The sequence below is a fragment of the Prosthecobacter sp. genome (genome assembly GCF_029946185.1).
In the GTDB taxonomy this organism is placed as follows: Bacteria; Verrucomicrobiota; Verrucomicrobiia; order Verrucomicrobiales; family Verrucomicrobiaceae; genus Prosthecobacter.
Map to the genome: position 1 here is coordinate 1 of NZ_JAQSEA010000080.1, position 56,898 is coordinate 56,898.

A 56,898-nucleotide genomic window follows, 5' to 3' on the forward strand; every position below is an offset into this window, starting at 1 on the left:
CCACGATTCAAACAAGGATCACATGCCATCCCGCACACCGGTCAATAGCCCCGCATTTTCCAACCGCTTATGATAGGGTGTCTCCAACTTTGTGGGTAAAGATCCGGGCTCCGCGCGTGCTTTCTCAGTTCCGTCTTAATTTCCACCTCAACTCCAAGGTCATGGCAGGAGCGTCCATCTCCTTCACAGGAAAGTGATCCTTTTCCCAAGTCCAAATGCGGCTGCCAAAGAGCATGAAGTGCAGATAAGAAGCCATGTCACGGATATAAAAACCCCTCGGGCAGACCACAGCCGACCGCCCACCTTCATGCTGCCTCGCCTCCGCTACAGAAGTCAATCACCCCTCTGCGGCGTTCCCATCTGCCGAATAACGGCGGTGCAAATCTCTGGCCATTCCCCTGGAAAGAACCAACGTTCCCACTTCGCCCCGCCCTCAGATCTGATCCCCTTCCGTGTATTCCGAGTATTCCGTGGTTCAAGTTTCAGACCCTCTCTGCGGCGTTCCAGCTTCTGCAGTGCAAATCTCCGGCCATTCCTTTGCCAAAAACCAGCGCCCCCATTCCCGGTGGATGGGGTCAGGCTGCAAATTCTTGACAAAAGTGCCGCATTTCCGAGGCCTGAACTCAGTCATTCCCTCAGCCCTCCTCAGATCCATCCTCTGTGCCTCAACGTGTCCTCCGTGGCACGTGTCCTCCGTAGCTTTAGCGAAGGAGGATGCGCGAAGCGGGCGGTGCAAAATCCGCCTCTGAATCCGTGCAATTCCGTGCCATCCGTGGTTCAACTCCGGTCCCCTCTGCCACCCACCGATTGCTGCAAAGTCCTCCCACCGCACCGTAGAAAGACGCCCGGCATAAAGTCTGGCTGAAAAGAAGCGTGTGGTAAAACCAGCGCCCCCAGTCAGCCGCGATTGAGATCACAAGCCGCAACGGGCTTCAACCATCAGTAGCCCCGATAGTACCCGCTCGGATAGTATCCCGGACGTTAGTAAGGCCGGCCGTAATACGGCCTGTTGTTATATCCGTAGCCATAGCCGTTGTTATACCGCCGCTGGTCCCGCGAGTTGCCAATCGCATTGCCTGCGAGTGCTCCCAAGCCAGCGCCAATCGCCGCGCCTTCCAAGCCGCGTCCGCTTTGATTGCCAATAATGCCGCCAACAGCCGCGCCGCCCAAGCCACCGATCACAGAACCAGTTTGAGCGCTTGGTCCAGTGGCGCAAGAGGCCAGAGAAACCACCGCCATCGCACTAAGAATGAATGCTTTCATAAGGGTGTAGGTTTTAGAGTTTGAACAACGCCAGGGCGCTGCCCTCCTAAAAATCGCCGCTCCCTCGTACAGCGGTCGTATTTCGGCCAAGGATGATATCCCAGAAAGGCCTGCCCCTGATACCCCCACATGAGTTCAAACAGGGCAGCGTGCACCCAACGGACAACCTAACCGCACCTCAGCCACCCCTCCCTTTTTCCAACTCTTTCCCCTCTTTCGGCGAATCCTTCAGCCCTCCTCAGATCCATCCTCTGTGCCCTCCGTGGTCGATAAAAAAGCCCCCATTTCAACCACAGAGCCCAAACCGAGGCACACAGACACCAGCCTCATCTTCCGTGCCTTCCGTGGTTTAAAAAATTCCGATCCCCTCTGCGCTCTTCGAATCTTTCGCGGTGCAAAATCCAACCCTCACCGTCTGCCCTCAGTCATTCCCCTGCCAATCCATTCCTTTGTCAAAACAATCACTCCGTCACCTCACAAACCCTCCCTCCTTTTCCTCCTCTTTCCCCTTTTTCGGCCAAGCCCTCTGCCTCAAGAATCCGGAACTCCGGCCAAACCAGGCCTTCTCCGTAGCTCGCAGAGCGAAAGAGGAAGAGCGAAGAACGGGTCACCGCGCCGCCGCCACAATCGCCCTCGGCTGATGCTCCGTCAGAATCTTCGACAACGGCACCTCCACCGCATTCTCCCGACCCAAAAACTCCAGCAGAATCCGCACCCGCTCCACGCCCGTCAGCATCGCATTCACGATCCCCTTCATCCCGCGCATCGGCCCCTCCGTCAGTTCCACCATATCCCCCACCTTCACGCCCACCTCCACCTCGCAAATCTCGATGTCCTTCATCTCCGTCTTCAGCGCCGCGATGGCCGAGTCCGGCACCGACGTCAGATTGCCCCCGAAATCCACCACCTTGATCACACTCTGCGAGTAGTTCACCGCCCGCATCGATTCGATAGGAATGAACCGCGCAAAAAAGTAGCTCGGAAACAGAGCCTCAATGAACCACACCTTGCCCCGCCGCGTGCTTTTCTGAAAGCGAATCCGCGGGCAATACGTCTCCACCCCAGGCAGCCCAGCCATCAGCGCCGCCGCGATATGCTCGCACTTCGGGCGAGTATGCACCACGTACCAAGCCGGGATGTTTTCTTTCTTTTCTTTCATGGGTGAGTGATCACTCAAACTGTCGCTACCCACCACCGAGGCAACCACAATCCAGAGTTTGCCCAAGAACAAAGCAAACACATCGGCTCCACATAAATCGGCGTCCCCTCTGTCCTTGATGTCCTTCTCGAGCCCCTCCTTTCTGGCTCATCTTCCGTAGGCACTCAAATCTGGAATCCCTGCGGTGCAAAAAATCAGTCTCTCCCCTCCGGCCATTCCCTTGCTCACCATTCCTTTGCCAAAAAAAGACGCCCCCTTTCGCCCAGCGTCCTCTCAGAGCCCACGCCACCGCCCCTTCAGGACCCCCTTTTTCCCTCATTTTTTGCGCCTCTTTGCGGCCACCCAATTCCAGAAGACAATCCCTCAGACTAGAAGGACTTCAGAAACTCATCTCAGCGTGTTCCAAATCACTTCCGTGTATTCCGAGTATTCCGTGGTTTAAAAACTCCCATCCTCCGCATCCCCTTTTTTCCCCTCATTTTTTGTGCCCTTTTGTGGCCCCCAATCCGGAGTCCCTCGCGCCCCGCATCGAACAACGCGTTTGCGCACAAGTCCCCTCTGCGCCACCTATGCCACCCGTTTTCCCGCCCTCCACGCGCATGTTTCCAGACCTCTACGACTACCTCTACCACCTGGCCCCCACCGGCGGGATCCCGCTCAAAGGCACCGGCATCGTCGTCGCCCTCGCGCTCATCCTCACCCACGGCTGGGCCCTCAAAAACACCGCCAAAACCCAGGCCTTCCTCAAAGCCTTCCCCCGCACCTACGCCTGGGGCGTCATCCTCCTCACCATCTGCTTCCTCTGGAGCGAATTTGCCCTCGCCAATATGGACATGGGCGAGTTCCACAACATGCGCGACAAGTTCATGATGATCGTCGCCGCCGGATACATCGGCGTCCTCATCTACGTGAAGGAATTCCTCGCCGTCCGTGCCCTCGGCTCCCTCATGCTCCTCCTCGCCGGCCCCGTCCTCACCGCCGCCTTCCTTCAGCCCCAGACCAGCCGCCTCCTCCTCCCCATCCTCGCCTACGCCTGGATCATCATCGGCATGTTCTTCATCGGCATGCCCTTCCTCATGCGCGACTGGGTCAACGCCATCATCGCCAAACCCCAGCGCTGGAACCTCGCCGTCTACGGCGGCATCGCCTACGGCATCGTCCTCCTCGCCGCAGCGATCCTCTTTTACTGAAGATGAAGCCCCAGCCCCGTGTCCTCGTCATCCGTGGCGGCGCGATAGGCGACTTCATCCTCACCCTGCCCGCGATCCGGCTCCTGCGCGAAACCATCGCCGGCTGCCACCTCGAAGTCATCGGCTACCCCGCCATCGCCGAACTCGCCCGCACCGCAGGCCTCGCCGACACCATCCGCAGTCTCGAACACCGCACCATGGCCCCGCTGTTCGCCAAAACAGCCCCCATCGACGAAGCACTCGCCGAACACCTCCGCAGCTTCAACCTCGTCGTCTCCTTCCTCTACGACCCCGACGGCCACTTCCGCGCCAGCCTCGAACGCATCGGCGTCAAGACCCTCATCGAGTGCTCCCCCCTCGTAAAGCCCGCAGGCCCCCACGCCTCCAAGCAGCTCGCCCAAGGCCTGGAAAAGCTCGCCATGTTCCTCGAAGCCGAACATCTCCACCGCACCCACTTCCAGCGCCAGCCCACCAACCAGCCCCGCATCGCCATCCACGTCGGCTCCGGCTCCGAAAAGAAAAACTGGCCCCTCGAAAACTGGCAGCAAGTAGCCGACAGCTTCCCCGACACCGAAGTCATCTTCATCACCGGCGAAGCCGAAGCCGAACGCCACATCCAACCCACCGGCCACACCACCTGGCACTCCCTCCCCCTCCACGAGCTCGCCACCCGCCTCAGCACCTGCACCACCTTCCTCGGCCATGACAGCGGCATCTCCCACCTCGCCGCCGCATGCGGCGTCCCCTCCCTCCTCCTTTTCGGACCCACCGATCCCGCCATTTGGTCACCACCCCAGCCTTGGGTGCAATTTTTGCGAAATCCGACACACGAGTTGTCCGACTTGTCCGTCGAAGAAGTGAAATCGGCAGCCGCGCAAGTTGTTGCAAAAACGTAACGTGTTAGTCTCGCGCCACTCAAATCATGTCCGACCCACTTCACTCCCGAATCAGAGCCTTCCTCATCCTCGGTGCCCCCGGCAGTGGCAAGGGAACGCAAGGCAAGGTATTGGGCAGCATCCCCCGCTTCCATCACCTCGCCTGCGGCGATGTCTTCCGCTCCCTCGACACCCGCACCACCATCGGCCAGAAATTCGTCGAATACTCCAGCCGCGGCGAGCTGGTCCCGGACGACGTGACCGTAGAACTCTGGCATGAAAATCTAAAGCAACGCATTGATTCTCATCAGTTTAAACCAGAAATCGATTTCCTCGTCCTCGACGGCATCCCGCGCAATGTGGAGCAGGCCAAGTTCATGGAACCCCACATCGAAGTGCTGAAAGTCTTCCATCTCTCCTGCCCCGACCGCACCGAACTGGCGCGCCGCCTGCGCAAACGCGCCCTCAAAGACAACCGCTTTGACGACGCCAACGAAACCGTCATCCAAAACCGCTTCGCCACCTACGAAGCCGAAACCAAACCCATCCTCGACTACTACGCCGGCGACCGCATCCTAGACATCGACGCCAGCCAAGCCCCAGCCAAGGTCCTCTATGACATCATAGGCGGTGTCATGCAGTTGCCAGAGTGGAAAGAACTGGAAAAAATGAAGGTTTAGTCGCAAACCGATGCGAGTTCTTTTCATCGGCACCGGCGACATCGGCCTTCCATCACTGGAATGGCTGCTCAACACCACGAAGCACCAAGTCGTCGGCGTCGTCACCCAGCCCGACAAACCCGTCGGCCGCAAGCAGGTGCTCACTCCGCCGCAGATCAAGGTGCGCGCTCTTGCCGCAGGGCTCACCGTCATGCAGCCCCTGAAGATCCGCCATGGCGTGGACGAACTGAAAGCCTTCAACGCCGACGTCGCCATCGTCATCGCCTACGGCCAGATTTTGTCCCGTGCCGTCCTCGATGTCCCACCCCTCGGCTGCCTGAACGTCCACACCTCACTGCTCCCCCGCCATCGTGGCGCCGCCCCCATCCAGGCCGCCATTCGTGATGGCGACACCGAAACCGGCGTCACCATCATGTTCATGGATGAAGGCCTCGATACCGGCGACATCCTCCTGATGCATCGTCTTCCCATTGCTAGCGATGAAACGGGCGGCAGCCTGCATGACAAACTTGCCCAACAGGCCCCCGCCGCCCTCGAAGCCGCGCTAGACCTCCTCGCCACCGGCAATCCGCCGCGAGAAAAGCAGGACGAATCCAAGGTCACCCACGTCCGCAAGCTCACCCGCCAAGACGGCCGCCTCGACTGGACCCGTCCGGCGATCGAACTCGACCGCCTCGTCCGCGCCTTCACGCCTTGGCCGGGAACTTCCTGCCTGCTCAAGGAAGCGCAGATGAAGATCCATCGCGCCCAAGTCATCAACAATGCGGAGGCCTGCCCTGAGCCTGGCACCATTGTCAGCGCAAATGCCGACGGTATTTTAGTCAGTTGTGGCAAGGGCCTGCTCAATCTGCTCGAAGTCCAAATAGAAGGCGGCAAGCGCTTGCCTGCCGCCGACTTCCTGCGCGGGCACCCGCTGCATGCGGGTGATGTGCTGCACTGAATTGCTTACTCCTGCAAGAAGACGAAGACGCCCTTCTTGTTGCCGATAACGACGTCCATTTTGCCGTCTTTGTTCACGTCGCCGGGTGTCACCTGAGTGCCGACGCCGCTGTTGTCGTCGATTTGATGGGGGATGAACTGGGCTTCCTTGCCGCCGCGCTTGATTTCGAACCAGTAGAGCACTGGAGCCGCATTCGGCTCGTCGTCCTTCATGGGTCCATGCGCCCAGCGGCGTTTGCCGGTGACGACGTCCATGACGCCGTCGCCGTTCATGTCGGCGAGCTGCATGGCGTGAAGCTGGCTGAATTTCACGCCCACTGGGCTGTTTTCGACCGTGGCACCCATGAGCTTGTGCTCGGCGAAGGTGCCGTCGGCTTTTTGTTCAAACCAGCCGAAGCCGTAGCCGTGTGCGTCGTAGCTGCTGATCACGTCGTTGCGTCCGTCGCCGTTCACGTCATAGACGAGGATGAACGAGCCGCCGCGGCCGCCTTCCACGGTGAACGATTGCGGATGAAACACCCAGTCGCTGTCGGCTTTGGTGTCTGCGGGCTGTTCGCGCCAGCCTTCTTTGTCGAGGATGTCGGCACGACCGTCGCCATTCACATCGCCCACGCCGTAGCCATGGGTGTAGCGGAAGTATTTCTTGTCATTCTCCGGTGATTTCGGTGAGATGGGGCGGAAGCGGGCTTTGCCAAAGGGATTCGTCCAGTCGATCTCGGCATAGCCAAGCTGACCGCCGGTGTGGCAGACGAGCTCGGGTTTGCCGTCGCCGTTCACATCCTTGAAATCGGGGGATTCATTGTCGGTGACGTCGAAGATGGTGTGGCGCTTCCATTCACCGCCTTTGCCTTGCGGATTTTCAAAGACCCAGGTCTCTTTGCCCGGCCAGGAGTAGGCCATGATGTCGCTCCAGCCGTCGCCGTTGAAATCGTAGCTGTAGGTTAGAAAGAAATCGCTGTAGCCCTTGGCCGGATCATAGGGCTCTTTTTCGAACTTGGGGGCGAACTCAATGCGCTCCTTGAATTCTGGTCCCTTCCAGATGAAGCGGCCGGCGCAGATGTCGTTCTGGCCGTCGTGATCGAAATCCGCAAAGTGCGCTCCTTCAGCCACGAACTCCTCTGTGAGGGTGAACTTTTTGAACTTCAAATCAGCGGCGCACAGGGGCAGTGCGAGCAGCAGGGCAGGGATGAGCAGTTTGGTCATGGTGGTTGGAGGGAACAGAGTTGGAAAGAGTGATCTTGCAGGCTTGCGGCATCAGCCGAGAAACTTCCCGGGATTCAAGATGCCGTTTGGATCGAGGGCTGCTTTCAAACGCAGGTGCATTTCATTCGCGGCGGGGGGGACTGCATCACGCCACCAGCGCTTTTTGGCGATGCCGATGCCGTGCTCGCCGGTGATCGCACCGTTCCAGGCGATGACTTGATGGAAGAGCTGGTCGAGGGCGACTTCGGCGCGTTCACGGATCGCGGGGTCTTCCATGGTGGGCACCATGATGTTGACGTGGATGTTGCCATCGCCCGCATGGCCGAAGCAGGCGACGGGGAAGCCGTGTTCGGCCTGCAGCTTTTCGGCGAAATCAACGAGATCGACGAGACGACCGCGTGGGACGACGATGTCTTCGTTCAACTTGATCAGGCCGGTATTGCGCAGGCTGTAGCTGAATTCACGGCGCAGTTTCCAGAAGGCTTCGCAGGCTTCGTCGCCCATGGCTGTATTTAAACAGATGCTGCCGAGGCTGGTGACGAGCTTTGCGAGTTGAGCGATCTCGCCTTTGACGGACTCTGTCTGGCCGTCGATCTCGACGAGCAGATGGGCATCACCTTCTGGCGTGACTGAGGCACCGAGATACTCGCGTGCGGCGCGCAGGGTGAACTTGTCGGCGATTTCGAGCGCGCTGGGCAGGAAGCCGCTGCCGAGGATGCGTTGGACGGCATTGGCGGCTTCGGCGAATGAATTGAAGCCAGCAGAGAGCATCGCGCGCATGGGTGGATGGGGAATCAGGCGCAGGGTGGCTTCGGTGACGACACCGAGCATGCCCTCGCTGCCGACCATGAGGCCGACGAGGTCGAAGCCGGTTTTGTTTTTGTGGCAGCGTCCGCCTGCCTTCACGATGGAGCCGTCTGCCAGCACTGCTTCCAAACCGAGCACGTAATGGCGGGTGACGCCATATTTGAGGCAGCGTGGTCCACCTGCGTTGGTGGCGATGTTGCCGCCAAGGCTGCATTCTTTGAGCGAGGCCGGGTCGGGTGGATAAAACCAGCCGAGTTTGCGCACTTCATTTTGCAGATGCCCAGTGATGACACCGGGCTCGATCACGGCCACGCCGTCTGCGAGGGTGATCTCCTTGATCTTGTTCATGCGCGCGACTGAAAGCGCGATGCCGCCCTTGAGCGGCACACAGCCACCGACATAGCCGACGCGGGAGCCCTGTGGTGTGACGGGAATGCGGTTCGCATTGGCAAAGCGCAGCACTTCAGAAACTTCGGTGGTGGATTCTGCATGCACCACGACATCGGGCGGATTCGACGCGAACCATTTATCTGTGCTGTGGGTGGCGATTTCGTCTTGCGCGACGGACACGCGGTCAGGACCTAGAAGGGAGATGAGTTGATCGGCGAGGGAGGCCATGCGTATTCTTGGGGCCGGATGCCGGGCCTTGCAACTTCAGGCCCTGCGTCTAATTTGGCCTCCATGCAGCCCAGACCTGTCGTCAACGTCGAAGAATTCATCGGCAAGACCGTGGGAAAGCGCGTGCCTCCATCCGGCGCGGGGTTGCAAGTTACCTTGAACCAGGTGCTAAAGACGCAGAAGCGCGGCCTGTGTCCGAAAGGTGTGTATCGTTTCAAATCTCATGAAGAGGCTGACGCATGGACCTTGAAAATGATGAGCCGCAAGCAGGGGATCTAGTCTCACGCGCTCCCACGGAAGATGATTTGGTGGCCCTGTGCCGCCTGCTTAATTCCGTCGGCGCTCGTTACATGATCATTGGTGGCTTCGCGATCATGTATTCCGGCTATGGCCGCACCACGGTTGATGTGGATCTGTTGTTTGACACGGCCCTTGAGAATGAGGCCAAGGTGTATCGCTGCCTAGAGTCCCTGCCAGACAAGGCCGTCCTTCAACTCCAACCGGGAGATGTAGGGCAATACACCGTCGTCCGCGTGGCCGATGAAATCACCATAGACCTCATGCACTCCGCCTCAGGCATTGACTATGCCGAAGCATCCAAAGAGGTTGTGATTCGGGAGGTACAAGGCGTGCCGATTCCGTTTGCCTCGCCGAGGCTCTTGTGGCGCATGAAGAAAAATACTCATCGCGAGAAGGATGTGGCCGATTTGATCTTCTTGCGGCAGCAGTATCCTGAGGTGACGGAGTGATGCTCACTCCTCTCCGCCGAGGAGGAATCGAAAGTCGTTGAGGGTCAGCGCCTGGGCGAAGTTTTCTTCGCCTAGGATGTCGTTGGCGAGAGCACCTTTTTGCTTTTGCAAATGGCGGATTTTTTCTTCGATGCTGTTTTTGACGATGAGGCGGTAGGCGAAGACGGTCTGTTTCTGGCCGATGCGGTGGGTGCGGTCGATGGCCTGGGCTTCGACGGCGGGATTCCACCAGGGGTCAAAGAGGACGACGTAGCTGGCAGCGGTGAGGTTGAGGCCGAAACCGCCGGCCTTGAGGCTGATGAGGAAGGTGGCGGCGCCGGTGTGGGTCTGGAACTCGTTGACGAGCGCGCCGCGTTCTTCGGTCTGGCCGGTGAGCTTGAAGGAGCGCCAGCCGCGTTCCTGAATTTCGGCTTCGATGATGTCGAGCATCTCGACGAACTGAGAGAAGACGAGCACCTTCTGGCCTTCTTCCATGAGCGGTTCGAGCAGTTCCATCAGCGCGGTGACTTTGGCGCTTTCGCTGGCGGGTTCGGCGGCTTTCTTGCGGCCTTTTTTGGCAGCGGTGGTGGTGGTGTCGGAGGCATCCAGACCGAGGAGGCGGGGGTGGCAGCAAATCTGGCGCAGGCGCAGGAGACTGGTGAGGATGTTGAAGCGCAGTTTGTCGAGCTGCTGGCTGGTTTCGGCCTTCAGGAGCTGGGCGCGGGCGCGTTTGACCTCGGCTTGATACAGGGCGGCCTGGGTGCCTTCGAGTTCGATGCTGAGATCCTCCTCCACGCGGTCGGGGAGATCACGGGCGACTTCGTTTTTGGTGCGGCGGAGCAGGAAGGGGCGGGTGCGGGCAGCGAGGCGGCGGCGGGCGAGTGGGTCGTCCCTGCCGTCGAAGTTTTTGGTAAAGGCTGCACGGGTGCCGAGGACGCCGGGCATGGCGAAGGCGAAGATGGACCAGAGATCGAGCAGGCGGTTTTCAATGGGCGTGCCAGTGAGGGCGAGGCGGTGCCGTGCGTTTAAGCCGCAGGCGGCCTGGGAATTTTGCGAGGTGGGATTTTTGATGGCCTGGGCTTCATCCAGAATGACGGCGCCCCAGTCGATGCCCTTGAGCAAATCCTCATGGATGCGGAGCTGGGCGTAGTGGATGATGAGCAGGTCCGCCGTGCCGCCGAGGCCGGTTTTTCCGGCGCTGGCACGGTTCCAAACTTCCACGGTGAGCTGGGGGAAGAAGCGGGCGACTTCACCACGCCAGTTGTCCTGTACTGACTTGGGACAGATGACGAGCATGGGCTCCTGCACCTGCTGAGCGCCACGCAGCCAGGCGATCCAGGCGAGGGTCTGCAAGGTTTTGCCCAGGCCCATGTCATCGGCCAGGACGCCGCCGAAGCGGTTGGCGGTGAGGTAGGCGAGGAAGTGGAAGCCTTCGGTTTGATAGGGGCGCAGGGTGGCGGTGATGCCTTCTGGCAACGGCGGGGTGACGCGGGTCTGGATTTCCTCCACCCTGCGGCGCACCTGCGCGACGCGTTCTGCGCTGAGCAGCGTGTTGTTTTTTTCGGCCAAGCCGCCGAGCTGAAGGGCATGCAGGCGCTGCTTTTCCGCGCTGAAATCATGCGCGGCGAGGCCGAGTTCGGCGAGTTCCTGCAACTGCGCTTCGGTGAGCTGGTATTCGAGTTTGCGCCAGCCTTTGCCGGGCAGGCGCACCCATTTGCCCTTGGCTTTGAGCAGCAGATCGATCTCTTCCTGGGTCAAGGTGCTGTCGCTGACGTCCAGAGCAATACTGAGGTCAAACCAGTCGATGCCGGTTTTGGATTCCTCGATGTCGAGGCGCACATGACCGGCGACTTTGCCGTCGCGCAGACTGGCGAGTTCTGCGTCCAGCTCGACGGTGAGGCCTTTGGGGCGGCGGTCGAGCCAGGCGAGGAACTGTTCTGGCCAGTCTTTGCCTTGGATGCGCTGTTCGAGCCACTGATCATTGATGCCAATGTAAGCGAGTTTGAACGGCCATTGTGCCAGCCATGAACCGGCGGCGGGCAGGAGAGAGCTGTCGATCTGCACTATCTCATTTCGCGGCAGCTTTGTTGCGGGAGAGGAATGGTGGGATGCGGTCCAGTTCATGCCGGTCCAGAGGCGCGGGTCCTGAACTCCGCCGAATGTGGCCTGCGCACGTGCATGCAGGTATTCGCTGCTGTTGGTGTGAGGATAGCGATAGAGCTTGCAGCGCACCTCGATTTCAGCGCGGATGATTTTCACGCGGCCTTCGAGGCGCTGGGGCACTGGCACGCCGAGCTTGGAGAGGGCGCTGACGCCCTCCTTGGTTTCCAGCGCTGCGGCGGGAATGCGGACAGGCCAGGACAGGGGTTCATGGCCAAAGGGCCAGTAATTCACGGCGAACACGGACTCGTGGGTGACATAGCGCAGTGGAAAACCTGGCACGATGGCGAGCGGTGGCGGCGGGGTGTGGCCTTCTTCATCGAACATGCGCAACTCGTAGTCGCCGCCGGGGGCAGCGGGTGGCTGCAGATCCCAGCGCAGGGGTTCGTCGATGACAGGCAGGGGATCGCCAGTGAGCGTGACGACGTGAGATTGAAACAACTGAGTCGTGGAGATGAGCTGGCCGAGGCTTTTGGCAAGCGAGTCTGAGAACGGCAGAATGTCGCTGGAGCGGAGATCTCCGTATTGCTGGACCGCAGCTTTCAGCACGAGGTTTGAGCCTGCGCTTAGGAGGTTGTTGGGGCCACTGCCGTAGTGAATGGAGCCGCCCCAAAACTGCTTGAGCAGTTTCTGCGAAGCTTTGCCAAAGTCGGCCTCTCCAGGATGGCGCACCTGGATGAGGGCACCTTTGGCATGCAGCATGAGGCGCAGTTCCGGAGCCTCGGTGGCCAGATGCAGCTGCGGCTCCTGCCATGACCCAAGCCGCTTCCGCCAGTCGTCGATTTGTTGGAGGCGCTGCCATTTTTTGATCAGTCGTTCCTGAACCGCAGGAGCCACCAGCCCTGAGAGACCCGAGGGCAGGGCGAGATCGCAGGAATGCAGCGCCGCAGACAGACAGGCGAAGAATTCGGTTTCATCGGCAGGAGGATGTCCGGTGGGCCAGAGCTGCACCTGGCCATAGCCCCAGTAGCTTTGCCTGCCGCAGAGTTTGAACAGGTCCTGCTGCGCCACGACATTTTGTTTTCCCACCCACCAGATGGCTGCCTGCTGGAGAAATTTCACCTGGGCGGCAGTCAAGGTGCTGCCCAGGAGGGCGGCGGCACGGCCTGGGAAGGAATCTTCTGCGGGCTGGGCGATGGGGGGAGGGGCGGGCTTCGGTGCTTTTTTCGCCTTGGTTTGGGGAACGTTGATTGTCACTGACTTCACCTGCAGATGAAAGATCAAGGCGACCGCATGCTTGCAGTCGATCTCATACGGGCAGGTACAGGAGGTTTCGATGCCATCCTGTCCAAATTCGAGTGTGACTGAGTAGAGTTTACTCCCCTGCACCTCTCCCAGCAGGACGACGTCTGGCTCCGCCCAGGACACCTCTCGAACGGCCTGGCGGGCAAACAGCTGGCTGCCGCGCTGTTTGACCTGTTTTTCGAAAAAAACCAGGCTCTCAGCGAGGAGTTTTCGTTGGTGGGCGGTGAGGCTGATGCGGGTTTGGGCAGACACGTGAAGGGGTGATGCAGAATGCGGCGACAGCGGGAGTGCTCAAGCGTAAACATTACACTGTCTCATGCCCCCGCTCATCGAAGTGACCCATCCACGCGGCATTTATCTGCCGGAGGCGGATTTGTGGCTGGACCCGCATTTTGGGAGGGAGCGGGCGTTTGTGTCGCATGCGCACAGTGATCATGTGGCGCGGCATGGGCTGACGATTTGCACGGAGATCACGCATCAGCTCATGGTGGTGCGCAAAGCGGCGAAAAAAGCGGGCATCGTGGTTTCGCCGCAGATGCGGGAGGTGTTTGAGTGGGAAGGCTGGAAGATACGGCTGCTGCCTGCCGGACACATCACGGGTTCGGCGATGCTGCACCTGACTCGCAAGATTGATGGCGCGACGCTGCTCTATACGGGGGACTACAAGCTGCGGCAGGGGCTGAGCGCGGAGCGGTGTGAACTGATGCAGGCGGACACGCTGATCATGGAGACGACGTTTGGGCTGCCGAAGTATCATTTTCCCCCGGCGGAGGATGTGATCGCGCAAATGCTGGCGTTTGTGCGCGATACGCTGCGTGATGGCGGCATTCCGGTGCTGCTGGGGTATTCGCTGGGCAAGGCGCAGGAAATTCTGTGTGCGCTGGGAGATGAGGGGCTGCCGGTGATGGTGCACCCGAGTGTGGCGCAGATCACCGAGGTGCTGGCACCGCATCTGGGGAAGCTCCCGCAGTGGCGGCTGTTTAAGGCAGACGAAGTCACAGGGCATGTGCTGGTGTTTCCACCGGGGTCGAAGCTGGAACTGCCCAAAATGCGGACGGCGATGCTTTCAGGCTGGGCCATTCAAGCCAGCGCCAAGTATCGGTATGGCGTCGATCTGGCGCTGCCGCTGAGTGATCACGCGGACTACCCGGAACTGCATGAAACGGTGGAGATGGTGAAGCCGCGGCGGATTTACCTGGTGCATGGTTCTACGCGTGAGTTTGCAGCGGAACTGCGTTTGCGTGGGTATGATGCACGTGCGCTGGGCAAGGAGGATCAGTTGGAGCTGAGTTTGTCAGCTCACTGATTCGACTTTCTGCCTGCGGGCAAAGAAGACGCGCGCGCTTTCCATGACGCCGTACGCGGTTTCTTGGGGCGTGAGTTCGGCGGTCTTGATGCGTAGATCGGCGAGGCTTTTGTAGAGCGGTTTGCGCTCGGTCAGCAGACGTTCGAGCTTGGCCTTGGGATTTTCTTCGCCGTTGAGAAGCGGGCGATTGGTATTGAGCGCCGTGCGGCGTGCGAGGCGTTCAGGGTCGGCGTCCAGCCAGACGGTGTAGCCGAGATGGCGCAGGATGGCCATGTTGCGCGGCTGGGTGACGATGCCGCCGCCGGTCGCAATGACGCAGCCACGTTTGCCCAGCAGTGAACGCAAGGCGGCGGATTCATGCTGACGGAATGCGGCCTCGCCTTCCGTGGCAAAAATCTCGGGGATGCTCTTCCCGGCGGTATCGACGATGAGATGATCGGTATCGATCATTTTAAAGCCGATCATGTGCGCGACGATGCGACCGACGGTGGTTTTGCCGGAACCCATGAGGCCGATGAGCAGAATGTTGGGCTGGCGGGGCGGGGAAGTCTCGCCGCCGGTTTGAACGAGATCGAGAATGGAGGAGGCGAGGTCGGGGTCGTCACACAGGGCGTCGAAATAGCTGGCGTAACGTGGCGTCCAGCCGGTGGCGTGAAGCTTGGTATTGGAGACTTTTTTGTGGCTCCAGCCGCGTTTGCGATTGGGGGCGGGTTCGCGGGTTCCGGGCATCTTGACGCCAAAGGTGGAGCTCAAACGTTCGAGGCACTCCCGCTGCGTCATCTGCGCGTCATCGACGACGTTGAAGATGCCGCTCAGGCGCTGCGTGACGAGGTGCACGAGGGCGCTGGCGGCGTCATCGGCATGGATTTGATTGAGGATGCGACCTTGGCCGTGATTGCCTTCGATGGCGGCCTTGCCTTCGAGCAGGTTCTTCAACACAAAGGAACGACCGGGGCCGTAGATGCCGGCGAGTCGTGCGGCTGCGCCTCTGGCGTTGAGGGCGATGTTTTCAGCTTCGCGGAGCAGGCGACCGGTGTCGCGTGCAGGGTCGGCGAAGCTGGTTTCATCAATGGTTTCGCCATCCACCTGGGGGTAAACGCTGGTGCTGCTGGTGTAGAGGAGGAAGGCGGTGGGAAATGCAGCGGCGAGATGGTGCATGCCATCGACATAGACCGCCTGGTACATCTCGGCTCCGCCGCGGCCGGAACTGGCGCAATGGATCACGGCGTCGATGCTGCTGGCGTCGAGTTTGGCGGCGAGAGCGGTGACAGTGGCGCGATTTGAGATGTCGCAGGACTCCGTGCGCCAGGGTTTGACCGTGGCGAGACGTGTGGCGGTTTCTGGAGAGTGAGTCAGACCGATGACCTCATGCCCGGAGGCATGCAGGAGATCGGCGGCGCGTTCGCCGACGAATCCACATCCTGCGACGAGCACTTTCATGGCTGGCGGTGTTTCTGGTAGTAGGCGACGATGCCTTTGACGACTCCCTGCACGTAGTCCTCGATGGCGCTGGCTTGCAGGCGACCTGCGATGAGCGTGCGGCCGTGGAAATGACCGCGCAGCAGGCGGTGGTAGGTTTCCTCATTGTTCATGACGTAGGGTTCGAGGTAAACGACGGGGCAGTCATAGATGCGGTTGGCCAGCAGATTCCGTGCGTAAACATAAGAGTTCGTGCCGAGGCGGCGGGCATTGGAAGTGGTGTAAACGTAAGCTGGCAGGCCAGTGGTCAGACGCATGCCATTGGCGACGGCTTCGGCAAGCGGCAGCTCTTCCTGGTGGATGCGTGAGAAGAGACGGTGGAACATTTCGAAGCGCAGGTCCTGCTGTTCGAGTTCGAGAGGTGAGTAGCAGCCGTTCACGAGCACATGCATGTGATTCATGGGCGAGAACTGCGGCGCGGCGGCGTTGCCCCAGGCTTCGGCATTGAAGTGCAGGCAGAGCACCACGTCGGGCTTGATGGTGTTGTTCACTTTCTGACCGCGCGCGTGGATTTCGCTCACGCGGTAAAACAGCTTTTCACTCTGCCACTGAACGGTGAGGATTTTCGCATCGCCGGTGACGCCGCTGTAATTTTCCTGGGGGAGTGGAAAGCCGGCATCGACGAGGATCTGACGCGCCTGTACGACTAAATCGGCGGGGCGCTGCGGCGTTACAGGTTCGGCACTGTCGCGCACGAGAGAAACGTAGGCACCGAGGGCCTTGAGCCGTTCGGCGAGGACTTGTGCGGTGGTGAGGGTGAGATCGCCCTCCTGAATGGATTCGCCGGGGGCAAAGCTGAGCATGCGCTCCTCCATCTGGGCGAAAGCGCCGCCGATGTGACCGGGGTCGATGGCGATGTGAATGTCGCTGAGCAGGGGGCGGCCTTTGAGAGGAGGCATTTCGGCGGCAGGCCTCCAGGTACGGGTGCCGGGCAGCGGCGCTTCGGGGTGGGTGGCGAAGGCAATGCGGGCTTCTGGGTTGACGGGATCACCGGTCTTGATGACCACGCCATCGGATTCCAGTTTCCAAGGCGGCGGGAAGGGTGAGCCGTCGGAATACACATCCCGGATGGCGGCTTCGAATTCGCTGCGGGTGAGTGTTTGATGAAACGACTGCAGCCTGAGCCAGTTGGGTGGGGTGCCGAGTGCGCTGAGGCGGTCCAGACGTGCAGGAGGGGGGGGAGGCGGGGCGGGTGGTGCTGGTTCGAGCGCTGGGGAAGAGGGCGGCGCGGCTGGTGGGACCGCGGGGGCGGCTGCAGGTGTAGCCGGCATGGTGCCCGGGGCTACTGGCGTGGGGAGTAAAGGTGCCTCTGGGGTGGGTACGGGGAGAGAGGGCGGTGCAGCCGGCCCGGGGGCGGGTGTCACCTGGGCGGGGGGCAAAGGGGCCGCCGGGGAGGGTGCGGGCACAATCGTCTGCGCCATGCCCGGCGTCACCATCATGGACGCGAGCGTGACCGGCAGCAGGGAGCCGCGCAGCATTCGTTTCATCATCATAAAGTACATCCTAGACTTGATCCCCGCCTTCATCATCTACTAAGTAGCACCACGATGAATGACAACACGGCTGACAGCGGGGACGGACTCTTTCGCCTTCTTTTTTTGGGTGATGTGGTGGGGGAGCCGGGGCGCAAGGCGGTTGGCCTGCTGCTGCCCGTGCTCAAGGAGGAACTGAAGCTCGACTTCATCGTGGTGAATGGAGAAAATTCCGCCGGAGGGCGCGGCATCACGCCGAAGATCGCCATCAGCCTCATGCGTGCCGGTGCGGCGGTGGTCACGAGCGGGGATCATATTTGGGATCAGCGGGAGATTGTGCCGTATCTGGCCGATGAGCCGCGCATGCTGCGGCCGATGAACTACCCCGAGGGCACCCCTGGGAATGGCTTTGTGGTGCTGGAATCAAAGAAGTGCAAAGTGGCGGTGGTGAACCTGCAGGGGCGCACGTTCATGAATCAGCAGCTTGAAAATCCTTTTCCGGCGATCACGGCATGTGTGGAGAAGCTGCGCGAGGAAACGCCTGTCATTTTCGTGGATTTTCACGCCGAGGCCACCAGCGAGAAAGTCGCGATGGGGTGGCATTTGGACGGCAAAGTATCTGCCGTAGTCGGGACGCACACTCATGTGCCCACGGCTGATGAGCGCGTGCTGCCGAAGGGGACGGCGTTTCAAAGCGATGCCGGCATGTGCGGCCCGATGGACAGCGTCATTGGCAGCCAGATTGAGCCGGTGCTGGAGCGATTTCACACGATGATGCCGACAAGGTTTGGCGTGGGGAGTGGTGCGGTGCGGGTGAACGGGGCGCTGATCACGATTGATCCGGCCACGGGCAAGGCGTTGAGCATTGAGCGGATTGCACGGACGTGGCATGAGTGATCCGCTGTGGCGGATTTAGCGACAAGAGGGCCTAAAAGGTAAAGGTCTCGTGGTTTGACAGTTCGGGTGTGGGCAGCACTTTTTGTAAACCCTGTAGTTAGCGCAAAAAATGTCGGCATCCTGATGGCAACCGCCAGGATGCTTTTGTTGTCCTCATGCTTTACCCACGCTTCAATGTTACTCTGACCGTCAGCATCGCCTTGTCGGCATGGCTCGCCTTACCTCTTGCACCAGCTGCGGACATCGGCGGCACGACGATCACGAGCGACACCACGCTCGCGGACGGTGACACTTGGGACGCGGGCAATCTGGGCATCAACAATGGTGCGGTGGTCAACGTCCCGAACGGAGCCACGCTGCACTTCGTGCCGACGAACAATCGCAATCTGACGAGCAACACGACCGGGACGTTGCAGATCGATGCCGGTGGCATTTTTTCCCACGCCACCGCCACGGGCGGCGACAATCTGGTCGTCAGTAGTGCCGTGGCGATCCTGAACAACGGGACCTATGACTTCGCCAGCGGCGGCGACCTACAGTTGCAGAACAACGGTTCCTCTTTCACCAACGCGGGGCTGATCCTCAAATCGTCCGGTTCGTTGAGCGGCTCGAACGATCCTTCCTACCTCTTCCCAGCCAGTACCACAAGCGGCGGCACTTTTTCAAACTCTGGAAATATCACCGTGAATGCCGGCCATCTGAATATCGCGGGCGGGAGTTCCACCGCAGGCACCTTCACCACGGCAACGGGTGGGACGCTGTCATTTTCGGGACGTTGGACGGAACTGACGGCGGTGACTGACACCAGTGGCGGCGGGTCGATCATCATCAGCAACGAGAGTCCTGCGGGCACCACGGGGGGCGTTTTCACCGCCGCCGCAGCGACCACGATCCTCAAGGTAAGCGGCAACGGGCTGCAACTCGGTTCATCCGGCTACACGGCGGTCACGCTCGACCTGAACGGCAACACCCTGCGCAATGACGGGCGGCTGCTGCTTGCCACCAGTACGAGCACCACCACCGTGCAGGGGACGGGCAGTTTTGAAAACGGCAGCGCGGGCACCTTTGAACTGACCGCCGGAACGCTGGCGCTGACGGGTGGCGATCTGACGAACAACGGTCTGATGGCATTTACCACCGGTACCACAACGATCAATGGCGCGGCGTCAGTCATCAACAGCGCAACGGGAACTGTCACGCTGAATTCTTCTGGAACGCTGAAAGCGGACACTGCCGTCATCAACAACGGCCAGATGACGATCTCCGGCACAGCAGCGATCAGCGGCAGCGTGGCGGTCACCAACAGCTCCACGGGCATGCTTTCGCTGACCGGTGGCACCCTGACTCTCAGCGGCAACAACATTGTCAACAACGGCGTGGCCGAGTTCAGTCCGGTGGACGGCAATGTGACGCTCACCGGGAGCGGTCGTTTCATTAACAACAGCACCTTCAACCACACCTACGGCGGTGCGAATGACAACTTCGTCATCACGAGCAGCGCGACGTTTGAGAACAACGGCACCTTCGACTTCCAGAACCGTGGCGACATCCAGATCACCTCAAATGGCGCGTTTGAGAACCACGGCCTCGTGGTCAAATCCGTCGCCGGAGCTGATGCCAGCTTCATTTACCGCGATGCCACGGGTGCTAGCAGTGCATTCGTGGCGGCCGCAGGCAGCGAACTGCGCTCGAACGCTGGCGTCCTGCACGTGGCGGTCGGCGGGACCAGTGATACTGCGGCGATCTGGACGGCAGATGGCGGTCAGTTGGGCATTGCCGGCCAGTGGACCGGAACGATCGCGGGCTCGTCGGCCAACGGTGGGCAGGTGCGCGTGAGCACCAGCAGCAATGGCGGAGTGGCCAGCGATCTGCTGGTGGGTGCCGGAGGACTTGTCTTTAACATCAGCGGCGACGGCATGTTCTGGGACCAGTCGGCGATCAACACCCAGGCCCATACGCTGACCAATGAGGGGACGTTCACGGTGAAAGGCACCGGGACCAAGACCCTGAGCGGCGGTGGTGAATTCGTGAATGCTGCGGGTGCCACATTCACCCATCTCGAAGGAACGATCACCTTTGCCGACGGCACCATGCTGCGCAATCAGGGCAGTTTTCTCATCCCCTCAGGTGCTTCGTCATCGGGCTACGCAGGCACCGGCTCGTTCATCAATGATGCGAGCGGCACCGTGTCATGGACGGGAGGCGCGATTGCCGTGGCCGCAACGGCGGAGTTTCACAACCAAGGCACGCTGGACATCTCAGGGCCGGCCACCCACACCCTCAGCGGCGATGGTGTCTTCGCCAACGATACCGGCGGCACGACGAACTGGAACGACAACTCCACCATCAGCATCGCCACGGGAGCCACCTACACCAACAACGGCATCTTCAACGTTGAGAACGCATTCAACCGCCTGTTCACCGGCAATGGTACCTTTGTCAACAACGGCACCCTCAACCACAACGTTACCGATGACTCAGCGGACAACGTCGGATGGAGCGGTGCCGGTCAGTTCATCAACACCGGACTCTTCGCGTTGAACGACAACAGCGACTATCAGATGGAAAACGGCACGACGTTCACGAACGCCAGCACCGGCACGGTGCGTGTGAACACGACGTCGTCAGATCAGGCGCAGTTCTTCAGTTTTTCGACGGTTACCGGAGTGGGTACCTTTGACAATCAGGGCACCGTCGAAGTGCTGGGTGGAAACTTCCGTCTGACCACCTCGCTGGCCGGCACCTTTGACGACAACGTGCTGGTGCAAAACGATAGCGCTGGCACCCTCACCGGCGGCACCTGGAAGGCGGACTCCACCACCACCGGCACCGCCTCCATCGACCTGCAGCCGTTTGGTGCCAGCTCAGGCATCTTCACCATCGGCCAGGATGCCATCGTCGAACTCACCGGCACCAACGCCAGGCTGGTGCAGCTCTCCTCGCTCAATCAGATCGACGGCGGCTTGTATGTGAATCAAAAGACGCTCACGCCGGCTGGCTTGCTCACTGTGGGAAGCACGGGCACCCTCGGCGGCAACGGCACTGTTTCGGGCGACATTCTGGTGGACGGTGCGATCCAGCCCGGAGCCGCGCTTGGCAATGCCGTGGGAACCCTCAACATCAACGGCAACATCAGCTTCAACAGCAACTCGCAGATCACCCTCCAGCTCAGTGCCGCGCTGGGCGTGGAAAATTCGGTATTCGTACCCGCTCAAACGAGTGCGCTGATCGATGCACTCCCCGACCAGGATCCCACCACGCAGCATGATGCTCTTGACGTTTCAGGCGCTCTCGAGCTGACGACTTCGATGACCATTCATGTCACGGATCTCGGCGTCACCTATGTCTACGGCCAGTATTTCGATCTGATCGATTTCGAGACGCTCGGCGGCATCACCTCCCAGATCGAGGCGGATGCGATCCTCGATCTGCCGGACATCGGCAGCCTCAGCTGGGACACCTCATTGTTTGTCAGCAAAGGCATCATCTTTGTCGTTCCAGAGCCGTCCCGCGGACTGCTGCTGCTGCTCGGTGGTGCGGTGATGATTCTGCGCCGCCGCAAGCCACGAGTGTGACTCCGGGTAGGCGGCTATTTCAGCTTTGCCAGTGCCGCCGTGGCGAGTTTTTTCGCGCCGGGGTGCTTGAACTTGTCGCTCGCAGCGCTGGTGAAATCTGCGGTGGCCTCGGCCGTGCTGCCGAGGGCGAGGTGCGCGCGGCCACGGTTGTAGAGGATGTAGGAATCGTCCGGCGTGAGCGGCAACGCGGTGTTGTAGGCGTCGAGGGCTTCATCGGCGCGACCGAGCAGCAGCAAGGCATCGCCGCGACGATTCAGCGCCTTGGCGGTGAAGGTGATTTTCTGTGCATGATCGGGTGGCAGGCAGTCGCGCAGGGCGTTGAGCACGAGTTTGCAGGTGGTGGCACAAGATTCGACTATGGGCGAAGCCATGGTGGCCTCCCGAAGGTCTTCCTTCACCTGCTCCAGCAGCATTTCAATGGGTTGCGCCGCAAAATCGCCGGGGCCGTTGGCTTGCGCGACCTGTTGCAAAGCTTCGACACATTCGCTGGCCTTGCCGGCGGCGGCCAGCTTCGAGATCTCTTTTATGGTCGGCAGCGGCGGAGCCGGGGTCGTTTCGGGAACAAGTGGCGTTGCCATGGGCGGCGCTTTGGGGGCCTCACCGGCAAGGAAGATGTCGTCGCCCACGAGGCGTGAGTATTCGGCGGGAATCTGTCCGCCATTGGAGCGTTCGAGGACACCGGCGCGGGTGCGTTTGAAGACCTGCTCGACGGTCAAACCGGGGGTGCGCAGATTTTTGAGGAGTTCTTCGGTGTAGAGGCCGTTCGTGCCATCGCCATCGAGGGCGGTTTGTCCGGCATCGGTGGCAAAGGCGATGAGTGATCCGGCGGGCGGTTTCATCTCGCTCAGGCCGCCGGGGTTGGTGGCATCCCGGGTGCGGCCGGTGCGTGCGACGGCGGTGGTGCGGCAGGCATCGAGGATGAGGAGATTGCAGAGCGCGCCGGAGGATTTCATGTCTGCCACGGCCTGCTCGACATTGAAGAGCTTGGTTTCTGCCAGCAGGCGCAGGGTGACGTCATCGGCTCCCTCGGCGGTGTAGCCGGATTTGACCGGCAGCAGGTAGTTTGAGCCTGCGATGGAGATGCCGTGGCCGGCGTAGTAAAAGAGGCCGACTTCGGCATTGGTCAAGGTGGCGCGGAATTCCACCACGGCGCGCAGCAGTTGATCGCGTGTGACATCGTGTTTTTCGATCACCGCGAAGCCGAGATCGCGCAGAGTTTTGGCCACGGCTTTGGCATCATTGCCGGTGTTGCGCAGCGGGCCGACGGCGGCTTCGTACTTCGCATTGCCAATGACGAGGGCGGTGCGTGTGGTGGGTGCGGCATCCGTTCGCAAGGCGAACGCGGTCAGCAGCAGGCAGCCTGCGAGGCGGAGGCGGGAGGGCATGACGTGCAGTGTGCAAACGAGAGCCGAGCGGTCAACCCCATGAACAGGCGCAATTGGTTGACCCGGCACTCAGACCCCGCATCATCCGCCGATGAAGTGCGCCCTCTCTGCAATCCTGCTGCTCCTGACGAGCTGTCATTCGACTTTGGAACATGCCGCAGAAGCCGTGCACCTGATTCCGGGCGATCCCTCCGCGCCTTCGCAGGTCACGCCCGACGAGTCGATGGCGATTGCCCAACGATTCGCGAATCACACCTGGCGGCCGTTTGCGCGTAATATTCTGCATGGGAAGGACAAGGCGGGCGTGCTTGTGAATACGCCGGATGTGACGCATGAACCGCAGCAGGACCGCAAGGGCTGGTGGGTGCCGGGAGAGGTGAACAGCGGCGTGCCGTACAAGTGGGGTGGTTTTGATGATGCGGCCTCGTTTGATCTCGCCATCGCGAATGGCAGCGCCGGTGGGGATGTGTCATCGCCGGAGAAACGCCGTGCCGACAACGCTGCCGTGAGCGCCGAGGCCGCAGGGGTGGATTGTTCGGGTTTTGTGTCACGCTGCTTGAAACTGCCAAGCGTGCATGACACCACGCAGCTGCCCGCCGTGTGTACCGAACTGGCCAGCGCGCAGGAACTGCAGCCTGGAGATGTGATGAACATTCCGCATCGTCACGTCATCCTCTGCGCCGGATGGTATGACCCGCAGCACACTTGGATCTACTACTATGAAACGGGCGGTGGGCCGGACTACTGGAAGCCCGGGCTCAAGCAGGCGCCGCTGGCTGCACTGCTGGCGCTCGGCTACAAACCGCTGCGCTACAAAGGCATGGCGCGTGAGCTGGTGCCCAGCGGCAAGCAGCCCAAGGAAGTGCTGACGCGGGCGATCAAGGCGAGCGCGATTGTCGTGGCAAATCCCACCGTTGGTGAGCCGTGATGGAATGTTAGAGGAGTTGACGTTGAGTCAGGTCGCGTGACAGCATGCGCGTTTACCCGACCGCACATGGAATCCACCCTCCAACCCTCTCGCGCCCGTCAGGTGGTGCTGTTGTTTGCCGTTTCGCTGGCGGTGATCACCTACATCGACCGCGTGTGCATCTCGCAGGCTGCGCCGATGATGCAGGAGGAAATGGGGCTGACGAAGACGGAGATGGGGTATGCTTTTGCTGCGTTTGGCTGGGCTTATGCGTTGTTTGAAATTCCTGGTGGCTGGCTGGGGGACCGCATCGGGCCGAGGCGGGTGCTGATGCGGGTGGTTTCGATGTGGTCGATTTTTACCGTCGCCACGGGCTGGGCTTGGAATCTTGGTTCGCTGGTGGTGTCACGGTTTCTGTTTGGTGTGGGTGAGGCGGGGTGTTTTCCGAATCTGACCAAGGCGTTTACGCTGTGGTTTCCGATGTCCGAGCGGGTCAAAGCGCAGGGAATTCTGTGGCTCAGCGCGCGCTGGGGCGGGGCGTTCACGCCCTTGCTGGTCGGGTGGATGCTCGCGAGCGGCGGCGGTGGCAAGGCGGGCCTCGGGCTGCACTACAAGTGGGTGTTTCTGATTTTCGGGTTGCTCGGGGTGGTGTGGGCGCTGTCATTCTTCCGCTGGTTCCGAGATCATCCCAAAGATCACCCTGCGGTGAATGCTGCGGAGCTGGCGCACATCGGTGAAACCGAACCGCCGGGCGACCATGCCATGCCGTGGGGGAAACTCATTGCCTCGCGCACGGTCTGGATGCTTTGGGCGCAGTACTTCTGCATGTCCTATGCGTGGTACTTTTACATCACGTGGTTTCCGACCTATCTGAAGGAGCAGTTCACTACGCTCACGGAAATGGAGCGTGCGCTGCTGGCCTGCGTGCCGTTGTTTTTCGGCGGCATTGGCTGCATCGTCGCCGGGATGTTTTCGGCACGGCTGGACCGAATGTTTGGCAGCATCGCCCGGACGCGGCGCTGGCTGGGTGTGATCGGCCTGACGCTCGCGGGGTTGATGTTGCTTATCTCGATGCTGACGAAAGCGCCGCTGGCCTCGGTGCTGGCCATCGGCCTTGCGGCCTTGTGCAACGATCTGGCCATGCCGGGGGCCTGGGGGGCATGCATGGACGTGGGAGGGCGCCATGCCGGGGCGCTGGCGGGCAGCATGAACATGATGGGGAACGCCGGGGGTGCGATCGCGCCGATGGTCGTACCGATGGTGCTTGCCGCGACGAACAACAACTGGAGCGTGAACATCGCGCTGTTTGCCGTGGCCTATCTGGTGGGCGGGGTGTGCTGGTTCTTCATCGACTCCGAAGAACGGCTGCATGATTGAGGTACTGCGGGCGAATGGCACGTGTAGGACAAAACGTCCTACACCCTACGAAAGCGGTATAGGCGATGCAGGCTTGAACCGTGCATTTTTGCCACCGCAGTCCAAGACTGCCATCGCGTTGCTTGAGTGACCTCAAGCTCCAAAGCCCATGAGGCTCCGCCTAAACCGAGTGCCATTCATGCCCTGCGCACCTTCCAGAACGAGCTAAAGCTCGGGACTACTTTTTCTCGGTGTCGGGCTTGCCGCCTTTGATTTTTTTCAGCTCATCTTCGATGCGCTTGCGGGCTTTCAAGTCGGGGGTCTTGAGGGCTTCGGCGCGTTCGAGGTAGTTGAGGGCCTGGGCTGTGTCACCGAGGGACTGGTGGGTGAGGCCGATGTGTTCGAGGATTTCGGCATCCTCGGGGGACAGGGGCTGCAGGAGGGCTTCGGCGCGCTGCAATTCCTTGAGTGCTCCGGGATAGTTGCCCTTCTTGTAATGGAACCAGCCCAAGCTGTCGATGTAGGCGGGCTGATTGGGGACGAGTTCGTTGGCTTTGGTGATGAGTTCGCCCGCTTTGTCCAAGTGCGTGCCGACATCAAGCCACATGTAGCCGAGGAAGTTCATGGTGTTGGCTGCGGACTTGGATTCTTCGCGCGGGGTCAGCGTGATGGATTTTTCCAGCATGAGTGAGGCGTCTTCGAAACGTGCCAGGCGTTCGAGCGTGATGCCGTACTGGTAGTAGAACAGGTGGTCCAGGAGCTCGCTCTGGGTGGAACTGGCGAACTGCTCGGCTTCGGCGAAGTACTGCACGGACGGTCCCCATTCTTCACGGGCACGATGGGCGATGGCAAGCTGGTAGTGGACGAGCGGATGATCGGGGAAGAGGCGCACGCTGCGCTGGCCCACGCGGACCATGTCATCGAATTTTTGGGTCTGATAGAGCTCCCAACCGAGTTTGACGTAGTCGCCGATCTCGCCGCCGCCGTTTTGAATGGCTGCTTCGAGGTGGGTAATGGCCTTTTCGGGCTGCTTGAGCCTGTCGTACTCACTGGCCAGCAGGCGCTGCATCTCGGCGTCAGCAGGTGCTTGTTTGACGATTTGCTCCAAGGCGGCGAGCGCCTTGTCCTTCTGTTCAGAGGCGACGTAGAGACGGTAAAGCAGTTTGCGGGCGTCGAGGTTGTTGTATTCGGCTGCCAGTTTTTCACAGAGCTGCCGGGCGCGCTCAGGATCGTTGGTCAGGAGGTACTGCCGGGCGACTTCGAGGGTGATCCGCTCGGCATTGGCTTTGGTGGCGGTTTTGAGGGCATTCTCAAAAAACGGGGTCACCCGCTGGCGATACTCCGTGGTGAACTCGGCCTGACCGAGCGGCCAGACGCGTTCGGCGGTGTGTCCTGTGGACAGCCAGTACTGCGGATCGCGGCTGTTCTGATTGGCGGCCTGAGTCATGACCTGAATGGCCTTGTCACGCTCGTTGTGGGTGAGGTGCAGCATGACCGCGGTCTCATAGACCTCGGCATGGGTGGGAAACTTTGCCAGAGCCTCGGCCACGGCCTTGGAAGGCACTTCGTCCTTCACGAAGAGGTCCTCAGGCGGGTAGGTGCTGGCGAAGCGGGCCAGATTGAGCAGTGGCGCGGGGGAGCGCGGGCTTGCGCTCACGGCTTCGTCGAGGATTTTTATCGCAGTTTCACGCCCTTGGAATTGCATGGCAAGCCCGGCGGTATGCGCAGCCAGATCCGAATTGCTCGGATCAGCTTTGAAAACGGCCAGATAATGATCCAGCGCCTGCCGCAGTTTCCCGGAGGATTCAAACTGGAGAGCGGCACTGAAATGTGCCAGAGCATCCGCCGTGGAGGCAGATCCTGGAGATAGTTGCAAGTCTGAGGTGTCTGCCGCTCTGGCTCCCAATGACAGGTCCGCTGTTGTTACAGCGTGACTTGAAAGGAGGGAGCCAAAGAAGGCGGCAAGACCCAGCGTCAGACAGGGCCGCAGGGCCCTGCAAACCGAGCCGTACCCGGGCATGACACGACTTCCTGCGTCTCGATAAGATCGAATCGCACTGCGGAGAGGAGCCATGCCGGGAAGGCTAGCGGTTACGACTTGTAGCGCAAACGCTTCTTGTGACGGTTCGCGCGCATGCGCTTCTTGCGCTTGTGCTTGTTGATCTTCGTTTTTCTCCGCTTTTTGAGCGATCCCATGTTCGTGTTCTCCTGTGTGTTGGCGTTGATCTAGTGGACGACTTTATTGAGCGGGTATTCCACAATACCCTCGGCCCCCAGCGACTTCAGTCGTGGGATGATGACCCGCACGGTGGCTTCGTCGATGACCGTTTCTACTGCCACCCAATCCTGGCTGGCAAGTGTTGAAACGGTAGGCGAGCGCTGAGACGGCAGGCATGCGACCACTTCCTGCAGCTGTTTCGCGGGTACGTTCATTTTGAGACCCACCTTGTGGCGGGCCTCGAGCGCACCTTTGAGCAGCAGCACGAGTGTCTCCATCTTCTGCCGCTTCCATTCATCACGGGCGGCGGGTCGGCTGGAGACAAATTGGGGGTAGCTTTCCATCAGCGTGTCCACGATGCGCAGCTTGTTCGCGCGCAGGGATGAGCCGGTTTCGGTGATGTCCACAATGGCATCGACCATTTCGGGCACCTTCACTTCGGTGGCGCCCCAGCTAAATTCGACTTCGGCCTCGACGCCGTTGGCGGCGAGGTATTTCTTCGTCATCTCGACCGCTTCGGTGGAGATGCGCTTGCCCTGCAAGTCCTTGACGGACTTTACGGGGGAGTCGTCCGGCACCACCAGCACCCAGCGGGTGGGCCAGGAGGTGGCTTTGCTGTAGCGCAAGTCGGTAAGGACTTCGACATCCGCGCCGTTTTCCACGATCCAGTCGCGACCGGTGATGCCGCAGTCCAGGAAGCCATGATCGACATAACGACCGATTTCCTGGGCGCGCAGCAGGCGGAGCTCCAACTCCGAGTCATCCACCGAAGGGCGGTAAGAGCGGGAGGAAATGACAATGTTGAACCCCGCACGCTTGAATAATTCAAGCGTTGGCTCCTGAAGGCTGCCTTTGGGCAGACCCAGGCGGAGGATGTTCTTCGGTTCGGACATGGGTTGGGGGGAAAGGGGCGCGCATCCTAGTGGCATTTTTTCGGCTGGCGAGGGGAAATTTCACGGCAGCGCCTTCCGCCAGTGTAAAGCGGCCGTTTTTAGGCGGTGGGCCGTCTCTTTTTCGGTCTCGGCGAGATTGGTGGTTTCGTGGGGATCTTGGCCGAGGTGGTAGAGCTCGGTTTGGGTGCCGTCGGCATTCACGAGGAGCTTCCAGTCGCCGTCGCGGATGGCGACGTTGGGAGATTTGGAGTCGGGTTCTTTGGGATAGGGGAAGCCGTTTTTCACTTTGCCTGCCACACCCGGTTTGCGGCCGTATTCCCAGAGGAGAGGTTTGGAGCGCACTGCTTTTTCGCCACGCAGGGCGGCGCTCATGTCTTCGCCATCCTGATCGGCTGCGGGAGCTTTGATCTGTGCCAGGGCGCAGAGGGTGGGCATGAAATCGACGCTGCTGATAACGGTGGTGTCATTCACCGCACCTGCGGGCACTGTGCCGGGCAAGTGTACGATGAGCGGTGTGCGGATGCCGCCTTCGTAGAGGCTCCATTTCATGCCGCGCAGGCCCTTGGTGCGGGTGTGCTCCAGGGTTGGCTCGGGGCCGTTGTCGCCGCAGAGGACGATGAGGGTGTTGGGAGGCAGTGAGTCGATGAGACGGCCGATCTGACGATCTGTTTCGACGAGGACGTCGCGGTATTTTGCCGGGAGGCCGCGCTCATCCTTGGCATCGACGGGACGGTAGGGGGTGTGAACGTCGTCGAACCACAGATTCACGAAGCGTGGCTGGGCTGAGTGCTGCTGCATGAATTTGAGTGTTTCATCCACCATCCAGCGCGTGCGTTCGTGGCGTGGCACCTGCTGGGGCTCGCGTTTGATTTCCCAGGGGGTGGTCTTCAAGCCGAGTGCTGCGGCTGGCTCTGGGCTTTCGTAGGTGCCGAGGCCGAGATCGTAGCCATAGGCGGCGAATTTGGGTGCGTCTGTCACGTCGCGGCCACCGCCGAGGTGCCATTTGCCGATGTGTGCGGTGGCGTAGCCTGCAGCTTTGAAAGCGCGTGGGAGAGAGGGGGCCTTGGGATCAAGATAATCTGCCTGCTCACATTCGCGATTGCCCGCTTTCGTTTGCAGATAGCTCGTGATGTGCCAGCGCGCCGGGAACTGACCCGTGAGGGCGCCGCAGCGTGATGCGGAGCAGATGGGGGAGGCCACGTAGAACTGCCGGAACTGCATGCCTTCTTTGGCCAGTCGGTCCATGTGAGGGGTTGGCACCAGGCCGCCGAAGCAGGAGACATCGCCCCAGCCCATGTCATCGACGAAGATGAAGACGACGTTGGGCTTTTCGGCGGCCCAGGCGCTGAGGGTGCCGAAAAACAGAGAGAGAAAGAGGAGACGCATTGGGTCAAAAACGTGGGTGCATGCCCTGCTTATCGCTTCATTTTGACTCACCCAGCTTCGTTAATTGCCGGTCCGTGAGCAGCAGGGTGAAGCCTTGTTGGGCCGCAGCTTCGAATGCGGCGGCGTGAATGGCGGCGGACTTTGGATAATCGATGACCAGCACGGGTTTGCTGCCCGGCTTGAGCTGTGCGAGGAAGTTCAGCACGTAGCGCGACTGCTTTTCGGTGCGCAATTTTTTGTCTGCGACGAACAAATCCTCCACACCGATGGCGCTGATGAGTTCACGGTAATCTGCGTGGGCGAGGAGCTGGGTGGCGTTTTGGGGGATGACAAGGAATCCGGGACGACTGGCCCGCGCGCGCTGGGCGATGGTGGTGACCCAGTTGATCATGTCCTGCCGATAGGTTTTGCCGGTCTCAGGATTGGGCCGGTCGTCGAGCCAGCCTTGGGTGGCTGCGTCGTATTCGTAGAATTCAAAGGCATCGACGATGTCGAGATAGATGCCGTCAAAAGCTTGGGCGACGACCTTGTCCACGGCGGGGAGCATGATCTGCTGCCATTCAGGCTGCCAGTAGCGTACGCGGTAGTTCCCCTTCCAGTCGGGGTTCTCCGCGTTGAGGAACTTCGGCGCAGCGGCATCTGGTTTGCCATTCTGGTCGGCATCCCAGCTTTTTTTCCAGTAGGGGCGGTAGTCCTCGGCCTCGCCAATGGAGACGTAGGCGACCACGCGGCGGCCTTTTTTTCCGGCGCGGATGGTTTCTATCTCTGCAGGGGTCCAATCGCCATCGCTGCTGAAGGCGGCATCGACGACGATGAGATCGCGGTCGCAGGACGCGAGTTTTTGCACTGCATCTGCGCGGCTGCTGGCGAGTTTGTCTGCCTGCAGGACGTAGGCCATCGACTTGGGCGCAAAAGCTGGCTCGGCCGCTGCGTGAGTGAGAGAAACGGAAAGCAGGAGGAGGCAGGTGGCGAGGTGTTTCATCTCAGGGAGGGCATGGTGCGGGCAGGTGAGCGCTGGTGCCACCCCGAATTCCACATTGACGCCCCCGGTTTGGGGAATACTCTCCCGTTCTCAACAGACGCATCATCAAATCATGATTCGTCCATATAACCCAAAAGACCACTATCATGTCCCGTAGCTACATTTTCTCGTCCGAGTCCGTCGGCGAAGGCCATCCTGACAAAGTTTGCGACACCATTTCCGACGCCATCCTCGACGCCTGCCTTGCGATCGATCCGAAGAGCCGCGTCGCCTGCGAGACCTTTGCAAAGAGCAATGTCGTCGTCGTCGGTGGTGAGATCACCATCCCAAAGCTGCAGAACAAGAAAAACGGCACCACGAAGCCGATCGATGAAGTCATCAACGTCGGCAAGGTCATCCGTGACGCTGTGCGCGGCATTGGCTACACCAATGACGACGACGTGTTCCACGCCGACAAGCTTTTCATCAACAACTACCTCACCATCCAGAGCCCCGACATCGCCCAGGGCGTGGACGCTGCAGGAGCTGAAGGCAAGAAGCATCAGGAACAGGGCGCTGGTGACCAGGGCATCATGTTTGGTTTCGCCTGTGACGACACGCCGGAACTCATGCCTGCGCCGATCATGTACGCCCACCGCCTTGGCCGTGAGCTGACCCGCATCCGCAAGGCTGGCAAGCTGGCCAAGTGGCTGCGCCCAGACGCGAAGAGCCAGGTCTCCGTGGAATACGTGGACGGCAAGCCGACACGCATTGTGAACGTCGTCATCTCCACGCAGCACGCTGCGGATGTGAGCCACGCCGAGATCGAGAAGTTTTGCATCGAGCAGGTCATCAAGAAGGTGCTGCCGAAGAACATGCTCACCAAGGATACTGAGTATCTCATCAATCCGACTGGCAAGTTCGTCGTCGGTGGCCCTCAGGGCGACAGCGGCCTGACCGGACGCAAGATCATCGTGGACAGCTACGGCGGCATGGGCCGTCACGGTGGCGGTGCCTTCTCCGGCAAAGACCCGTCCAAAGTGGACCGCAGCGCCGCCTACATGGGCCGCTGGGTTGCCAAGAACGTGGTGGCCTCCGGCCTCGCCTCCAAGTGCGAAGTGCAGTTCGCTTACGCCATCGGCCATCCAGAGCCTGTGAGCGTACACATCGACACCTTCGGTACCGGAACGATCGATGACGACAAGATCCTGGACGCCGTCTTGAAGGTGTTCTCCTTCAAGCCTGCTGACATCGTCAAGCAGCTCAACCTGCTGCGCCCGATCTACTCGAAGACCACCAATTACGGTCACTTCGGCAAGAGCGACGATACAGACCTTACCTGGGAAATCACCAACAAGGCTGAGGCGCTCAAGAAGGCTGCGAAGTAATTCGAGGCAAGAGCTTAATCTATCACGAAGCCGTGCGGGGAAACCTGCGCGGCTTTTTTCTGCCAGCTTACAGTAATCCGTGCGTTAGCTGAGATCCAATCCATCTGTACCACATGTCCGAAATGCGTTTCAATCCCATCACACTTGATTGGGTTGTCATGGCTCCGGAGCGGGCGCTGAGGCCGGATGATTTTCATCCGCAGGTGGCGTCGCATCTAACGCGGCCTCCGCATCGTGACGGCTGCCCTTTCTGCACAGGGAACGAAGCGCAGACTCCAGGTGAGATCGCCCGCATGAGCGCCCAGGATGGCTCCTGGCTGGTGCGTGTGGTGCCCAATAAATATTCCGTCTTTGACGCCACGCTGAATGTGCAGCGGAAAAAGAACGGCACGTTTCGATCCATGTCCGCTTCGGGTGTGCATGAGGTGGTGGTGGAGCATCCACGGCATGATCTTGACCTCGGAGAGATGGATCCGGCGCATTTGGAGCTGGTGCTGCGAATCTACCGGGAACGCTACCAAGTGCTGCGTGGCCACCCGATGGTGGAGAGCATTGTTATTTTCAAAAACCAGGGGCAGCGCGCGGGCAGCTCCCTGGAGCATTCGCATTCGCAGATTACAGCGGCGCCGGTGCTGTCCTCGCAGGTGTGCATGCGTTTGCAGGAGGCGCGGCGTTTTCACGAACTGGAGGGCGGGTGTTTGTATTGTACGGTGCTGCACGAGGAGCTGCTGGCCGAAGAGCGAATTCTCGAAACTGGAGAGGCGTTTGTCGCCTTCATGCCCTATGCCGCGCTGTCGCCCTATCACACCTGGATTTTTCCGCGCAAGCATCAGGCGGCCTATGATGAGATCAGCGATGCGGACATCGGGGAACTGGCGGGCGTGCTGAGCCGCCTGCTGCGACGGTTGAAGGCTGCCGCAGGTGCACCGGACTACAACATCACCATTCGTTCCGCGCCGGTGGGAGAGGTGTCTGGGTGCTTCCACTGGTATCTATCGGTTGTTTCTCGCATTTCCCAGCTCGCTGGATTTGAGCTGGGAAGTGGAACATTTATCAACAGCATGCGGCCTGAGAGGTGTGCGGAACGTGTGCGCGGCATTTTGATTTAGCGGGTGGTGTGGAACTCACGTGCGCCGGGAGCGAGCAGCACCAGACGATCGCCAATATTTGCCATTTTTTTGAATCCAGAAGAAAGGGGCAGACGCATAAGGAGGCGTGAAAAGTGAAGTCCCTGCGAATAAACCCCAAAAACGGAAGCTCCTCTGGCAGATCGCCGTGATGATGAGGCAGTGGTTTGACTCTGACTACCGCCCGCCGGGCTGGGAGGGGGACGACAAGCTGACGGACGGCATCGACTGGCGGCGCTGCCTTCCCTTCATCGTGCTGCATCTGGGCTGCCTGACCGTGCTCTGGGTGGGCTTTAGCTGGGTGGCGCTGGTGGCTGCGCTGCTGCTTTACGCGGTCCGGATGTTTGCCATCACGGCTTTTTACCACCGCTATTTCTCGCATCGGAGCTTCCGCACTTCGCGCTGGATGCAGTTTGTGTTTGCGGTGTTGGGAAATACCTCGTGCCAGCGCGGGGCCTTGTGGTGGGCTTCGGTGCATCGCCATCATCATCAGCATTCCGATGAAGCGCCGGACGCGCACTCTCCGCGGATGCGGGGTTTTATCTGGTCTCACATCGGCTGGCTAACCAGCCCGAAAAACTTCCCCACGGACTACAGTCGCATCCGCGATCTGGAGCAGTTCCCGGAGTTGGTGTTTCTCAACCGGCATGATCAAATTGTGCCACTGCTCTATGGCGCGTTTCTTTGGCTCACGGGATGGCTGATGGAGCGCTATGCGCCCGGACTCGGCACGAATGGCGCGCAGATGTTTGTGTGGGGATTTTTCATCAGCACGGTGATCCTTTTGCATGCGACGTTTTTCATCAACTCACTCGCTCATGTGTTTGGCTCAAAGCGTTTCAAGACGGATGACGACAGCCGCAACAGCCTGCTGCTGGCGCTGCTGACGCTGGGTGAGGGCTGGCACAACAATCACCACCGCTATGCGGGCTCTGCGCGGCAGGGCTTCTTCTGGTGGGAGATCGATGTGTCCTACTACCTGCTCAAAATGCTGTCCTGGTGCGGCCTGATTTGGGACCTCAAGGCGGTGCCGCCGAGTGTGTACCGTGAGGCGGCGCAGCTCAAACAATCAGCCCAAAACCCTGGCGCATGAAACCGCGCCTGGCCATCATTGGGACGGGGGTTGCCGGACTGGGCTGCGCACACTTCTTGCAGCGGGATTTTGATCTGACGATCTTTGAGCAGAACGATTATGCTGGTGGCCATACCAATACCGTGACGGTGAGTGAAGCGGGGCGGGAGCTACCGGTGGACACCGGTTTCATGGTGTTCAATTACGTGACGTATCCGCTCCTGAGCCGCCTGTTCAAAGAACTCGACGTGGCGACGAAGCCGACTTCGATGTCATTCAGTGTGTCGCATCTGCAAAGCGGCATTGAATACAATGGCACTTCGATGAACCATTTGTTCGGACAGCGTCGCAATCTGATCAGTCCTCGGTTTTGGAAATTTGTCCTGCAGATCAATCGCTTCAATGCCGAGGCTGTGGCGGCGCTGGATGATCCACGCTTTGCCCGCATGACGCTACGCGATTATGTGGAAGCACGCGGTTATGGCAGTGACTTCCTCAATCTCTACATCATCCCGATGGGCTCTGCGGTGTGGTCCACGCCGCCGGAGCTGATGCTGGAATTTCCGGCGCTGACGCTGATCCACTTCTGGCACAATCACGGGTTCCTTGGCCTGAACACGCAGCATCCGTGGCGGACGGTCACGGACGGAGCGCGGTCGTATGTGAAGAAACTAACTGCGCCGTTCAAGGATCGCATCCGGCTTGGGTCTCCCATTGTTCGCGTCGAGCGGGATGCGGAGGGGGTGAAGGTGTTTCCGCGTGATGGCGGGGCTGAGCTGTTCGACAAGGTCATCTTCGCCAGTCATGCCGATCAATCGCTGCGCATGCTAGCCAAGCCGACTGATCTTGAAGGCGAGCTGCTCGGCTGCTTCAAATACCAGCCTAACATCGCCACGCTGCACACGGATGAGAGCTTCATGCCCAAGTCGAAAAAGTGCTGGGCCTCGTGGAACTACCGTATCAAGCCGACGGCGGGTGGTGGCATCGAGCCGAGCACGCATTACTGGATGAACAGCCTGCAGGGGGTGTCTGACAAGACCAACTACTTCGTCGCGATCAATGCCGCTGATGAGATAGCCCCGGACAAGGTGCTGAAGCGAATCAATTACGAACATCCACTTTTCGATCTGGCTGCAATAGATGCGCAGAAACGACTGCCTGATCTGAATCGAATATCTCGTGACCAAAGCACGTATTTTTGCGGCAGCTACTTTCGCCACGGTTTTCATGAAGATGCTTTTGGATCAGCCGTTGGCCTTTGCCGTGACCTTATCGGAAAGGAGCCTTGGTGATGGAAGTCGAATCCGCCATCTATGAATGTGCGGTGATGCACCACCGGCTGCATCCGAAGGTGCATCGTTTCAATTACAATGTTTTCTACCTGTGGCTTGATCTTGATGCCATTGACAGCCTCGCTGCAAAGCTGCGCTGCTTCAGCCGCAATCGTTTCAATCTGTTCTCCTTTTATGATCGCGATCATCTGGGTCTCGGTGCCGGTGATGTGAAGGCGAATATCCTGAAGTATCTTGGGGAGAACGAAGTGGATACCGGGCGTATCGCCAGCATCCGCCTGCTTACTTTCCCACGAGTGCTTGGCTACATCTTTAATCCGGTGTGCTTCTACTATGCCTTTGATGCTGCCGGAGAGGCGGTCTGCGCAGTGGCGGAGGTAACCAATACCTTCCACGAGCAGAAGCCGTATGTTTTGATGGAGTGTGATCGTGCGCAGCGATTTCGGCTCATTACTCCAAAGCATTTTTATGTATCACCTTTTTCGGCGCTCGATTTGAGATTTGATTTCAAACTGCAAGTGCCGGATGAGAAGCTGGAAATTCACATCGACGACGAGAAAGAGGGTGATCGCGTGCTGCTCACTTCACTTACTGGCAAACAGCGGCCGCTGACGGATGCCGCGCTGCTGCTCTGTGCGGTGAAGTATCCGCTGCTCACGCTGCGCGTGATTTTTCTCATCCACTGGCATGCGCTGCGGCTGTGGCTGAAGCGCATTCCCTGGCACCGCAAATCAGACAATGCCGGGCTGCAGCTCGGAGTTCTTCGCCCGCACGAATCCATCGCACCTCAAAAACCATGAACGACACAATCACCTACGAAACCGACCTCCAAGTCTCCAGCCCTGCGGCGGCGAAGCCTGGCTTTTATGAACGGCTTTTCATGCTTTCGCTGAAGCCCTTTGTTCACGGTGGTCTGAAGATAGTTCTGCCAGATGGGCGCACCCATGTGCTGGGTGAGCATGGGGCCAAGATCACGGCGGAGATGCGCATCCGCAGCCGTGCATTTTTCAAGCACTGTGTTTTGTATGGCAATGTCGGATTCGGCGAGGCCTACGTCGAGGGTGAATGGGAGACGGATGACATCGCGGCGGTGATTGAGTGGTTTATCCTGAACCTCTCGAAGTCACAGGGATCGCGCACTTCGTCCAGCAAGATGGCCTTTGTGAATTTGCTCAACTTAGTGAACCGCGCGCATCATCTGCTGCGGCCGAACAGTGTGAGCACCAGCCGACGCAACATTGCCGAACATTACGATCTGGGGAATGAATTCTACTCTCTCTGGCTCGACGAGACGATGACGTACTCTGCGGCGCGTTTTGAACATCCCGGTCAGCCGCTGGCGGAGGCGCAGCATTCCAAATACGAGGCGCTCTGCCAGAAGCTGCAGCTCAAGCCGGGAGATCATGTGCTCGAAATCGGCTGTGGCTGGGGCGGATTTTCCTGCCATGCCGCGAAGCATCACGGCTGCCGCATCACCGCTGTCACGATTTCAGAGGAGCAGCACAAGTATGCCACTGAACGCGTGGCGCGCGAAGGGTTGGCTGATCAGGTGGAAATCCGCCTGCAAGACTATCGACACATCACTGGGAAGTTCGACAAGATCGCCTCCATCGAAATGCTTGAGGCTGTGGGTGACAAGTATCTTGAAACCTACTTCGCAAAGTGTGCTGAAGTTCTGAAGCCGGAAGGCATGCTGGCTTTCCAGATGATCACGGTGGCCGACTGCCAGCACAAAGATCTGCGCGATGGAGTGGACTGGATTCAAAAGCACATCTTCCCGGGCTCGCTGCTTCTAAGTGTGGGGCGTGTCAATGAAGCCATCAACCGCACCAGCGAACTCTTCATGCATGGGCTCGAAGATCTGGGCGCGTCGTATGCGAAGACACTGAGTCTGTGGTTTGAGCGCTTCAATGCCAAGCTCACGGAGGTGAAGTCGCTCGGCTTTGATGACCGCTTTGTCCGCAAGTGGAATTTCTACCTGCAATACTGCGAAGCGGCCTTTGCCACGCGGAACATCAGCGTGGTGCAGGCCGTTTACACCCGCCCCAACAACGCTACTCTGCATCAAACCTTCTAAGCGCCATGATCTGGTTTCTTCGTTTCTTTTTTCTCCTAGTGCTGGGGTCCATGCTCGCCGTCACGAGCTGGGCATCCACGCAATGTCCGCTCTGGGAGATTCCGGGATCTGTGGGCGGTCATCCGTGGTTCATTGCCACGCTGTTTGACACTTATTGGGCCTTTCTCACCTTCTACTGCTGGGTCGCCTATAAGGAGCGCTCGTGGCTTGGCCGCATTGGCTGGCTGGTCGGCATTCTGCTGCTCGGCAATATCGCGATGGCGGTCTATATGCTCATCCTGCTTTTCCGTGTGCCGACGAGTGCGCGCATGGAAGACCTCCTCCTACGCAAAGCATGACTGAACCCGTCAAGCGCGAATCTATCTGGCGGCGCTGGGTGGTGAAGCCGGTCGTGGCGCAACTGGCGCAGGGGACCACTCCTGCCAAAATCGCGCAGGCCATTGCCTTCGGTGTCACGACGGGGGTCTTTCCACTGCTGGGAACCACGACGGTGCTTGCTTTGGCAGTGGGCTTTGTGTTGAAGCTCAATCAACCGGTACTGCAGGTTTTTCGTGAGCTGACCTATCCGCTGCACCTTGCCACGCTTCTGCTCTTCATGCGCGCGGGGGAGTCGCTGTTTGGTGCTGAGCATGTGCCGCTTTCCATTCCCATGATGATGGAGCGTTTCTTAACCGCCCCCGGACAGTTCATGGCCGACTACGGAATGATCGGTCTTTACGGTGTGGTCGTGTGGCTGCTGATCGCGCCGCTGCTCCTCGGGTTAGTTTATTTCATCAGCAAATTTCTGGTCGAGAAACTCTCCAAACGCTTCAACTTCGCACGCCATGACGCATGAATTTTTGTTCCTAATCGGCATTGGCACGGCGGTGGCGTTCGTGTTGTTTACGCTCACTTGGTGGCTCAGTTTGAAACTGAACAATTTCAGTTTTGTCGACGTAACGTGGTCTTACGCGCTCGCGGTCATTGCGCCGCTTTACGCAATATTAGGTGGCGGCTTTACGCAGCGAAAAATGATCGCGATGACGATGGGTGTGCTGTGGAGTCTGCGACTGGGCACTTATCTTTTCTTTCGGGTTAAAGGCCACCATCCACATGAGGATGTGCGCTACGCCGTGCTGCGTGAGAAATGGAAGGAGGGTCTGGCGAAGAACTTTTTCTTTTTCTTCCAGGCTCAGGCCTTGCTCATTGTGCTGCTGGCAGTGCCGGTGTTGCTCGCGTGCTTGAATCCAGCGCCGCAGTTGGGTGTTATCGAAATGATCGGGGCCGGTGTGTGGTTGGTGGGTATCTGTGGCGAGGGCTTGAGCGATGCTCAGATGAAGCGTTTCAAAGCGGACCCAACTAGCAAAGGCAAGGTGTGTCAGGTCGGTCTCTGGCACTACTCGCGGCATCCGAACTACTTCTTCGAGTCCGTCGTGTGGTGGGGATTCTGGCTCTTCGCCTGCGGCTCGCCTTGGGGCTGGGCCACTGTGTATGCTCCTGCTTTGATCCTGTATTTTTTGCTGCGTGTCACCGGCATCCCACTGACGGAAGAATGTTCTGTGAAGAGCAAGGGGGATGCCTATCGCGAATACCAGCGCACCACGAGTGCCTTTGTGCCGTGGCCGCCAAAAAGTTGAATCCAGTCTTTCTCCAAGGTCGCACAACTCACCAAACCGCATGAGCACCATCAACGCCATCCTCGCCAAGAACATCCTGCCGGACACCATGATCCGGCTCGGCATCCGCCAGCGTCTTGCCGAGACTCTGCGGGAGAACAAACAGCCCACCACCGAAGCGCAGCGCGCTGCTTTGATGCGCTATGTGCAGGATCTCAAGCAGATGCCGGTGGCCATTGCGACGGATGAGGCCAACGAGCAGCATTATGAAGTGCCCACCCGGTTTTACCAGCTCGTGCTCGGCAAGCATTTGAAGTATAGCTCGGGTTACTGGCCGGATGAAAAGACGACCTTCGATGAATCTGAGGCGGCGATGCTGAGACTGACGTGTGAGCGCGCTGAGTTGCAGGATGGGCAAAGCATTCTCGAACTGGGCTGCGGCTGGGGCTCCCTGTCACTGTGGATGGCAGAGCATTATCCGAATGCGAAGATCACCAGCGTGTCCAACTCGCGCACGCAGAAGCTGTTTATCGATGGTGAGGCTGAGAAGCGCGGGTTGAAAAACCTGACAATCATCACGGCGAACATGATTCACTTCGAAGGTGTGGGCACGGGTGTCTTTGACCGCTGTGTGTCGGTGGAGATGTTTGAGCACATGAAGAACTACCAGGAACTGCTGCGCCGTGTTTCCACATGGTTGAAGCCGCGCGGGAAGCTCTTCGTTCACATCTTCACCCACCGTGAATACGCCTACCATTACGAGGTGCGCAGCGAGGACGACTGGATGGCGAAATATTTCTTCACCGGCGGTCAGATGCCCAGCGATGATCTGCTGCTCTACTTCCAGGATGATTTGAAAATCGAAGACCACTGGTGCGTGAGCGGCCAGCATTACTCCAAGACTAGCGAGGCCTGGCTGGCGAACATGGATGCGCACAAGGCGGAGATATTGCCACTGTTTGCCGAAACGTACGGCAAAGATCAGGTGACCAAGTGGTGGGTCTGGTGGCGCTTGTTCTTCCTCGCCTGCGCCGAACTGTGGGGATACCGCGGTGGCGAGGAATGGATTGTTTCACACTATCGCTTTATCAAACCATGAAAACGACACTCACTCTTTTGGCTGCCACGCTCTTGGCAGGGCATGCCTTTGGTGACTTCGCCGAACTCGTAAAGCAAGGCGATGCGGCTGATGCCAAGTTCAAGGCGGATGCGGCGCTGGAGTCCTACCTGCCTGCTGAAAAGCTGAATCCCAATGATGCTTCGCTGCTGGTGAAAATCGCGAGGCAGTATGTGTATCGCATGGCGGACCTGTCCTCCAAGGCCGAGCAGTTGAAGGCAGGACGCACTGCACTCGATTATTCTGAACGAGCGGTGAAGCTGGCTCCCAAGGATTCGGATCCGCATCTCGCGGTCGCCATCTGCCTTGGCAAACTTTCTCCGCTTCTCGGCAACAAGGGCAGCATCGAGGCCTCACACAAGATCAAATCCGAGGCAGGAACTGCGGTGAAGCTCAACCCCAAGGACGACTTTGCCTGGCACCTGTTGGGGCGCTGGAATCAGGAACTGGCGCAGATTGGTGGGCTGACACGTGCTGTGGCCATGGTCGTTTACGGCTCTCTGCCCAGTGCTTCCTATAACGAGGCGGTGCAGAATTTTCAGAAAGCCATCGCGTTGAATCCGAACCGCTTGATCCATCATGTCGAACTTGGTCGCACCTACGCCCTGATGGGACGCAAGGAGGAGGCGAAGAAGTTCATCGAAAAAGGCCTCGCGATGTCGAACCGGGATCGGGATGACCCAGAGACGAAGGAGCGGGGTCGGAAGACGCTGCAGGAGCTCTAATGAGCTTCCCGGTCCTGCCACTCAGGCACCCGCTTTCGCGGGAGCTGAGCGACCCTCTCCTTCCACCTCTGGAAGAAACATGGTCAGCAGGCCCAGGAGGGGCAGGAAGGCGCAGAAGTGGAAGACGAAGTTGATGCCGTGGAGGTCCGCGACTTTTCCCAGCACGGCGGAGCCAATGCCTGCGATGCCAAATGCCATGCCAAAGAACAGCCCTGCGATCATGCCAACTTTTCCAGGCATGAGTTCCTGAGCATAGACCAGGATGGCTGAGAATGCGGAGGCGAGGATGAGGCCGATGATGACCGTGAGCACCGCGGTGAGCGCCAGCCCGGCATGCGGCAGCCACAGGGAGAAGGGCGCGGCCCCCAGGATGGAAAACCAGATGACGCGCTTGCGGCCAATGCGATCACCCACCGGTCCGCCCACGATGGTGCCCAGGGCGACGGCAAAGAGGAACAGGAACAGGTAATACTGCGAGGTCTGCACCGAGACATGGAAACGCTCCATGAGGTAGAAGGTGTAGTAGTTGCTCAGACTGACCAGATACACGTATTTGGAAAAGATCAGCATCACCAGGATGGCCATGGCAAAAGCCACCCTGCCGGAAGTCGGGCGGGACTGGGCTGCGGCGGCGGTGCGCGCCTGTTTGCGCTGGATGCGATGCAAATTCCGCGCCTGCCACATCCCGACCTGCCACAGCACGAAGACGCCCAGCATTGCGATGATGGAGAACCAGGACAAGGCAGCCTGCCCATGGGGCACGATGAACCAAGCCGCCAGCAAGGGGCCGATGGATGAGCCTGCATTGCCACCCACCTGAAACAGTGACTGCGCCAGCCCGCGCCTTCTTCCTGCTGCCATGTGGGCGATGCGTGATGCCTCTGGATGGAAGATGGCGGAGCCTGAGCCGACCAACGCCGAGGCGACCAAGATGGCCGGGTAACTGCCCGCTTTGGAGAGGGCGAGCAATCCCACCAGTGTCAGACCCATGCCCACCGGCAGGGAGTAGGGCAGCGGACGCTTGTCTGTGATGTATCCCACCAACGGCTGCAGCAGGGAGGCCGTGACCTGGAAGGTCAGCGTGATGAGTCCGAGTTGGGTAAAAGTGAGTCCGTACGATTCCTTGAGCACTGGATAGATGGCAGGCAGGAGGGCCTGAATGGTGTCATTCAGCATGTGCGAAAAGCTGATGGCAAACAGCAGCGCGAAGACGGTTTCTTTTGAGTCCGGCGTTGCGCTGGGGGCGATCGCGTGAGTTGGTTGGTCCTCGATCATCGTGTCATTCATAGGGACGAAGATTCTTCGCCTGAAGGCCTGAGTGCACAATCTGGCGGGCTGGTGCTAGGCGGCTTCTGACTGGTATTTTTCTCGGATTGTGTCGCGGAACTCCCCCGGCGTCTGTCCGGCATGGAGGCGGAAAAAACGCGTGAAGTAGGAGGGGTCCTGGAAGCCCGTCTGGTAGCCGATTTCGGAGACGCTGAGGTCAGAGTGCAGCAGCAGGCGCTTGGCATCCAGCAGACGGCGCTGGCGTATCAGTTCCCCGGCGGCATGGCCGGTCTCCTGACGGATGACGTCGTTCAGGTGATTGACGGTGATGCCGAGTTCCTTGGCATACGGTGCCAGCGCCTGCCATTCGCGGAAGTGGTGCTCCAGGGCCAGATGAAACTGGCGGGCCAGCAGTGTCGCACGCGAGGCCTCTTTGACGGGATGCTTGCGAGCATACAGCCGCCCGGTTTGGATGAAGAGGATGCGGAGTGTGGCGCGCAGCACCTCTGCCACGCCGGTCAGTGCGGCATCGTACTCCCTCTGCAATTCTGCAAACAGCGCGGTGATCCGTGCTGCCTCTTCCTTGCTCACCGACAGCCAGGGCGCGACGCCGGAGCTAAAGAAAAAGGGCAGATCAAACAGCATGCTGGGCGGGGGTGCCTGATGATCAAAAAACTCCTGGGTGAAGGAGACCACCGTGCCGCGCATCTGCGGTGAGGGGTGAATGGTGTGGACCTGCCCGGGGCTGAGGAAAAACAAAGTCACGCCGGTGACGTCATGATCACGGAAATCATGCATGAGCCTGCCTGCTCCCGTGATCAGGAAGACCTGGAAGAAATCGTGGAAATGCGGGATGAGCCGCTGCGGCTCCTGCGTCATGGAAAACTCCAGCGGCATGACCACGAAGCCCTCCGAGCGCAGCCGGTCCTGGCCGTACACGCTCATCTGGAGAGAGGGGATGGTGCGGCGGTTCATCGGTGGAAAAGAGCGCGGATGTGGAGCGTTGTTCGGTGACGGCAGACTGTGCGGAGGTTTTGTGTCACCGCTACGCGGTTCCACGGAAAGAGGATTTTCCGCCGACGCGCTACCGTGGGTTTGCACCCACGGCTACGGTTGTGTCACCGCTACGCGGTAAAGCAGGGGCGCAAAGTCGCGGCAGATGGCACAAAAAAAGAGAGGCTGTTGCCAGCCTCTCTTCGTGAGTTTCAGGACCTTTCAGCGGTGGTCAGCTCATGCCAGGGCGTTCGCCACGGCCTCGGCGGTGATGCCGAGTTCCTTGAAGACGATGTTGCCAGGGGCGCTGATGCCGAAGCGATCGATGCCGATGATCTGGCCCTGGGTGCCGACGTATTTCCACCAGAGAGCGGAGACGCCTGCTTCGATGGCGATGCGCTTGGTGCAGGCGGCTGGGAGGACAGATTCGCGGTAGGCGGCGTCCTGACGATCAAAACGCTCGAAGCATGGCAGGCTGACGACGCGGACGCCGGGCTTGCCCTTGGCACCTTCAACGGCCCACTGCACTTCGGAACCGGTGGCGATGACGATGGCTTCGAGAGCGGCGGTTTCCTTCACGAGGACGTACCCGCCTTTGAGCGTGCCTTCACGGCGGCTGGCGGCGCTGGCGCTGCCCTGATGCGGCAGATCCTGACGGCTCAAGGCGAGCAGCGTAGGGCCATCGGCGCGGCTGAAGGCGGCGGCGAAGGCACCTGCGGTTTCTTCGGCATCGCCGGGGCGGATGACGTCGAGATTGGGGATGACGCGCAGGCCGCTGACGGTTTCCACCGGCTGGTGGGTCGGGCCGTCTTCACCGACACCGACGGAGTCGTGGGTGAAGATGTAGGTGACGGGAAGGCGGGAGAGCGCGGCGAGGCGGATGCTCGGGCGGCAGTAGTCAGCGAAGACAAGGAATGTCGCGCCGCTGGGAAGGAACAGGCCGTCGTAGGCGATGCCGTTGCAGATGGCGCCCATGGCGTGCTCGCGGATGCCGAACCAGATGTTGCGGCCGGTCGGATTCGTCGGGCCGAAGTCGCCCATGCCGGTGAGGTAGTTCTTGGTGGAGCCGAAGAGGTCGGCGCTGCCGGTGATGATGTTTGGCACCGCTTTGGCGATGTGATTGAAGATCTCGCCACCGCTGTTACGCGTGGCTGCTTTGCCAGTGGCAGGGTACTCGGGGACGAGCTTGAGCAGGTCTTCGGCTTTCAGTTCGCCGTGGCGTGCGGTGTCGAGCTGCTTGGCGAGCTCTGGGTTTGCGGCGCCCCAGGCGAGGAAGACCTTGTTCCATTCACCGTGGATCGCGGCGCGCTTATTCTTCAAGTCGGCGAAGTAGGCCTTCACCTCGTCGCTGACGTAGAAATGTTTGCCTTCTGGCAGGCCGAGGCCTTTTTTCGCGGCATCGACGAACTTTGCGCCGCCTTCGCCGTGGCCTTTGGCTGTGCCAGCGACTTCCGCGATGCCTTTGCCGATGATCGTCTTGGCGATGATGATGGTGGGCTTGCCATTGTCGCTCTTCTTGGCGGTTTCGATGGCGCTCTTCACGGCATCGAGATCGTGTCCGTCGATCTTCACCGCGTTCCATCCGAGTGCGATGTAAAGCGCCTGGGTGTCTTCATCCTGCGTGACCTTGGCCATCGCATCCAGCGTCACATCGTTGGAATCATAGATGAGGATGAGGTTGTCGAGGCGGTTGTGACCGGCGAAGGCCACGGACTCACGGGCCACGCCTTCCTGAAGGCAGCCGTCGCCAGCGAGGACGATGATGTGGTTGTCGATGATCTTATGATCGGCGGTGTTGTACTTCGCCGCTGCCATCTTGCCGCTGAGGGCAAAGCCGACTGCATTGCCGATGCCCTGGCCGAGGGGGCCTGTGGTGCACTCGACGCCGACGGTTTCAAAGGATTCTGGATGGCCTGGGGTGTGGCTGCCCAGCACGCGGAAATTGGCCACTTCTTCAATGGGGAGATCGTAGCCGCTCAGGTGCAGCCAGGAGTAGAGAAACATGGAGCCGTGGCCGGCGCTGAGGATGAAGCGGTCGCGGTTCAGCCATTTCGGATCGGCAGGATCGCACTTGAGGGTTTCGCCGAAAAGGACGGCACCGATTTCGGCGCAGCCGAGGGGCAGGCCGAGGTGGCCGGAGGAGCACTTGTGCACGGCATCCATGGCGAGACCACGGGCTTCGTTGGCAGCTTGAGCGAGGAGGGTATTGTTCATGTCGAGGGTTACAGGGTCAATGAGGGGCGGAAAAGCGCGAGATGCGGCCAAGCGCGGGATGTCTTTCTTACTGGCGCAGGGGTGGGTTTCAAGGTCGAAAACTGGGGGGATCGGACGTCATCGCCCTTGCCAGAATGAAATCTGGACCAGATGGTACCAGATGAACAAAGGAAACATCCCTCTCTGGATTGCTGGAGCCGTCCTGCTGTACATCGGCTGGATTGCGTTCGATATGCTGCGTCCGACCTCAGGTGGCGGGGTTGGCAGCAGGACATCCATCAGCGCCGTGCGCGCGGCCAAGGTGCCTGTGCTGGTGGAATTTTACGCCGACTGGTGCGGCCCGTGCAAAGTCATAGGCCCGATGGTGGAGGAACTGGCGAAGGAGCTGAAGGGCCAGGCGGTGGTGATCCGCATCAATGTCGATGAAGATCCGTCTCTTTCCCGCGAGCATGGAGTGCGCGGTATTCCCACCTTCATCGCCTTCAAATCAGGGCGCGAGACGGGCCGTGAAGTGGGCGGCATTCCGAAAGAGCGGATGCGGCAGCTGCTGGGGCTGTGAGTGCGAGGGGGACTAACGCGGCCCCGGTGCGTTCATGTGACTCGCGCCTTTGTCCCAGCCGGCGGGGGTGCGGCGGTAGTCGTGCTCTTTGAGTTTGAGCTTGTCGCCGGTTTCGCGATCGAAGGAGTCTGTGGAGAGATCAGAGGGGGCGGAGTCGCCGGTGGCTTCGGTCCATTCGTCCATCGCTTTGGCGAGGTGGGCTTTGACGGAGGCGTAGTTGGGATCATCGATGAGGTTGTTGAGCTGTAAGGCATCGGCATCGGTGCGGTAGAGTTCGGCCACGGGGCGTGGAGTGAGGAAGACATCTGCCTGGGCTGGGGTGAGCTTTCCGGCATCACGCACGGCGCGCAGGCTTTGGAAGGAGGGCGAGTGAACGGAGTCTGCCGGGCCCTGCCACGCGAGGTTTGGGCGGGAGTTGACGATGTAGAGAAAACCCTCTGAGCGAACGGAGCGGCCATGGGCTTCGTAGTCGTGCCAGTTGTGTTCGGAGAAGGCGTATTTTCGCGGCGTGGCGATGGGATCGGCGAGGATGGTGGCAAAGCTGAGGCCTTGCATCGTGGGAGGGACCGAAACACCTGCGAGCGAGAGAACTGTGGGCGCGATGTCGATGGAGCTGATGAGGCTCTGCGTGGCGGTGCCGGGTTTGGCGATGCCTTTGGGCCAGTGAGCGACAAAGGGTGTCTTCATGCCGGAGTCGTGCAGGCGTGTCTTGGCGCGGGGGAAGGGGCGGCCGTTGTCGGCCATGACGAGGATGAGCGTGTCATCCAGCGCGTTCTGCTGTTCGAGTTCTGCGATGACGCGACCGATGAAGTAATCGAAGCGGGTGATTTCGTTGTGGTAGGAGGCAAGATCGTCGCGCGTGGCTGCGTCGTCATTCAAGTAGGGTGGCACGATGACCTTCGCGGGATCGTGTTTGGGGCCGTAGAGGTTTTCCTCCCAGTCCTTGTCTGCATCCCAGCCGCGATGGGCATCGAGTGAGGCGAACCAGAAGAAGAAGGGCTTGTCCTTGGGGCGCTGCTGCACGGTCTTCACCCAGGTGGCGTGACCGCCTTTGTTGCCGGGGGCGTTGCCGCTGTCTACGAGATCAAAGGGTGCAGGCTGCGGCTGTTCGCCTGCGGCCAGTTTGTCGGAGGTCATGTGGTGCTTGCCGACGAGGGCGGTGTACCAGCCTGCCTCACGCAGCAGGCGGGGGAACCATGGCAGGTGCGCGGCGATGGGCTGATGCAGCTCCGAGGCGCTGCCGTTGTTGTGTGGATAGCGTCCGGTGATGATGCTGGAGCGGCTCGGGCTGCAGCTGCTTGCTACGAGGATGGCTTCGTCAAAGCGCCGCCCAGCGGCTGCGAGTTTGTCGATATTAGGCGTGCGTGCCGCTGCATTGCCATAGCAGCCCAGATCATTCCAACTCACGTCATCGGCAATGAAGAGAATGACATTGGGGGCTGCTGTGGCGGGGCTGACGAGAAGCAGGAGAAAGGCGAGGCGGCGGGGCAAGGACATGGCGGCTGGGTGAGAATGGTAATGACGGTGAGCAGCGAGGGAAGCCTGGAGAAAGATAGATGGATGAGTTTCTTGTCATGCAGTGTCAGAAAGCTCCAAAGCAAATGGCGGGCTGAATCGCAGGCCACAGAGTTTGCCATACGTCGCAGACGGACGGGCTGTCGCCACATCCGTCCTGCGACAAGGCGCTGTCTCATCTCCAGCGCTGGCACTGTCATCTTGGCGCATGTAATCGGTGTGCTTCTACTTCTTCCCTTTTTTCTTCCTGTTCTTTGCAGGGGTTTCAGCGGCGGGCTTGGTGCCATTCAGATCTGCGAGCAGACGTGAGACGTAGCCGTTGAAGCGGCCATCAGGAGCTTCTCCTTTCGCAGGGAGTTCTTTGATTTGCGCGGCGATGGGCTTGGCCTTGTCGCCGAGATCGCTGATGGCGTTCAGGGCGCTGAGGCTAGTGAAGACATCGTGCTGGCTCCAGTTGGCGAGACCTACGAGGGCGGGCAGGGCTGCAGCGCGTTCGGAGTCGCTGCCGTATTTGGCCAACGCCCAGTTGGCGGCGACTTGGACGTAGGTGGAGCTGTCTTTGGCTGCCTGGGTGATTTCATCGTGCGCTGCGCTCAGGCCATCGCCGCCGCGCATGAGGATGCCCATGGCGGACCAGTAGCGGATGGCGCTGTCCTTGTCGGCAAATCCGGCTTTGAGATCTGCCATGGCGTCAGACTTCATGGATGTCGCTTCGCCGGCGGCTTTTAGGATGCGGGCGAGGGGATACATCTTCTCATCGTGCGCCATGTCGTAGGGAGTGGTGCCTTCGGAGCGCAGGTGCATCTCGCCTTCGGCGATCATGCCGGCGTCGCGGATTTTCAGCGACAGGCTTTCCTGTGCGGTGCGCATTTTGGCGAGGGTGGCGGCGTGTTCAGGCTGGGCGGCGAGGTTGTGGACTTCATCGGGGTCGCTTTGCAGGTCGTAGAGTTCTTCGGGGTCTTTGGGTGTCTTCCAGAAGATGGACTGCTCGGGGGTGAGCTTGCCCGCGTCATAAAGCTCACGCCACACACGAGTGCTGGGTGTTTCAAACTGGTAGCTTACATGCTGGCCCTGCGAGAGGTGGGGCATGTAGTTGCGCAGATAGACGAAGCGGCCATCGGTGACGCTGCGCACGCAGTCGTAGCGTTCGTCCATGCGGCCACGGAAGCCATAGACGAAAGGCTGCGGCTCGGATTGAAACTTGCCGGCGAAGGCGTGGCCTTGCATCCATTCTGGGGGCTGAACGCCGATGAGGCTGAGCAGCGTGGGCGCGAGATCGACGAAGCTGATGAGGCGGTCTGACTTCACCCCGGCACCGTATTCCTTCGGCGCGAGGTGTTTCCAGTTGGGTGGGAAATACACCACGATAGGAACCTGCAGGCCGGAGTTGCATGGCCAGCGCTTGCTGCGCGCCATGCCGCTGCCGTGATCGGCGTAGTAGAAGACGATGGTGTCTTCGGCGAGACCGGCGTCTGCCAGTTCCTTCAAGCGCCTGCCGGCTGAGGCATCGGCGAGTGTGACCTGATCATAATACTGTGCCCAGTCTTGGCGCACTTCAGGTGTGTCGGGATGGTAGGCAGGTACGCGTACTTTGGCAGGATCATGAATCGCCACATGTGGGCGCTTGCGGAGCTGGCTTTCGTGGCTGCAGGTTTCATTGAAAATGGCAAAGAAGGGCTGACCTTCTGTGCGGTTTTTCCAGTGTGCCTGGCCGGAGGAGACGTCCCATACGCCCTCGGGCTTTAGGAGGTTGTAGTCCTCCTTGCTGTTGTTGGTGCAGTAGTAACCGGCTTCGCGCAGGAACTGCGGATACATCTTGGTGCCCTTCGGCATCGGCACCATACTGCGCATGTGCTCGCCGCCGGTGGAGGGCGAGTACATGCCCGCGATGATGGTGGTGCGTGCTGCGGCGCAAACGGGAGCGCAGGACCAAGCGTGCTTGAAGAGCATGCCTTTTGCCGCCAGCGCATCGACGTTTGGAGTGTCGGCATAGGTGTCGCCGTAGCAGCCCATATGCGGGCCGTGGTCCTCGCTGGTGAGCCAGAGGATGTTCGGTTTGTCGGCGGCGAAGGCGAATGACGAATGCAGAATGACGAATGTCGAAAGGAAGAGGCTGAGAAGCTTCATGGGCGGGTGGAACGACGGGAGATGTGGCAATCCTTCAGCAATGATGCTGGCGGGGCATGGAAAGAGATCGACATTGCGGTAGGGGATGCGGCATAACCTGACGGATTATGAAAATGCTTGGACTCGCGATGATGTGTCTAATGGGCGCCGCTGTGGCAGCAGAGAAGAAGAGTCAGCCCAAGTGGGAGATCAGAACGCGCACTCTGTTGCATGCGGAAGGCTACCCTGACTCGCGCAAGACCTGGGGGATTGGCGAATGGGTGGAGCTCAAAGTGGTGCCTGAAACCCCTGATTACGTGGAGTGGGTCACAGAAGGAGATGTGGCTGTGACCAACCGGTTTGGCAATCCTAGCATTTTGATGGTGGGATCGGACGGGGGAGCAATTTCTTTGTCAGTGACTGTCCATGATGCGCCGCAGGCAAACAAGCCTGCCCCTAAGAGCCCTGAGGCAGGCAACAAGTGGCGGCGATTGGCGGCTGAATTGCCAGCACTCGAAATAATGGCTGACAAGCGCGGAGATTTTGACGCCTGCTGTGCCACGCTTTTCAAGGGGCTTTATCCCATCAATGAACGCTCGGCGATTGAAGCCGAGGACATGGCCTTCTTCATTCAGCTGTTGAAGGAAACCGACCGTATGGCGCTGGTGCTTCCCAGTTCGATGTGGTGGTCCAAAATCCGAGGAACTGTGGCTGAAGCAGCCGGGCAGCGCCTTGCCGTATGCTTGGATAGCACAGCTGACAAAAGCAAATTGCAGGGCGAATTTTGGACCTTGCTCAGAGCCTGCGTCACAAATGTGGAGAGCCTGAAGACGCAGCTCCAAAATGCCATCGCTGAGTTTGAGAGCATTATTGATCCTCAGGAGAAAAATCAGAATGGCAGAAATGCCGCCGCCACCGCTCTGGACAATCATCTTTCCACTCTGCCCTTCCTTCTCTACGTTCAGATTCGCAATGCATTGCCGGATGCCCCTGTCGGTGAATTAAAGAACGCGCTGCGCGAACATGGGTTTAGCAAAGACGAGATCGTTCTCTTGATGGGTGCTGCCAAATGATGTCTGTTAAAGCACGTTCCTACATGGACAAAGCCGCCGCTAGGATTGTGCTGCGCCGCTGGCCTGGATAGAGGGCATGGCCAATCAGCGATTTCTATGCGTCAATCCCCCCGCCATGAACCTCCGCCACGAACTCCAGGCCGAATACGCCCACTACCGCACCCGACGCTGGGTAAAAACGCCGTGGCCAATGCTCTCTCCGGTCGTCTTTCCACGCTCCCTTTTCTGCTGTACGTCCAGATACGCAATGCATTGCCAGGGGCGTCCGCCAAGAAACAAGCAGAGGTGCTTTCCGAACATGGCTTCAGCAAGCAGGAGATCGACCGGATTCTGAAGTCTGCCAGATAAACGGCAATGAAACTGCGTGCTATCTCAATGTGTCCATGGGTCATGTCGGCATTGCTTATTCTGCCATCTTGTGCCCAAACGGCCAAACCGCGCTTTGAAATCAAAACCCGCACTCTCGGCCATGCTCCGGACGGCAGCCCTGACTCACGTCGAGATGTCGGAATCGGCGAACGGGTGGAGATTAAAGTCGTCCCTGAAACCATTGGCTATGTGGAGTGGGTCATCCAAGGGGACGCGGTGGAGAGCAATCGTTTCGGCAACCCCGCGATCGTGTTCATGGGGGGAAGTCCGGGAGCTGTGTCGTTCTCGGTGTGTGTGCATGACGCACCACGGGCCGCTCCGCCGTCTTTCAAAAAGATCCCTGCCATGGAAAAGTGGCGGCGATTGGAGGCGCAATTGATGGAAATCGAAAAGCTTGCCGGTCAGCCGTCGGCGTTCGAGTCGCACTGCGACAAGATCTGCGCTGATGTGCTTTTGCATGAAGGTCTGGAAGCGGCCGCGCGCGAAAGCCTGGCCAGATTCAGCCTGCTTTTGGAAGAGATCTCAGATTTATCGCGTCGTGCGCCAGGATCGAGCTCGTGGGCAGAGATTCAATCACAACTCCTGGAGGCGTCGGCACTGCGACTCGGCGCATGCCTGGACAGCACTGCTGAGAAAAGCGCACTGGAGGATGATTTCTGGAAGTTGCTGCACGCCTGCACGGTCACCTTGGACTGTCAGTACAAACAATTTGAGGTTGCACGCCGTAATGCCAGGAAGCGCATCAAAAACGACAGCCCGCCAGCTGTTTTGGTGGGCACGGACGGGAACGGGGTGGTGTTGCCAAAAGGCCCGGCTGCAGTCGCCAGTGCCTTTGGAAACAGTCTCCCTGATTTGCGTTATTTGCTGTATGTGCAGGTTCTCAATGCGCTTCCTGGGACCACCCGGGGGCAGCAGAAAGAAGCGCTGGGAGGGCACGGATTCAGCAAGGATGAAGCAGAGTTGCTGCTCAATCCCTTGGAATGCTTTTTCAAACAATAAGCCTGCATGGAGAAAGCCGCCGCCGGGATTGTGCTGCGCAACCCGTGCGGATAGACATCATCGCTCGCTGACGATTTCTGTGCGTTAATCTGCATCAAATGACTCTCCGCCACGAACTTCAGACCGAATACGCCCGCTACCGCAGCCGCCGCTGGTTCTTCAAGGACTGCGGCGTGGGCTTGGCGAGCATCGCGGCGGCGGATTTGATGGCGCGCACAGCCAGTGCTGCGGCACCGGTGAGTTCGCTGGCGCAGAAGAAGCCGCATTATCCGGCGAAGGCGAAGCGCGTCATTTACCTCTTCATGGGCGGTGCGCCGAGTCATTTGGAGTTGTTCGACAACAAACCGGAACTCGCGAAATGGGATGGCAAGCTGCCGCCGCCGGATTTGCTGAAGGGGTATCGCGCTGCGTTCATCAATCCGAACAGCAAGCTGCTGGGGCCGAAGTTTAAATTCGCGCGGCATGGCCAGAGCGGTGCGGAGATTGGTGAGTTGCTGCCGCACACGGCGAAGATCGCGGATGATCTCACAATTGTGCGCTCGATGAAGACGGACGCTTTCAATCATGCACCCGCGCAGATTTTGATGAGCACCGGCACGCAGATTTTTGGCAGGCCAAGTTTTGGGGCGTGGACGCTGTACGGTCTCGGCACGGAGAACCAGGATCTGCCGGGCTATGTGGTGATGCAGAGCGGGCAGAAGGGGCCGAGTGGTGGCATGAGCAATTTCGGCTGCGGATTTTTGCCCACCGTTTATCAAGGCGTGCCGTTTCGCAGCAGTGGCGAGCCTGTGCTGTTTCTGAACAACCCGCAGGGCGTGAGTGATGCGACGCAGCGTGACACGCTGGATGTTTTGAAGCAGCTCAATGAGGAGCGGCTCGATGTGGTGGGTGACCCTGAGATCGCCAGCCGTATCAACAGCTTTGAGCTGGCCTATCGCATGCAGCAGACGGCTCCAGAGCTGATGGACATCAGTAAGGAGCCGCAGCACATCCTCGACATGTATGGTGCAAAACCGGGCGAGGCGTCGTTTGCAAATAATTGCCTGCTGGCACGGCGGCTTGTCGAAAGTGGTGTGCGTTTTGTGCAGCTCTTCCATGAGGCTTGGGATCACCATGGTGGTTTGGTGAATGGTTTGAAGACGCAGTGTGGTCTTACCGATCAGCCCTGTGCTGCGTTGATTCGGGATTTGAAACAGCGTGGCCTGCTGGAAGATACGCTCGTGATTTGGGGTGGCGAATTTGGCCGCACGCCGATGGTGCAGGGTGGCAGCGACGGGCGCGATCATCATCCGAATTGCTTCAGCATGTGGTTCGCTGGTGGTGGCATGAAGCCCGGCCTAACACTGGGCGCGAGCGATGAGTTTGGGTTCAACGTGACCGAAGACCCGGTGCATGTGCATGACCTGCACGCCACGCTGCTGCATCTGCTTGGGTTTGAGCACACGAAGCTCAATCAGCGTTTTCAGGGGCTCGACATGCGGCTCACGAATGTGCATGGGGAGCTGGTGCCGAAGCTGCTGGCGTGACCGGAACTGATCTAAGGCGAGACGCCCCAGTCCTTTGACAGCCGGGACGGCTATCCTCCGGTCAGATGCTGTAGCCGGCGCGATAGGCTTTGTGGATGATGGCGTCAGCTTCGGGGGTGTTTGGTGACTTCATCGCCTTCGTATCCCATTCGACGCGTTTGCCGTAGCGAACGGCGAGGAGGCCGACGAGTAGGGATTCGGTGAAGGGGGCGGAGTACCAGAAGCCGGATTTGGCATCCTGCGGGTTGCCGGTTTTGCAGGCTTCGAGGAATTCTTTGCGGTGGCCGCTGAGGCAGCGGGGGATGGTTTTCGCGGGGATGATGAACTGCTGCATTTTTGTCTCGGGCACAATGCGCGGGGTGCCGGACCAGCCGCCGGCGAGGATGCAGCCTTTGTCGCCGACGAAGTAGATGCCGTTGTCGCCGAGGTTGCGCGTTTCTTCGAGGCCTTCCGGGCGTGGTGGCAGCTTGCCGCCGTCATACCAGACCATCTTCACGGCAGGGCGGTCGCCTTTGGCGGGGAAGTGGTAGGTGATGATGCTCCAAACTGGGTAGGACTGGTTGTTGTTCGGGCCGTTCTCGGCTTCGACCCAGTCGGGGGCGTCGAGATCGAGCGCGTAGAAGGCGGGGTCGGCATTGTGCACGGCCATGTCGCCGAGGGCACCGCAGCCGAAGTCCCACCAGCCGCGCCATTTGCGCGGGCAGAAGTCGGGATGGTAGGCGCGCTCTTTCGCCGGGCCGAGCCAGAGGTCCCAGTCGAGGTTTTTGGGCACGGGTGGTGTGTCGGTGGGGTAGGCTTTGCCTTGGGAATCCCAGAATTTTCCGGGACGGTCAGACCACACATGCACCTCGGTGACTTTGCCGATGGCACCGGCTTGAATCCATTCACGCGTGAGCCGGATGCCTTCGCTGGCGTGACCCTGATTGCCCATCTGCGTGACGCGTTTTGTCTCCGCAGCCACATCCCGCATGGCACGTGCTTCAGCGATGGTGTGGGCGAGCGGTTTCTCGACGTAAACATGGCGTCCGGCACGCATGGCCATGATGCTGGCGGGTGCGTGAACGTGGTCCGGCGTGGCCACGAGGACGGCGTCGATGTCCTTCTGTTTGTCGATGAGTTCGCGGTAGTCACGGTAGAGCTTGGCGCCCGGGTATTTTTTGATCGTGTCGGCGGAGCGGTCCAGATCGACGTCGCAGAGGGCAACGATGTTGGCGAGGCCGGAGTCATCCAGATCCCTGATGTCGCCACCGCCCTGGCCCCCGATGCCGATGCAGCCGAGATTGACCTTTTCACTCGGCGGGGTGAAGCCCGGACCGCCGATAACGTGGCGCGGGACGATCTGAAAGCCAAAGACTGCTGCTGCGGTGGATTTGACAAACTGACGGCGGGGAAGCGGGCTGGACTGGGACATCCTGAGGAAACGCGAAAGAAAAACAAGCTCTTGCGTAGAGTGTTCGCTGGGGTTCGTATTGGAATTATATGAAACGCCCTTGGAAAGATGTCTCAGTCCCGCTGCGCGACGGCATGGTGCATTGGCCCGGTGATCACGAGTGCCATATCAAACGCGTGAGCCGCATGGAAGACGGTGCGGTGTGCAATCTCACCCACATCAGCATGAGCGCCCACACGGGAACGCACATGGATGCGCCGCGACATTTCATCGCGGATGGTTTGACCATGGAGCAGATGCCGCTGGAGCCGGTGATCGGCCGCTGCCGCGTGTTTGAGCTCGATTGCGAGGATCAAATCACGGCGGATGATCTGAAGAAGCTCAAGCTGGCCCCCCGCCAGCGTGTGCTGTTCAAGACGCGCAACTCGACCCGCAGCTGGGCGATGAACGAGTTCGACAAGGACTTCGTCTCCATCCGTGCGGACGCCGCGCAGTACCTCGTCGAGCAAGGCGTGGTGACGGTGGGTGTCGATTACCTGAGCATCGGCGGCTTCAACAAAGATGGCGTCGAAACGCATCAGATCATGCTCGGCGCAGGCATCTGGGTGATCGAGGGACTCAATCTGGCCGACATCAAGCCCGGCTACTACGAGTTGATTTGTCTGCCGCTCAAATTGGAAGGCGCAGATGGTGCGCCGTGCCGGGTGGTTTTGCGTTAACCCGCCCGCCGCTTCATCTCATCGCTTGCTTGGTCGAGGATGCGGCGCTCTTCGGCGGTGAGGCTTTGCATGCCTTGGTGGCTGATCTTGTCGAGGATGTCATCGACGGTCGGAGTGCTGCTTTTTTTCGCGGGCTTTTTGGCCTGAGGTGCACGTTTGGGCAGGGAAGGGAGTGTGAGCGCACCGGTTTCAAAGCGGATGAAGGCGTAGGCGGTGCCGACGTTGGCGGCGAGGAGGAGCAGGGAGGACCAGTCGCGGTTGGCGAGACTGACGAGGGCATTGATGCCAACGAAGACGGTGGCAAGCACCCAGGCATCGATGGTGAGAATGATGACGTTGAGCTTTGCATGAGGGTAGAGCGTGGCGAAGGCGATGAAGACGCCGAACTCAAGCTGTGTGATTCCCATGCAGGCAAGACCGCGACTGCCGAAGAGGCTGAACAACGTGATGACCAGCGGGGAAACCAGCAGCAGAAGTAGCAGCATGCGGACAAAGGCACGACGGCCCAGGTGGCGCTCCACAGCTTCGCCGAAATTCCACAACAGGAAGCAGCCGATGAGCGTCCAGAGGCTGGGTGGATTGACGAAGATATAAGTCAGCGGTGTCCAGAGATGGAGTTGACGAAAGGCGCTCTCGTAAGTGAAGACAAAATGCCCCATCAAGTCGTAACCGAGTACGGCGGTGAGGACCATGCTCGCAGCGGCGACGAGTGCGATGACGGCGGCGAGATAGACGGGGTGTTGCTTCCACCACGTCAGCGGGAGGCGGTCTTTTGATTCGGGGAGCCAGGAGTTGAACATGAGTTTTGATTTCTACTTACGCACACGATCCACGAGAACAGCGGCCAGAATGACGAGGCCGAGGACGATTTTCTGCGTGTTGCTTTCGACGTTGGTGAGGTTCATGCCGTTCTGAATGACGGCGATGATGAAGGCTCCGATCAGGGTGCCGGGCATGGTGCCTCGGCCTCCGCTAAGGCTGGTGCCGCCCACGACGACGGCAGCGATGACATACAGCTCATACATCTGGCCGTAGGTGGGGGAGCCGCTCTTGAGCAATGAGGCGGTGACCACA

Annotated in this window: 49 protein-coding genes (1 of these 49 only partly in view); 28 read left to right on the top strand and 21 right to left on the bottom strand. The window is 59.7% G+C overall.

Annotation, left to right across the window (positions count from 1 at the left end; all coding sequences use genetic code 11):
- Positions 1-981: 981 nt before the first annotated feature.
- Both PSV43_RS05995 and PSV43_RS06000 read right to left on the bottom strand, forming a co-directional pair.
- Entirely contained in the window at positions 982-1,263 is a 282-nt protein-coding gene (locus tag PSV43_RS05995) for a glycine zipper domain-containing protein (protein WP_300194630.1), read from the bottom strand.
- Positions 1,264-1,870: 607 nt separating this feature from the next.
- On the bottom strand, positions 1,871-2,422 hold the full coding sequence (locus tag PSV43_RS06000; protein ID WP_300194631.1) for a transcription termination/antitermination NusG family protein: 552 nt from the start codon (positions 2,420-2,422) through the stop codon (positions 1,871-1,873).
- 599 nt (positions 2,423-3,021) lie between these two features.
- Here PSV43_RS06000 and PSV43_RS06005 point away from each other — a divergent pair.
- From PSV43_RS06005 to fmt, 4 genes are read left to right on the top strand one after another with little or no spacing between them, the layout of a single operon-like run.
- A complete protein-coding gene (locus PSV43_RS06005; protein ID WP_300194632.1) occupies positions 3,022-3,612 on the top strand; it encodes a hypothetical protein in 591 nt (196 codons plus the stop codon).
- Between the two features lie 2 nt (positions 3,613-3,614).
- Positions 3,615-4,508, top strand: a complete 894-nt coding sequence (locus PSV43_RS06010; protein WP_300194633.1) for a glycosyltransferase family 9 protein — start codon at positions 3,615-3,617, stop codon at positions 4,506-4,508.
- 26 nt (positions 4,509-4,534) lie between these two features.
- Positions 4,535-5,167, top strand: a complete 633-nt coding sequence (locus PSV43_RS06015) for a nucleoside monophosphate kinase (RefSeq protein ID WP_300194634.1) — start codon at positions 4,535-4,537, stop codon at positions 5,165-5,167.
- Between the two features lie 10 nt (positions 5,168-5,177).
- Positions 5,178-6,107: a methionyl-tRNA formyltransferase gene (gene fmt, locus PSV43_RS06020; RefSeq protein WP_300194635.1), complete on the top strand. Its 930-nt coding sequence runs from the start codon at positions 5,178-5,180 to the stop codon at positions 6,105-6,107.
- A gap of 5 nt (positions 6,108-6,112) precedes the next feature.
- Here fmt and PSV43_RS06025 read toward each other — a convergent pair whose 3' ends face one another.
- Entirely contained in the window at positions 6,113-7,309 is a 1,197-nt protein-coding gene (locus tag PSV43_RS06025; protein ID WP_300194636.1) for a VCBS repeat-containing protein, read from the bottom strand.
- Between the two features lie 51 nt (positions 7,310-7,360).
- Positions 7,361-8,734, bottom strand: a complete 1,374-nt coding sequence (locus PSV43_RS06030; protein WP_300194637.1) for an FAD-linked oxidase C-terminal domain-containing protein — start codon at positions 8,732-8,734, stop codon at positions 7,361-7,363.
- Positions 8,735-8,797: 63 nt separating this feature from the next.
- Here PSV43_RS06030 and PSV43_RS06035 point away from each other — a divergent pair, with 63 nt between their 5' ends.
- Together PSV43_RS06035 and PSV43_RS06040 are read left to right on the top strand one after the other, a co-directional pair.
- On the top strand, positions 8,798-9,013 hold the full coding sequence (locus PSV43_RS06035; protein WP_300194638.1) for a hypothetical protein: 216 nt from the start codon (positions 8,798-8,800) through the stop codon (positions 9,011-9,013).
- Positions 8,974-9,483, top strand: a complete 510-nt coding sequence (locus PSV43_RS06040; RefSeq protein ID WP_300194639.1) for a hypothetical protein — start codon at positions 8,974-8,976, stop codon at positions 9,481-9,483. The genes PSV43_RS06035 and PSV43_RS06040 overlap by 40 nt, the downstream gene beginning before the upstream one ends.
- A 3-nt stretch (positions 9,484-9,486) precedes the next feature.
- Here PSV43_RS06040 and PSV43_RS06045 read toward each other — a convergent pair whose 3' ends face one another.
- Positions 9,487-13,119 carry a DEAD/DEAH box helicase gene (locus PSV43_RS06045; protein ID WP_300194640.1) on the bottom strand — a complete coding sequence of 1,211 codons (3,633 nt, stop codon included), beginning with the start codon at positions 13,117-13,119 and terminating at the stop codon, positions 9,487-9,489.
- 64 nt (positions 13,120-13,183) lie between these two features.
- Here PSV43_RS06045 and PSV43_RS06050 point away from each other — a divergent pair, with 64 nt between their 5' ends.
- Complete coding sequence (locus tag PSV43_RS06050; RefSeq protein WP_300194641.1) at positions 13,184-14,173, top strand: MBL fold metallo-hydrolase RNA specificity domain-containing protein; 990 nt, start codon at positions 13,184-13,186, stop codon at positions 14,171-14,173.
- Here PSV43_RS06050 and PSV43_RS06055 read toward each other — a convergent pair.
- Both PSV43_RS06055 and PSV43_RS06060 read right to left on the bottom strand, forming a co-directional pair.
- On the bottom strand, positions 14,162-15,613 hold the full coding sequence (locus PSV43_RS06055; protein ID WP_300194642.1) for a shikimate kinase: 1,452 nt from the start codon (positions 15,611-15,613) through the stop codon (positions 14,162-14,164). The two genes, PSV43_RS06050 and PSV43_RS06055, sit on opposite strands and share 12 nt — an antisense overlap.
- The gene (locus tag PSV43_RS06060; protein WP_300194643.1) at positions 15,610-16,923 is read right to left on the bottom strand and encodes an N-acetylmuramoyl-L-alanine amidase; all 1,314 of its coding nucleotides are present in this window, start codon (positions 16,921-16,923) and stop codon (positions 15,610-15,612) included. Before PSV43_RS06060 ends, PSV43_RS06055 begins: the two co-directional genes overlap by 4 nt.
- A gap of 276 nt (positions 16,924-17,199) precedes the next feature.
- Here PSV43_RS06060 and PSV43_RS06065 point away from each other — a divergent pair, with 276 nt between their 5' ends.
- Both PSV43_RS06065 and PSV43_RS06070 read left to right on the top strand, forming a co-directional pair.
- Complete coding sequence (locus tag PSV43_RS06065) at positions 17,200-18,021, top strand: TIGR00282 family metallophosphoesterase (protein ID WP_300194644.1); 822 nt, start codon at positions 17,200-17,202, stop codon at positions 18,019-18,021.
- Between the two features lie 155 nt (positions 18,022-18,176).
- Complete coding sequence (locus PSV43_RS06070) at positions 18,177-21,596, top strand: PEP-CTERM sorting domain-containing protein (protein ID WP_300194645.1); 3,420 nt, start codon at positions 18,177-18,179, stop codon at positions 21,594-21,596.
- Positions 21,597-21,610: 14 nt separating this feature from the next.
- Here PSV43_RS06070 and PSV43_RS06075 read toward each other — a convergent pair whose 3' ends face one another.
- The gene (locus PSV43_RS06075; protein ID WP_300194646.1) at positions 21,611-22,981 is read right to left on the bottom strand and encodes a caspase family protein; all 1,371 of its coding nucleotides are present in this window, start codon (positions 22,979-22,981) and stop codon (positions 21,611-21,613) included.
- A 91-nt stretch (positions 22,982-23,072) separates the two neighbouring features.
- Here PSV43_RS06075 and PSV43_RS06080 point away from each other — a divergent pair, with 91 nt between their 5' ends.
- Both PSV43_RS06080 and PSV43_RS06085 read left to right on the top strand, forming a co-directional pair.
- Positions 23,073-23,909, top strand: a complete 837-nt coding sequence (locus PSV43_RS06080) for a hypothetical protein (protein WP_300194647.1) — start codon at positions 23,073-23,075, stop codon at positions 23,907-23,909.
- A 66-nt stretch (positions 23,910-23,975) separates the two neighbouring features.
- Positions 23,976-25,265: an MFS transporter gene (locus PSV43_RS06085; protein ID WP_300194648.1), complete on the top strand. Its 1,290-nt coding sequence runs from the start codon at positions 23,976-23,978 to the stop codon at positions 25,263-25,265.
- A 217-nt stretch (positions 25,266-25,482) separates the two neighbouring features.
- On the opposite strand, the gene PSV43_RS06090 is transcribed toward PSV43_RS06085, so the two are convergent.
- The 5 genes from PSV43_RS06090 to PSV43_RS06105 all read right to left on the bottom strand — a co-directional run bounded on the left by PSV43_RS06090 (position 25,483) and on the right by PSV43_RS06105 (position 30,723).
- Positions 25,483-27,120: a tetratricopeptide repeat protein gene (locus PSV43_RS06090; protein ID WP_300194649.1), complete on the bottom strand. Its 1,638-nt coding sequence runs from the start codon at positions 27,118-27,120 to the stop codon at positions 25,483-25,485.
- Between the two features lie 215 nt (positions 27,121-27,335).
- Complete coding sequence (locus PSV43_RS26125) at positions 27,336-27,440, bottom strand: AURKAIP1/COX24 domain-containing protein (protein ID WP_133796641.1); 105 nt, start codon at positions 27,438-27,440, stop codon at positions 27,336-27,338.
- Between the two features lie 30 nt (positions 27,441-27,470).
- On the bottom strand, positions 27,471-28,355 hold the full coding sequence (gene hisG, locus PSV43_RS06095) for an ATP phosphoribosyltransferase (protein ID WP_300194650.1): 885 nt from the start codon (positions 28,353-28,355) through the stop codon (positions 27,471-27,473).
- 60 nt (positions 28,356-28,415) lie between these two features.
- Positions 28,416-29,741, bottom strand: a complete 1,326-nt coding sequence (locus PSV43_RS06100) for a sulfatase-like hydrolase/transferase (RefSeq protein WP_300194651.1) — start codon at positions 29,739-29,741, stop codon at positions 28,416-28,418.
- A gap of 37 nt (positions 29,742-29,778) precedes the next feature.
- Positions 29,779-30,723: an MJ1477/TM1410 family putative glycoside hydrolase gene (locus tag PSV43_RS06105; RefSeq protein WP_300194652.1), complete on the bottom strand. Its 945-nt coding sequence runs from the start codon at positions 30,721-30,723 to the stop codon at positions 29,779-29,781.
- A gap of 146 nt (positions 30,724-30,869) precedes the next feature.
- Here PSV43_RS06105 and metK point away from each other — a divergent pair, with 146 nt between their 5' ends.
- From metK to PSV43_RS06160, 11 genes are all read left to right on the top strand, one after another.
- Positions 30,870-32,090, top strand: a complete 1,221-nt coding sequence (gene metK / locus PSV43_RS06110; RefSeq protein ID WP_300194653.1) for a methionine adenosyltransferase — start codon at positions 30,870-30,872, stop codon at positions 32,088-32,090.
- Between the two features lie 113 nt (positions 32,091-32,203).
- Positions 32,204-33,199, top strand: coding sequence for a DUF4921 family protein (locus tag PSV43_RS06115; protein WP_300194654.1), 996 nt, complete (start codon positions 32,204-32,206; stop codon positions 33,197-33,199).
- A 169-nt stretch (positions 33,200-33,368) separates the two neighbouring features.
- Positions 33,369-34,310, top strand: a complete 942-nt coding sequence (locus tag PSV43_RS06120) for an acyl-CoA desaturase (RefSeq protein WP_345784650.1) — start codon at positions 33,369-33,371, stop codon at positions 34,308-34,310.
- Positions 34,307-35,581, top strand: coding sequence for an FAD-dependent oxidoreductase (locus tag PSV43_RS06125; protein WP_300194656.1), 1,275 nt, complete (start codon positions 34,307-34,309; stop codon positions 35,579-35,581). The genes PSV43_RS06120 and PSV43_RS06125 overlap by 4 nt, the downstream gene beginning before the upstream one ends.
- The gene (locus PSV43_RS06130) at positions 35,581-36,381 is read left to right on the top strand and encodes a DUF1365 domain-containing protein (protein ID WP_300194657.1); all 801 of its coding nucleotides are present in this window, start codon (positions 35,581-35,583) and stop codon (positions 36,379-36,381) included. The genes PSV43_RS06125 and PSV43_RS06130 overlap by 1 nt, the downstream gene beginning before the upstream one ends.
- Positions 36,378-37,658 carry a cyclopropane-fatty-acyl-phospholipid synthase family protein gene (locus PSV43_RS06135; RefSeq protein WP_300194658.1) on the top strand — a complete coding sequence of 427 codons (1,281 nt, stop codon included), beginning with the start codon at positions 36,378-36,380 and terminating at the stop codon, positions 37,656-37,658. Before PSV43_RS06130 ends, PSV43_RS06135 begins: the two co-directional genes overlap by 4 nt.
- Positions 37,659-37,663: 5 nt before the next feature.
- Complete coding sequence (locus PSV43_RS06140) at positions 37,664-37,996, top strand: DUF1475 family protein (RefSeq protein ID WP_300194659.1); 333 nt, start codon at positions 37,664-37,666, stop codon at positions 37,994-37,996.
- Positions 37,993-38,493 (top strand): DUF2062 domain-containing protein, encoded by a 501-nt coding sequence (locus tag PSV43_RS06145; RefSeq protein ID WP_300194660.1) that lies wholly within the window; start codon positions 37,993-37,995, stop codon positions 38,491-38,493. The genes PSV43_RS06140 and PSV43_RS06145 overlap by 4 nt, the downstream gene beginning before the upstream one ends.
- Entirely contained in the window at positions 38,483-39,274 is a 792-nt protein-coding gene (locus PSV43_RS06150; protein WP_300194661.1) for a DUF1295 domain-containing protein, read from the top strand. Before PSV43_RS06145 ends, PSV43_RS06150 begins: the two co-directional genes overlap by 11 nt.
- 40 nt (positions 39,275-39,314) lie before the next feature.
- Entirely contained in the window at positions 39,315-40,352 is a 1,038-nt protein-coding gene (locus tag PSV43_RS06155; protein ID WP_300194662.1) for a cyclopropane-fatty-acyl-phospholipid synthase family protein, read from the top strand.
- Entirely contained in the window at positions 40,349-41,095 is a 747-nt protein-coding gene (locus tag PSV43_RS06160) for a hypothetical protein (RefSeq protein WP_300194663.1), read from the top strand. The genes PSV43_RS06155 and PSV43_RS06160 overlap by 4 nt, the downstream gene beginning before the upstream one ends.
- A 21-nt stretch (positions 41,096-41,116) precedes the next feature.
- Here PSV43_RS06160 and PSV43_RS06165 read toward each other — a convergent pair whose 3' ends face one another.
- The 3 genes from PSV43_RS06165 to tkt all read right to left on the bottom strand — a co-directional run bounded on the left by PSV43_RS06165 (position 41,117) and on the right by tkt (position 45,568).
- Entirely contained in the window at positions 41,117-42,370 is a 1,254-nt protein-coding gene (locus tag PSV43_RS06165; protein ID WP_345784651.1) for an MFS transporter, read from the bottom strand.
- A gap of 66 nt (positions 42,371-42,436) precedes the next feature.
- Entirely contained in the window at positions 42,437-43,336 is a 900-nt protein-coding gene (locus PSV43_RS06170; protein WP_300194665.1) for an AraC family transcriptional regulator, read from the bottom strand.
- A gap of 255 nt (positions 43,337-43,591) precedes the next feature.
- Positions 43,592-45,568: a transketolase gene (tkt, locus tag PSV43_RS06175; RefSeq protein ID WP_300194666.1), complete on the bottom strand. Its 1,977-nt coding sequence runs from the start codon at positions 45,566-45,568 to the stop codon at positions 43,592-43,594.
- A 160-nt stretch (positions 45,569-45,728) separates the two neighbouring features.
- Here tkt and PSV43_RS06180 point away from each other — a divergent pair, with 160 nt between their 5' ends.
- A complete protein-coding gene (locus PSV43_RS06180) occupies positions 45,729-46,127 on the top strand; it encodes a thioredoxin family protein (protein ID WP_300194667.1) in 399 nt (132 codons plus the stop codon).
- A 12-nt stretch (positions 46,128-46,139) separates the two neighbouring features.
- On the opposite strand, the gene PSV43_RS06185 is transcribed toward PSV43_RS06180, so the two are convergent.
- On the bottom strand, positions 46,140-47,624 hold the full coding sequence (locus PSV43_RS06185; RefSeq protein WP_300194668.1) for a sulfatase: 1,485 nt from the start codon (positions 47,622-47,624) through the stop codon (positions 46,140-46,142).
- A 243-nt stretch (positions 47,625-47,867) separates the two neighbouring features.
- On the bottom strand, positions 47,868-49,769 hold the full coding sequence (locus PSV43_RS06190) for a sulfatase-like hydrolase/transferase (protein WP_300194669.1): 1,902 nt from the start codon (positions 49,767-49,769) through the stop codon (positions 47,868-47,870).
- 260 nt (positions 49,770-50,029) lie between these two features.
- Here PSV43_RS06190 and PSV43_RS06195 point away from each other — a divergent pair, with 260 nt between their 5' ends.
- The 4 genes from PSV43_RS06195 to PSV43_RS06210 all read left to right on the top strand — a co-directional run bounded on the left by PSV43_RS06195 (position 50,030) and on the right by PSV43_RS06210 (position 53,715).
- A complete protein-coding gene (locus PSV43_RS06195; protein ID WP_300194670.1) occupies positions 50,030-50,821 on the top strand; it encodes a hypothetical protein in 792 nt (263 codons plus the stop codon).
- A gap of 183 nt (positions 50,822-51,004) precedes the next feature.
- Positions 51,005-51,169, top strand: coding sequence for a hypothetical protein (locus PSV43_RS06200; protein WP_300194671.1), 165 nt, complete (start codon positions 51,005-51,007; stop codon positions 51,167-51,169).
- 6 nt (positions 51,170-51,175) lie between these two features.
- Complete coding sequence (locus PSV43_RS06205) at positions 51,176-52,189, top strand: hypothetical protein (protein ID WP_300194672.1); 1,014 nt, start codon at positions 51,176-51,178, stop codon at positions 52,187-52,189.
- Positions 52,190-52,287: 98 nt separating this feature from the next.
- Positions 52,288-53,715, top strand: coding sequence for a DUF1501 domain-containing protein (locus tag PSV43_RS06210; protein ID WP_300194673.1), 1,428 nt, complete (start codon positions 52,288-52,290; stop codon positions 53,713-53,715).
- A gap of 61 nt (positions 53,716-53,776) precedes the next feature.
- Here the strand turns inward: PSV43_RS06210 and PSV43_RS06215 are convergent, their stop codons facing one another.
- Positions 53,777-55,126, bottom strand: a complete 1,350-nt coding sequence (locus PSV43_RS06215) for a Gfo/Idh/MocA family oxidoreductase (protein ID WP_300194674.1) — start codon at positions 55,124-55,126, stop codon at positions 53,777-53,779.
- Between the two features lie 68 nt (positions 55,127-55,194).
- Here PSV43_RS06215 and PSV43_RS06220 point away from each other — a divergent pair, with 68 nt between their 5' ends.
- Positions 55,195-55,824: a cyclase family protein gene (locus PSV43_RS06220; protein ID WP_300194675.1), complete on the top strand. Its 630-nt coding sequence runs from the start codon at positions 55,195-55,197 to the stop codon at positions 55,822-55,824.
- On the opposite strand, the gene PSV43_RS06225 is transcribed toward PSV43_RS06220, so the two are convergent.
- Entirely contained in the window at positions 55,821-56,624 is an 804-nt protein-coding gene (locus PSV43_RS06225; RefSeq protein ID WP_300194676.1) for a rhomboid family intramembrane serine protease, read from the bottom strand. The two genes, PSV43_RS06220 and PSV43_RS06225, sit on opposite strands and share 4 nt — an antisense overlap.
- 12 nt (positions 56,625-56,636) lie before the next feature.
- A protein-coding gene (locus PSV43_RS06230; RefSeq protein WP_300194677.1) for an ABC transporter permease crosses the window boundary here: on the bottom strand, positions 56,637-56,898 show its 3' end. Its footprint extends 1,034 nt past the window's final position; the window shows 262 of its 1,296 coding nt (coding positions 1,035-1,296); the start codon falls outside the window, past its right edge; it ends in the stop codon at positions 56,637-56,639.

What these genes read in the sequence shown, in the direction of transcription:
- PSV43_RS06140 (WP_300194659.1), top strand. Translation starts at nt 37,664, where the DNA reads ATGATCTGGTTTCTTCGTTTCTTTTTTCTCCTAGTGCTGGGGTCCATG.
- PSV43_RS06225 (WP_300194676.1), bottom strand. Translation starts at nt 56,624, where the DNA reads ATGTTCAACTCCTGGCTCCCCGAATCAAAAGACCGCCTCCCGCTGACG.
- PSV43_RS06100 (WP_300194651.1), bottom strand. Translation starts at nt 29,741, where the DNA reads ATGCGTCTCCTCTTTCTCTCTCTGTTTTTCGGCACCCTCAGCGCCTGG.
- PSV43_RS06085 (WP_300194648.1), top strand. Translation starts at nt 23,976, where the DNA reads ATGGAATCCACCCTCCAACCCTCTCGCGCCCGTCAGGTGGTGCTGTTG.
- PSV43_RS06105 (WP_300194652.1), bottom strand. Translation starts at nt 30,723, where the DNA reads ATGAAACACCTCGCCACCTGCCTCCTCCTGCTTTCCGTTTCTCTCACT.
- PSV43_RS06135 (WP_300194658.1), top strand. Translation starts at nt 36,378, where the DNA reads ATGAACGACACAATCACCTACGAAACCGACCTCCAAGTCTCCAGCCCT.
- PSV43_RS06145 (WP_300194660.1), top strand. Translation starts at nt 37,993, where the DNA reads ATGACTGAACCCGTCAAGCGCGAATCTATCTGGCGGCGCTGGGTGGTG.
- PSV43_RS06005 (WP_300194632.1), top strand. Translation starts at nt 3,022, where the DNA reads ATGTTTCCAGACCTCTACGACTACCTCTACCACCTGGCCCCCACCGGC.
- PSV43_RS26125 (WP_133796641.1), bottom strand. Translation starts at nt 27,440, where the DNA reads ATGGGATCGCTCAAAAAGCGGAGAAAAACGAAGATCAACAAGCACAAG.
- PSV43_RS06180 (WP_300194667.1), top strand. Translation starts at nt 45,729, where the DNA reads ATGAACAAAGGAAACATCCCTCTCTGGATTGCTGGAGCCGTCCTGCTG.
- PSV43_RS06185 (WP_300194668.1), bottom strand. Translation starts at nt 47,624, where the DNA reads ATGTCCTTGCCCCGCCGCCTCGCCTTTCTCCTGCTTCTCGTCAGCCCC.
- PSV43_RS06190 (WP_300194669.1), bottom strand. Translation starts at nt 49,769, where the DNA reads ATGAAGCTTCTCAGCCTCTTCCTTTCGACATTCGTCATTCTGCATTCG.
- PSV43_RS06000 (WP_300194631.1), bottom strand. Translation starts at nt 2,422, where the DNA reads ATGAAAGAAAAGAAAGAAAACATCCCGGCTTGGTACGTGGTGCATACT.
- PSV43_RS06010 (WP_300194633.1), top strand. Translation starts at nt 3,615, where the DNA reads ATGAAGCCCCAGCCCCGTGTCCTCGTCATCCGTGGCGGCGCGATAGGC.
- PSV43_RS06130 (WP_300194657.1), top strand. Translation starts at nt 35,581, where the DNA reads ATGGAAGTCGAATCCGCCATCTATGAATGTGCGGTGATGCACCACCGG.
- PSV43_RS06210 (WP_300194673.1), top strand. Translation starts at nt 52,288, where the DNA reads ATGACTCTCCGCCACGAACTTCAGACCGAATACGCCCGCTACCGCAGC.
- PSV43_RS06165 (WP_345784651.1), bottom strand. Translation starts at nt 42,370, where the DNA reads ATGATCGAGGACCAACCAACTCACGCGATCGCCCCCAGCGCAACGCCG.
- PSV43_RS05995 (WP_300194630.1), bottom strand. Translation starts at nt 1,263, where the DNA reads ATGAAAGCATTCATTCTTAGTGCGATGGCGGTGGTTTCTCTGGCCTCT.
- PSV43_RS06220 (WP_300194675.1), top strand. Translation starts at nt 55,195, where the DNA reads ATGAAACGCCCTTGGAAAGATGTCTCAGTCCCGCTGCGCGACGGCATG.
- PSV43_RS06075 (WP_300194646.1), bottom strand. Translation starts at nt 22,981, where the DNA reads ATGCCCTCCCGCCTCCGCCTCGCAGGCTGCCTGCTGCTGACCGCGTTC.
- fmt (WP_300194635.1), top strand. Translation starts at nt 5,178, where the DNA reads ATGCGAGTTCTTTTCATCGGCACCGGCGACATCGGCCTTCCATCACTG.
- hisG (WP_300194650.1), bottom strand. Translation starts at nt 28,355, where the DNA reads ATGTCCGAACCGAAGAACATCCTCCGCCTGGGTCTGCCCAAAGGCAGC.
- tkt (WP_300194666.1), bottom strand. Translation starts at nt 45,568, where the DNA reads ATGAACAATACCCTCCTCGCTCAAGCTGCCAACGAAGCCCGTGGTCTC.
- metK (WP_300194653.1), top strand. Translation starts at nt 30,870, where the DNA reads ATGTCCCGTAGCTACATTTTCTCGTCCGAGTCCGTCGGCGAAGGCCAT.
- PSV43_RS06125 (WP_300194656.1), top strand. Translation starts at nt 34,307, where the DNA reads ATGAAACCGCGCCTGGCCATCATTGGGACGGGGGTTGCCGGACTGGGC.
- PSV43_RS06050 (WP_300194641.1), top strand. Translation starts at nt 13,184, where the DNA reads ATGCCCCCGCTCATCGAAGTGACCCATCCACGCGGCATTTATCTGCCG.
- PSV43_RS06155 (WP_300194662.1), top strand. Translation starts at nt 39,315, where the DNA reads ATGAGCACCATCAACGCCATCCTCGCCAAGAACATCCTGCCGGACACC.
- PSV43_RS06070 (WP_300194645.1), top strand. Translation starts at nt 18,177, where the DNA reads ATGCTTTACCCACGCTTCAATGTTACTCTGACCGTCAGCATCGCCTTG.
- PSV43_RS06160 (WP_300194663.1), top strand. Translation starts at nt 40,349, where the DNA reads ATGAAAACGACACTCACTCTTTTGGCTGCCACGCTCTTGGCAGGGCAT.
- PSV43_RS06150 (WP_300194661.1), top strand. Translation starts at nt 38,483, where the DNA reads ATGACGCATGAATTTTTGTTCCTAATCGGCATTGGCACGGCGGTGGCG.
- PSV43_RS06040 (WP_300194639.1), top strand. Translation starts at nt 8,974, where the DNA reads ATGGACCTTGAAAATGATGAGCCGCAAGCAGGGGATCTAGTCTCACGC.
- PSV43_RS06080 (WP_300194647.1), top strand. Translation starts at nt 23,073, where the DNA reads ATGAAGTGCGCCCTCTCTGCAATCCTGCTGCTCCTGACGAGCTGTCAT.
- PSV43_RS06035 (WP_300194638.1), top strand. Translation starts at nt 8,798, where the DNA reads ATGCAGCCCAGACCTGTCGTCAACGTCGAAGAATTCATCGGCAAGACC.
- PSV43_RS06215 (WP_300194674.1), bottom strand. Translation starts at nt 55,126, where the DNA reads ATGTCCCAGTCCAGCCCGCTTCCCCGCCGTCAGTTTGTCAAATCCACC.
- PSV43_RS06205 (WP_300194672.1), top strand. Translation starts at nt 51,176, where the DNA reads ATGAAACTGCGTGCTATCTCAATGTGTCCATGGGTCATGTCGGCATTG.
- PSV43_RS06055 (WP_300194642.1), bottom strand. Translation starts at nt 15,613, where the DNA reads ATGAAAGTGCTCGTCGCAGGATGTGGATTCGTCGGCGAACGCGCCGCC.
- PSV43_RS06060 (WP_300194643.1), bottom strand. Translation starts at nt 16,923, where the DNA reads ATGCCGGCTACACCTGCAGCCGCCCCCGCGGTCCCACCAGCCGCGCCG.
- PSV43_RS06015 (WP_300194634.1), top strand. Translation starts at nt 4,535, where the DNA reads ATGTCCGACCCACTTCACTCCCGAATCAGAGCCTTCCTCATCCTCGGT.
- PSV43_RS06170 (WP_300194665.1), bottom strand. Translation starts at nt 43,336, where the DNA reads ATGAACCGCCGCACCATCCCCTCTCTCCAGATGAGCGTGTACGGCCAG.
- PSV43_RS06025 (WP_300194636.1), bottom strand. Translation starts at nt 7,309, where the DNA reads ATGACCAAACTGCTCATCCCTGCCCTGCTGCTCGCACTGCCCCTGTGC.
- PSV43_RS06120 (WP_345784650.1), top strand. Translation starts at nt 33,369, where the DNA reads ATGATGAGGCAGTGGTTTGACTCTGACTACCGCCCGCCGGGCTGGGAG.
- PSV43_RS06115 (WP_300194654.1), top strand. Translation starts at nt 32,204, where the DNA reads ATGTCCGAAATGCGTTTCAATCCCATCACACTTGATTGGGTTGTCATG.
- PSV43_RS06065 (WP_300194644.1), top strand. Translation starts at nt 17,200, where the DNA reads ATGAATGACAACACGGCTGACAGCGGGGACGGACTCTTTCGCCTTCTT.
- PSV43_RS06030 (WP_300194637.1), bottom strand. Translation starts at nt 8,734, where the DNA reads ATGGCCTCCCTCGCCGATCAACTCATCTCCCTTCTAGGTCCTGACCGC.